Origin of the sequence: Mesorhizobium caraganae (assembly GCF_016836705.1) — a bacterium.
GTDB lineage: Bacteria > Pseudomonadota > Alphaproteobacteria > Rhizobiales > Rhizobiaceae > Mesorhizobium > Mesorhizobium caraganae.
Genome location: NZ_JAFCGY010000019.1, coordinates 54375 through 112045, shown reverse-complemented (window position 1 = coordinate 112045; position 57671 = coordinate 54375). Strand labels below are relative to the sequence as shown.

51 protein-coding genes and 1 pseudogene (2 of these 52 cut by a window edge) are annotated in these 57671 nt (G+C 64.0%); 15 read left to right on the top strand and 37 right to left on the bottom strand.

The window, feature by feature from the left end; translation table 11 throughout:
* The 3 genes and pseudogenes from JQK88_RS25365 to JQK88_RS25355 all read right to left on the bottom strand — a co-directional run.
* Positions 1-105, bottom strand: a pseudogene (locus JQK88_RS25365) (helix-turn-helix domain-containing protein); its annotated part reaches 66 nt to the left of the window's first position; the annotation flags it as partial.
* 658 nt (positions 106-763) lie between these two features.
* Complete coding sequence (locus tag JQK88_RS37225; protein ID WP_203279803.1) at positions 764-2728, bottom strand: acyltransferase family protein; 1965 nt, start codon at positions 2726-2728, stop codon at positions 764-766.
* Between the two features lie 103 nt (positions 2729-2831).
* Positions 2832-3440 carry a TetR/AcrR family transcriptional regulator gene (locus JQK88_RS25355; protein WP_203279801.1) on the bottom strand — a complete coding sequence of 203 codons (609 nt, stop codon included), beginning with the start codon at positions 3438-3440 and terminating at the stop codon, positions 2832-2834.
* A gap of 108 nt (positions 3441-3548) precedes the next feature.
* Here JQK88_RS25355 and JQK88_RS25350 point away from each other — a divergent pair, with 108 nt between their 5' ends.
* The 3 genes from JQK88_RS25350 (at position 3549) to JQK88_RS25340 (ending at position 8107) form a co-directional block, all read left to right on the top strand.
* Complete coding sequence (locus JQK88_RS25350) at positions 3549-4235, top strand: PspA/IM30 family protein (protein WP_203279799.1); 687 nt, start codon at positions 3549-3551, stop codon at positions 4233-4235.
* A 65-nt stretch (positions 4236-4300) separates the two neighbouring features.
* Positions 4301-4588, top strand: a complete 288-nt coding sequence (locus tag JQK88_RS25345) for a YiaA/YiaB family inner membrane protein (protein WP_192254861.1) — start codon at positions 4301-4303, stop codon at positions 4586-4588.
* 93 nt (positions 4589-4681) lie between these two features.
* On the top strand, positions 4682-8107 hold the full coding sequence (locus JQK88_RS25340; protein WP_246750032.1) for an acyl-[ACP]--phospholipid O-acyltransferase: 3426 nt from the start codon (positions 4682-4684) through the stop codon (positions 8105-8107).
* A 46-nt stretch (positions 8108-8153) separates the two neighbouring features.
* On the opposite strand, the gene JQK88_RS25335 is transcribed toward JQK88_RS25340, so the two are convergent.
* From JQK88_RS25335 to JQK88_RS25290, 10 genes are all read right to left on the bottom strand, one after another.
* Positions 8154-9359: a hypothetical protein gene (locus JQK88_RS25335; protein ID WP_192254859.1), complete on the bottom strand. Its 1206-nt coding sequence runs from the start codon at positions 9357-9359 to the stop codon at positions 8154-8156.
* Positions 9360-9411: 52 nt separating this feature from the next.
* Complete coding sequence (locus JQK88_RS25330) at positions 9412-10362, bottom strand: hypothetical protein (protein WP_203279796.1); 951 nt, start codon at positions 10360-10362, stop codon at positions 9412-9414.
* Positions 10363-10496: 134 nt separating this feature from the next.
* Positions 10497-12263, bottom strand: a complete 1767-nt coding sequence (locus tag JQK88_RS25325) for an ABC transporter ATP-binding protein (protein WP_203279795.1) — start codon at positions 12261-12263, stop codon at positions 10497-10499.
* A gap of 28 nt (positions 12264-12291) precedes the next feature.
* Entirely contained in the window at positions 12292-13236 is a 945-nt protein-coding gene (locus tag JQK88_RS25320) for an acetamidase/formamidase family protein (RefSeq protein WP_192254855.1), read from the bottom strand.
* The gene (locus JQK88_RS25315; RefSeq protein ID WP_246750033.1) at positions 13226-14821 is read right to left on the bottom strand and encodes an ABC transporter substrate-binding protein; all 1596 of its coding nucleotides are present in this window, start codon (positions 14819-14821) and stop codon (positions 13226-13228) included. The genes JQK88_RS25320 and JQK88_RS25315 overlap by 11 nt, the downstream gene beginning before the upstream one ends.
* Before the next feature lie 82 nt (positions 14822-14903).
* Entirely contained in the window at positions 14904-15824 is a 921-nt protein-coding gene (locus JQK88_RS25310; RefSeq protein ID WP_203279793.1) for an ABC transporter permease, read from the bottom strand.
* Positions 15821-16723, bottom strand: coding sequence for an ABC transporter permease (locus JQK88_RS25305; RefSeq protein ID WP_192254849.1), 903 nt, complete (start codon positions 16721-16723; stop codon positions 15821-15823). The genes JQK88_RS25310 and JQK88_RS25305 overlap by 4 nt, the downstream gene beginning before the upstream one ends.
* On the bottom strand, positions 16701-17330 hold the full coding sequence (locus tag JQK88_RS25300; protein ID WP_192254847.1) for an ANTAR domain-containing response regulator: 630 nt from the start codon (positions 17328-17330) through the stop codon (positions 16701-16703). Before JQK88_RS25300 ends, JQK88_RS25305 begins: the two co-directional genes overlap by 23 nt.
* Positions 17327-18421 carry a transporter substrate-binding protein gene (locus tag JQK88_RS25295; protein ID WP_192254845.1) on the bottom strand — a complete coding sequence of 365 codons (1095 nt, stop codon included), beginning with the start codon at positions 18419-18421 and terminating at the stop codon, positions 17327-17329. Before JQK88_RS25295 ends, JQK88_RS25300 begins: the two co-directional genes overlap by 4 nt.
* A gap of 182 nt (positions 18422-18603) precedes the next feature.
* Positions 18604-19092 (bottom strand): hypothetical protein, encoded by a 489-nt coding sequence (locus JQK88_RS25290; protein WP_192254843.1) that lies wholly within the window; start codon positions 19090-19092, stop codon positions 18604-18606.
* 134 nt (positions 19093-19226) lie between these two features.
* Here JQK88_RS25290 and JQK88_RS25285 point away from each other — a divergent pair, with 134 nt between their 5' ends.
* Positions 19227-19586 carry an RtcB family protein gene (locus tag JQK88_RS25285; protein ID WP_312037321.1) on the top strand — a complete coding sequence of 120 codons (360 nt, stop codon included), beginning with the start codon at positions 19227-19229 and terminating at the stop codon, positions 19584-19586.
* A 167-nt stretch (positions 19587-19753) separates the two neighbouring features.
* Here the strand turns inward: JQK88_RS25285 and JQK88_RS25280 are convergent, their stop codons facing one another.
* The 3 genes from JQK88_RS25280 to exbB are packed head-to-tail and all read right to left on the bottom strand — an operon-like array spanning position 19754 to position 22161.
* Positions 19754-20701: an energy transducer TonB family protein gene (locus tag JQK88_RS25280; protein WP_203279792.1), complete on the bottom strand. Its 948-nt coding sequence runs from the start codon at positions 20699-20701 to the stop codon at positions 19754-19756.
* Positions 20698-21153, bottom strand: a complete 456-nt coding sequence (gene exbD / locus JQK88_RS25275; protein WP_192254837.1) for a TonB system transport protein ExbD — start codon at positions 21151-21153, stop codon at positions 20698-20700. The genes JQK88_RS25280 and exbD overlap by 4 nt, the downstream gene beginning before the upstream one ends.
* A 6-nt stretch (positions 21154-21159) precedes the next feature.
* The gene (exbB, locus tag JQK88_RS25270) at positions 21160-22161 is read right to left on the bottom strand and encodes a tonB-system energizer ExbB (protein WP_203279791.1); all 1002 of its coding nucleotides are present in this window, start codon (positions 22159-22161) and stop codon (positions 21160-21162) included.
* 340 nt (positions 22162-22501) lie between these two features.
* Between exbB and JQK88_RS25265 the strand changes: the two genes are divergently transcribed.
* Entirely contained in the window at positions 22502-23176 is a 675-nt protein-coding gene (locus tag JQK88_RS25265; protein ID WP_192254833.1) for a cysteine hydrolase family protein, read from the top strand.
* A gap of 222 nt (positions 23177-23398) precedes the next feature.
* On the opposite strand, the gene JQK88_RS25260 is transcribed toward JQK88_RS25265, so the two are convergent.
* Both JQK88_RS25260 and JQK88_RS25255 read right to left on the bottom strand, forming a co-directional pair.
* A complete protein-coding gene (locus JQK88_RS25260; RefSeq protein WP_203279790.1) occupies positions 23399-24355 on the bottom strand; it encodes an LLM class flavin-dependent oxidoreductase in 957 nt (318 codons plus the stop codon).
* 258 nt (positions 24356-24613) lie between these two features.
* Positions 24614-24769 (bottom strand): hypothetical protein, encoded by a 156-nt coding sequence (locus JQK88_RS25255; protein ID WP_192254829.1) that lies wholly within the window; start codon positions 24767-24769, stop codon positions 24614-24616.
* A 234-nt stretch (positions 24770-25003) separates the two neighbouring features.
* On the opposite strand from JQK88_RS25255, the gene JQK88_RS25250 reads away from it, so the two are divergent.
* On the top strand, positions 25004-25771 hold the full coding sequence (locus tag JQK88_RS25250; protein WP_203279789.1) for an SDR family NAD(P)-dependent oxidoreductase: 768 nt from the start codon (positions 25004-25006) through the stop codon (positions 25769-25771).
* A gap of 96 nt (positions 25772-25867) precedes the next feature.
* Here JQK88_RS25250 and JQK88_RS25245 read toward each other — a convergent pair whose 3' ends face one another.
* The 8 genes from JQK88_RS25245 to JQK88_RS25210 all read right to left on the bottom strand — a co-directional run bounded on the left by JQK88_RS25245 (position 25868) and on the right by JQK88_RS25210 (position 35525).
* Positions 25868-26812, bottom strand: a complete 945-nt coding sequence (locus tag JQK88_RS25245; protein ID WP_203279788.1) for an ABC transporter permease — start codon at positions 26810-26812, stop codon at positions 25868-25870.
* Positions 26809-27864 (bottom strand): ABC transporter permease, encoded by a 1056-nt coding sequence (locus tag JQK88_RS25240; protein ID WP_203279786.1) that lies wholly within the window; start codon positions 27862-27864, stop codon positions 26809-26811. The genes JQK88_RS25245 and JQK88_RS25240 overlap by 4 nt, the downstream gene beginning before the upstream one ends.
* Positions 27865-28157: 293 nt before the next feature.
* Positions 28158-29669, bottom strand: a complete 1512-nt coding sequence (locus JQK88_RS25235) for an ABC transporter ATP-binding protein (protein ID WP_203279785.1) — start codon at positions 29667-29669, stop codon at positions 28158-28160.
* Between the two features lie 263 nt (positions 29670-29932).
* Positions 29933-30958, bottom strand: coding sequence for a BMP family protein (locus tag JQK88_RS25230; protein ID WP_203279783.1), 1026 nt, complete (start codon positions 30956-30958; stop codon positions 29933-29935).
* A 108-nt stretch (positions 30959-31066) separates the two neighbouring features.
* Positions 31067-32014 (bottom strand): ABC transporter permease, encoded by a 948-nt coding sequence (locus tag JQK88_RS25225; RefSeq protein ID WP_203279781.1) that lies wholly within the window; start codon positions 32012-32014, stop codon positions 31067-31069.
* A 2-nt stretch (positions 32015-32016) separates the two neighbouring features.
* The gene (locus JQK88_RS25220) at positions 32017-32994 is read right to left on the bottom strand and encodes an ABC transporter permease (protein WP_203279779.1); all 978 of its coding nucleotides are present in this window, start codon (positions 32992-32994) and stop codon (positions 32017-32019) included.
* A 1-nt stretch (position 32995) separates the two neighbouring features.
* Entirely contained in the window at positions 32996-34465 is a 1470-nt protein-coding gene (locus tag JQK88_RS25215; RefSeq protein WP_203279777.1) for a sugar ABC transporter ATP-binding protein, read from the bottom strand.
* Positions 34466-34511: 46 nt separating this feature from the next.
* Positions 34512-35525, bottom strand: coding sequence for an ABC transporter substrate-binding protein (locus JQK88_RS25210; protein ID WP_203279775.1), 1014 nt, complete (start codon positions 35523-35525; stop codon positions 34512-34514).
* Between the two features lie 204 nt (positions 35526-35729).
* Here JQK88_RS25210 and JQK88_RS25205 point away from each other — a divergent pair, with 204 nt between their 5' ends.
* The 7 genes from JQK88_RS25205 to JQK88_RS25175 all read left to right on the top strand — a co-directional run bounded on the left by JQK88_RS25205 (position 35730) and on the right by JQK88_RS25175 (position 44731).
* Positions 35730-38162 carry a glucan 1,4-alpha-glucosidase gene (locus JQK88_RS25205; RefSeq protein WP_203279774.1) on the top strand — a complete coding sequence of 811 codons (2433 nt, stop codon included), beginning with the start codon at positions 35730-35732 and terminating at the stop codon, positions 38160-38162.
* A 31-nt stretch (positions 38163-38193) separates the two neighbouring features.
* Positions 38194-39207: a phosphogluconate dehydrogenase (NAD(+)-dependent, decarboxylating) gene (gene gnd / locus JQK88_RS25200; RefSeq protein ID WP_203279772.1), complete on the top strand. Its 1014-nt coding sequence runs from the start codon at positions 38194-38196 to the stop codon at positions 39205-39207.
* A 22-nt stretch (positions 39208-39229) separates the two neighbouring features.
* On the top strand, positions 39230-40606 hold the full coding sequence (zwf, locus tag JQK88_RS25195; protein ID WP_203279770.1) for a glucose-6-phosphate dehydrogenase: 1377 nt from the start codon (positions 39230-39232) through the stop codon (positions 40604-40606).
* Positions 40607-40620: 14 nt separating this feature from the next.
* A complete protein-coding gene (locus tag JQK88_RS25190; protein WP_203279768.1) occupies positions 40621-41325 on the top strand; it encodes an ROK family protein in 705 nt (234 codons plus the stop codon).
* A 213-nt stretch (positions 41326-41538) separates the two neighbouring features.
* Positions 41539-42003 (top strand): Ros/MucR family transcriptional regulator, encoded by a 465-nt coding sequence (locus JQK88_RS25185; RefSeq protein ID WP_203279759.1) that lies wholly within the window; start codon positions 41539-41541, stop codon positions 42001-42003.
* A gap of 130 nt (positions 42004-42133) precedes the next feature.
* The gene (locus tag JQK88_RS25180; protein WP_203279750.1) at positions 42134-43234 is read left to right on the top strand and encodes an aminotransferase class I/II-fold pyridoxal phosphate-dependent enzyme; all 1101 of its coding nucleotides are present in this window, start codon (positions 42134-42136) and stop codon (positions 43232-43234) included.
* Between the two features lie 255 nt (positions 43235-43489).
* A complete protein-coding gene (locus tag JQK88_RS25175) occupies positions 43490-44731 on the top strand; it encodes an MFS transporter (RefSeq protein ID WP_192254797.1) in 1242 nt (413 codons plus the stop codon).
* Positions 44732-44773: 42 nt separating this feature from the next.
* Here the strand turns inward: JQK88_RS25175 and JQK88_RS25170 are convergent, their stop codons facing one another.
* The 8 genes from JQK88_RS25170 to hemC form a co-directional block, all read right to left on the bottom strand.
* Entirely contained in the window at positions 44774-45409 is a 636-nt protein-coding gene (locus tag JQK88_RS25170) for a LolA family protein (RefSeq protein ID WP_192254795.1), read from the bottom strand.
* A gap of 56 nt (positions 45410-45465) precedes the next feature.
* A complete protein-coding gene (locus JQK88_RS25165; protein WP_112561248.1) occupies positions 45466-45729 on the bottom strand; it encodes a YMGG-like glycine zipper-containing protein in 264 nt (87 codons plus the stop codon).
* A 184-nt stretch (positions 45730-45913) separates the two neighbouring features.
* On the bottom strand, positions 45914-46630 hold the full coding sequence (locus tag JQK88_RS25160) for a glutamine amidotransferase (protein WP_203279748.1): 717 nt from the start codon (positions 46628-46630) through the stop codon (positions 45914-45916).
* A 14-nt stretch (positions 46631-46644) separates the two neighbouring features.
* Positions 46645-47124 carry a tellurite resistance TerB family protein gene (locus JQK88_RS25155; RefSeq protein ID WP_203279746.1) on the bottom strand — a complete coding sequence of 160 codons (480 nt, stop codon included), beginning with the start codon at positions 47122-47124 and terminating at the stop codon, positions 46645-46647.
* A gap of 22 nt (positions 47125-47146) precedes the next feature.
* Positions 47147-48754: a heme biosynthesis protein HemY gene (locus JQK88_RS25150; RefSeq protein ID WP_203279744.1), complete on the bottom strand. Its 1608-nt coding sequence runs from the start codon at positions 48752-48754 to the stop codon at positions 47147-47149.
* Positions 48755-48764: 10 nt separating this feature from the next.
* The gene (locus JQK88_RS25145; protein WP_203279743.1) at positions 48765-50270 is read right to left on the bottom strand and encodes a COG4223 family protein; all 1506 of its coding nucleotides are present in this window, start codon (positions 50268-50270) and stop codon (positions 48765-48767) included.
* 114 nt (positions 50271-50384) lie between these two features.
* On the bottom strand, positions 50385-51092 hold the full coding sequence (locus JQK88_RS25140) for a uroporphyrinogen-III synthase (protein ID WP_203279741.1): 708 nt from the start codon (positions 51090-51092) through the stop codon (positions 50385-50387).
* Position 51093: 1 nt separating this feature from the next.
* Positions 51094-52017, bottom strand: coding sequence for a hydroxymethylbilane synthase (gene hemC / locus JQK88_RS25135; RefSeq protein ID WP_203279739.1), 924 nt, complete (start codon positions 52015-52017; stop codon positions 51094-51096).
* A 101-nt stretch (positions 52018-52118) separates the two neighbouring features.
* On the opposite strand from hemC, the gene tsaD reads away from it, so the two are divergent.
* Together tsaD and JQK88_RS25125 are read left to right on the top strand one after the other, a co-directional pair.
* Positions 52119-53204, top strand: coding sequence for a tRNA (adenosine(37)-N6)-threonylcarbamoyltransferase complex transferase subunit TsaD (gene tsaD / locus JQK88_RS25130; protein WP_203279814.1), 1086 nt, complete (start codon positions 52119-52121; stop codon positions 53202-53204).
* The gene (locus tag JQK88_RS25125) at positions 53201-54217 is read left to right on the top strand and encodes an NAD(P)H-dependent glycerol-3-phosphate dehydrogenase (RefSeq protein ID WP_192254781.1); all 1017 of its coding nucleotides are present in this window, start codon (positions 53201-53203) and stop codon (positions 54215-54217) included. The genes tsaD and JQK88_RS25125 overlap by 4 nt, the downstream gene beginning before the upstream one ends.
* On the opposite strand, the gene JQK88_RS25120 is transcribed toward JQK88_RS25125, so the two are convergent.
* The 3 genes in view from JQK88_RS25120 to JQK88_RS25110 are tightly spaced (each overlapping or abutting the next) and all read right to left on the bottom strand, a layout consistent with a single transcriptional unit that may run on beyond the window.
* Positions 54214-55923, bottom strand: coding sequence for a DUF7056 domain-containing protein (locus JQK88_RS25120; RefSeq protein WP_203279738.1), 1710 nt, complete (start codon positions 55921-55923; stop codon positions 54214-54216). The genes JQK88_RS25125 and JQK88_RS25120 overlap by 4 nt on opposite strands.
* On the bottom strand, positions 55916-57082 hold the full coding sequence (locus tag JQK88_RS25115) for a glycosyltransferase family 4 protein (protein WP_203279737.1): 1167 nt from the start codon (positions 57080-57082) through the stop codon (positions 55916-55918). Before JQK88_RS25115 ends, JQK88_RS25120 begins: the two co-directional genes overlap by 8 nt.
* On the bottom strand, positions 57079-57671 hold the 3' portion of the coding sequence (locus tag JQK88_RS25110) for a methyltransferase domain-containing protein (protein ID WP_203279736.1). The gene runs 76 nt beyond the window's last position; the window shows 593 of its 669 coding nt (coding positions 77-669); its start codon lies off the right edge, out of view; its stop codon occupies positions 57079-57081. The genes JQK88_RS25115 and JQK88_RS25110 overlap by 4 nt, the downstream gene beginning before the upstream one ends.

The following is a 57671-nucleotide window of genomic DNA, read 5'->3' as shown; positions in this document are numbered from 1 at the left end:
GCAGACGCCATCGGCGCTCAGCAGCATGATAACTGCCCGCCAGACGTGTTTCTGAGCCCTGTTCCGATTGCTGGCGACAGCCTCAAGGCGCTGCCGACCGCGCAAGCGCCATCGACTGCTCCGCCACCAGCTACAGATCAGCGCGGAACGCGGCTTCCACAGCAGCCCGATGTTGAGCGTCCATCCAATCAGCGATGGCATCGCGATTCCCCTTTGTCAGGCGCACTTCCGTCTGCCTACGTAGGCGCTCAAGCTCCAGTAGCCGCTGGTGATATCGGAGCATCGCTATTCCTTCCGTGCCATTGAAGCTTCAAGCGCTTCCAGGCGCTCCAGCAAATCGCCTGTTTCAATCGCCTTCCGCTGGGCCTCAATGAGGGCAGAAATGCTTTGCGCTTCCGAGGGGAGCAATCCTGCCCTGCGCTGTGGCGGTGACAAGACATGCCAGCGCCCATCCACCGTGCTCGTGTCGGGTAATTCAATCTCGATGGGTCGTGCGATCGGTGCTGGCCTGGGATGGGATGTATGGGGCTGCTTTCTCTGCGGCCCAAGCAAGACTCTTCTCTTCTTCTTCATCGTTTCGCATGATGGACAGCATGTATTCGACGGGGGTAACGCCTTCGGACACGGCGCCGGCCAATAGCTCGACGTGACGCTGGCTTAAGCTCCCTTTAGGACGCCCTGCGCCCGGTCTGACACCCCCTGCCTTAGCCATTCGGTCAGTTTATTCGGAAAAGCGCCTAGCGCTTTCCTCTCGGGAATTGCGTCAAAGCCCGAGCCTGGGAGCGAGATAGGGCGCGAGCGCAAGCGAATAGGTGGCCGTCAAATGACCATTGTCGCGCCAAACGATCATATTGCCGACAACCGCCGGGCATAGTTCCGGCCCGCACATGGCGTCGGTCATATCGACGACGCGCACATTTTTCTGACCCTCTGCAGCAAGCGCCAACACGTCGTTGAGCTCGGCGTCGCTTCTTTTGGTGAAGCATTTTACAGGCGTGGCGCTCAGGCAATCGCCGGGCTCAAATGCCATCAAGGGCGTGTTGCGGATGACGATGATCCGGGAGCCCGCCTCCGTCAGTCTGCTCCAGACGTCGCGCAGCCCTTCGATCATCGCGTCATCGGGAACCGATCCTGCGTTGGACTGGCTGGTGATAACAGCGAACGGTCTGAGCTTGAGGATTTCGGCCAGCACTTTCTCTCGCCACTCGTAGCAAGATGGATACGGTTTGCCGTCCGACATGGTGGGCGCGCGCGCCAATGCGCAGGCGGATTTCGAGAAAGAAACCAGCTTGAATTTGCGGTCCTTGGCGATCTTGTTCAGGGCTGGACCCCACTGGGCAGCGTGAGAATCTCCCACGAGGACGATGGTTTTCGCGCTGGCCGGATCGCCCAGCACACATCCCACCGGTTTGGCGCCTTTCAGGTTCTGCTGACATCCCGCTGCGAACAAACTCGACACGTCCCGCCTTAGCCGGGCCAGCGGCGGCAGCAGGTCCACACCGTCCGGAACCGCGACGCCGGCCAGCAGCGAAGCGGGCCCAGGATAGGCAGGCGTGCCAATCAGCGTAATGTCGGTGCGTTGCGTCGTCACAAAATGCAGCAGCCCCTCGGATGCCGCCACGCATGCCAGGACCGCGATGGTGCCGTATCCCAGCGGCTTCCACCACGCGCCGCCCCGGGGTTGTCGATAAGGTTGTTCGACATAGCGATAAGACAGGTCCGACAGGACCAGGGTCACCGCAATCAGGCCGACCCCACTGGCAAATGTCAGCGAATGGCCCTGTCCCAGGAAGAATGTGATCAATGGCCAATGCCAGAGATAGATCGAGTATGACCGATCGCCGATGAAACGAAGCGGCCACAAATCGAGCCCACGAAACCGGCCGGCTTGGACTCCGCCAGCCAGGATGACGAGCACGGTGGCCAAGGTTGGCAGCAACGCACTGACGCCGGGGAACGGTGTCGCCGCGGAAAACAGAAAAGCGGACGCGAGGATGCCGGCGATGCCGGCAAGCGCCATCAGCCGCCTTGTACCCGCGCCCAATCGAAACCGGTGCTCGCCAAGCACCAGAAGACCGCCCAGCGCCAATTCCCACAGGCGTGTATGGCTGACGAAATAGGCCTGGGCGGGGTCTGTTTTCGTCAGAACAATCGAGGCGACCAGCGATGCCACGAAAACAAGCGACAATGTCGTCGCCAGGCATCGTCTCAAGGAGATGGCCCACCGCCGCGCCAGCCAAATCACGCCGATCATGAGCACCGGCCAGACGATGTAGAACTGCTCTTCGATGGAAAGCGACCAGTAATGCTGCACCGGTGTCGGCAGATTGTCGGCGTCGAGATAGCTGACAGCCTCGTGGGCCAGGCGCCAGTTTTCGACATAGAGCGCGCTGGCCAGGATCTGCTTGGCGGTTTCCTCCCAGCGGGCCTTGGAAATGAACAGCAGCGTGCCGAGCATCGTCACCAGAAGCACCAGGATCGCTGCCGGTAGAAGCCTGTGAATCCGTCGCGAATAGAATTCTATCACCGAGACGCGACCGTCGCGCAGCGCCATCTGCGCCAGCAAGCCGGTGATCAGATAGCCCGAAATGACGAAAAAGACGTCGACGCCGATATATCCACCGGGAAGAACATAGGGCCACAGGTGAAAGATGACGACCAGAGTGACGGCCAGTCCGCGCAACCCTTGTATTTCGGGCCGAAACCGACGCTCCTGATTAATTGTCACCTGATGTCCCCAACAGTTTCAGCTGGCCTTAATCAACAGGCCAGTCCGCACCACGGTCTTCATAAGGGCAGAAAGCGGTGAGGCAAGAGCCGATCGCGGCAGCTCATTCTCTTTCCGTCTCCAGCCCGCTCACCAGCGTGTCGACGAAACCGAGCAGTTCGCTTTCGAGGTCGGTGGGCGCGAGGCCAATGAAGCGGTCTTCGAGCGAGATGGAGACGATGCCGTGGACGGCGGAGAACAGGGTGCGGGCGCGGGCCAGCAGGTCCGGCGTGTCCAACGCGGGGAGCAGCTTGGCAAGCGGCTCGACCAGATGCTGGATCAGCACCGCATGTTCGGCCAGGTGCCATTCGGGCACCGCCACGCCTGGCGCCATGCGGTGTTCGAACAGCGCCTTCCATGCCATGCGATTGTCGCTGGCGAAGCCGAGATAGGCCTTGGCCAGCGCCTTCAGCCTCGCCCTTGGCTCTGCGGCGCCCGTCGCCTCCTGCTGCAAGGCCTCTCCCAGCCGCGCCAGCGTAATCGAATTGACGTGCAGGATGAGCTCGTCGAGGTCGGCAAAGGCGGTGTAGAGCGCACCCAGCGCGCAGCCGGCATCGGCCGTGATGTCGCGTGCGCGCAGCCCGGCGAGACCCGAGGCTTGAATGCGCGCCTGCGCGGCCTCGATCAGCCTGCCTTTGAGATCTTCGCGTTTGGCGTCCCGTTTTGCCGTCATTAACCTTCCTTATCAGAAATTTATGAACACCGTTCATTTTCCTCTTGAACGCCGTTCACGATGTGTTACGTTGCATTCGTGAACAACGTTCATAGAGGAGAAACGGGAATGTTGAAACAGTTTTTTGCTCTCGTTCGCGGCCGCAGCTACGAAGCCGCCGAGGCGGTCGTCGACAGCAACGCGCTGGTGATCTTGCGCCAGCAGATCCGCGACTGCGCCGACGCCATCGCCGCTGCCCGCCGGGCGGTCGCCATTGCCATCGCCCAGAACGAACAGGAAGTCGCGCAGTTCAAGAAGCTGGTCGTCCGCCTCGACGACCTGGAGAAGCGCACCATCGCCGCGATCGAGCAGGGACAGAATGAACTGGCCCGTGAGGCCGCCGAAACCATCGCCATGCTGGAAGCCGAACGCGATGCCTCCAGCGAGGCGCAGAAAAGCTTCGGCACCGAAATCGAACGGCTGAAGCGGATTATTCGCGTCTCTGAAATGCGCCTGCGTGAATTGCAGCGCGGCCAGCGCATCGTTGCCGCGGTCGACTCGACCCAGCGCCTGCGCGAAAGCGCTCCGGGCTCCAGCCTCTCGGCCCTCAAGGACGCCGAGGAGACGCTGCTGCGCCTGCGCACACGGCAAAAGCAGATCGACGCCACCGCGGCCGCCATGGCCGAGATGGAGCAGTCGGGCGATCCGGCCGCGGTCAGCGAAAAGCTCGCGGCCGCCGGCTGTGGCGCCCCGTTGAGAAGCAGCGCCGACGCCGTGCTCGAACGGCTGACGAAGACGATGACCAAGCCGGCCTGATTGTATCCGGCCTGAAACAGACCCACGACCAACCAACCTAACCCTGAAACGAAAGGATTATACCGATGACCCCGAACACCTACTCCCCCAAGGACTCGAGCGCCTGGAAGACCTTCACCATGGCCAGTTTCGTCGTTGCCGCCACGATGATGGCCGGCGGCATCTACTTCATGGAGGCGAGCTTCGCCGCCAAGGGCTTTTACGCCATGGCCGCCATCATGCTCGTGCACACCTCGATCACCATCACCAAGACGTTGCGTGACTCGGAAGAAGCAAGCCGCTTCATCAACCGGCTGGAAGACGCCAAGACCGAGAAGCTGCTGATGGAAGTCAGCCGCAGTAACGAAGTGTAACCGGGTTCCCGCTAAAACAAGGCTCAAACCGCGCAAGACCGCTGATCAATCCCAACAGGATTTCACCGGTCTTGCCCAATGGAAGTCGCCGCTATGGAAATCGCCCCTATCAACCGTCCCACAGCTCATCTGATGACATCCCGGCGCTTTGCGCCTTTGTTCTGGACGCAGTTCCTGTCCGCCTTCAACGACAATTTCCTGAAGAACACGCTGGTGTTCCTTATTCTGTTTACGCTGGCGGCGGATCAGGCGGCGTCTCTGGTCACTCTGGCGGGCGCCGTCTTCATGGCCCCCTTCCTGTTCCTGTCCGCGCTTGGCGGCGAGATCGCCGATCGCTTCGACAAGGCCCTCATCGCCAAACGTCTGAAATTCGCCGAGATCGCCGCGGCGGGTGTCTCTGTCGCCGGCATCGCGCTGTCGTCCATTCCCGTGCTGATGGTGGCGCTCTTGATGTTCGGCATCATCTCGGCGCTATTCGGGCCGATCAAATACGGCATCCTGCCCGATCACCTCGAGCGCAAGGAACTGCCAAAGGCCAACGCCTGGATCGAGTCCGCCACCTTTGCCGCCATCCTCGGCGGCACCATTGCCGGTGGCGTCGTTTCCGCCGATGGCATCGGCGTCACAGTGTTCGGACCGATCATGATGGCGCTCGCCGTCGGCTGCTGGCTCGTCAGCCGCTATATTCCGTCCACCGGCTCGGCGGCGCCCGACCTCGTCATCGACAAGAACATCTTCCGCTCGACCTGGCGTCAGGTTGCCGAGTTGCGCACCGACATGCGCATCTGGCGCGCCGGCCTGATGACCTCGTGGTTCTGGTTGATCGGCGCCATCGTGCTGTCGATCCTGCCGACCCTGGTCAAGGATTCGCTCGGCGGCAACGAGATGGCGGTCACCGTCTATCTCGCGGTCTTCGCCGTCTCGATCGCCATCGGCTCGGCCATCGCCGCCTGGATGTCGCAGGGCCGCATCGTGCTTCTGCCGGCACCGGTCGGCACGGCGCTGCTGGCGCTGTTCGGCCTGCATCTGGCCTGGACGATCTGGAGCATGCCGCCTTCGCCCCACGCAGAAACCCTTGGTGCATTCTTCGCCGGCCCGAACACGATCCGGGTCGCGATCGACCTCGCCGGCATGGCCATCGCAGCCGCCTTCCTGGTGGTGCCGACCTTCGCCGCCGTGCAGGCCTGGTCGCCCGAGGCGCGCCGTGCCCGTGTCGTTGCTGCCGTCAGTATCGTCAATGCCGGCTTCATGACGGTCGGCGGTATCATTGTCGCCGTGATCCAGACCAAAGTCTCCACCGGTGGCATTCTGTTCGGCCTCGCCGCGGCCAATGCGATTGCTGCCTGGCTGATGTTGAAATTCCTGCCGACCAACCCCTTCCGCGATTTCGTCTCCATCCTGTTCCGGGCCTTCCTCCGCCTGGAGGTCGAGGGTATGGACAACCTCAAGGCGGCCGGCAAGGCGCCGATCCTGGCGCTCAACCATGTCAGCTTCCTCGACGGTCCGCTGGCGCTGACGTTGACCGACGAGGAGCCGGTCTTCGCTATCGACTACTTCATCGCCCAGGCCTGGTGGATGAAGCCGTTCATGAAACTTGCACGCGCTTTGCCGCTCAATCCGGCCAAGCCGATGTCCACCCGCACGCTGATCAAGGTCGTGCAGGGCGGCGATCCGCTGGTCATCTTCCCGGAGGGCCGCATTACTGTCACCGGTGGCCTGATGAAGGTCTATGACGGCGCTGCCATGGTCGCCGACAAGACCGGCTCGATGGTTGTGCCGGTGCGTATCGACGGGTTGGAGAAGACCTACTTCTCGCGGCTGAGCTCGCAGCATGTGCGCCGCCGGCTGTTCCCAAAGGTCAAGGTGACCATTCTGGAGCCTGTCAAGCTCGAAGTGCCGCCGGAGCTGAAGGGCCGCAAGCGCCGCGCCGCGGCCGGGTCTGCCCTCTATCAGGTGATGTCGGACCTCGTCTTCCGCACCCAGGACATCGACAAGACAGTGCTGGAAAAGATCATCCAGACCGCCACCGAACGCGGCATGAGAGAGCTCGCCGTGCAGGACCCGGTCACCGGTTCGCTGAGCTACGGCAAGCTCCTGACGGCTGCTGCCGTGCTTGGCGAGAAATTCAAGAACCTCTACGCCGGCCAGCAGACGCTCGGCATCATGCTGCCCAACGCCAACGGCTCCTGCGCGACGCTGCTCGGCGTCATGTCTTCCGGCAAGGTTCCGGCGATGATGAACTTCACCGCCGGCGCCGCCAACATCCTCTCCGCCTGCAAGGCCGCCGAGGTGAAGACCGTGCTCACCTCGCGCGCCTTTATCGAACAGGCAAAACTCGGCGCCGTGGTCGAGGAGCTCGGCCGCTCGGTGAACATCGTCTGGCTCGATGATTTGCGCGCCACCATTGGCCTCAAGGACAAGCTCCTGGGCCTGCTGCGCAAAAGCACGCCGCGCGTTGCCCGCAAGCCCGACGATCCTGCGGTGATCCTGTTCACCTCGGGTTCGGAAGGCACGCCCAAGGGCGTGGTGCTGACCCACCGCAACATCCTGGCCAATGCCGCCCAGGCGGCGTCGCGCATCGACTTCCACTCGGGCGACAAGGTCTTCAACGTGCTGCCGATCTTCCATTCCTTCGGCATGACGGCGGGCGCGGTACTGCCGCTGATCTCGGGCGTGCCGGTCTATTTCTACCCCTCGCCGCTGCACTACCGCCTCGTGCCCGAACTGATCTACGGCTCGAACGCGACGATCATCTTCGGCACCGACACGTTCCTCTCAGGCTATGCGCGCACCGCGCATCCCTATGACTTCCGCTCGATCCGCTATTGTTTTGCCGGCGCAGAACCGGTCAAGGCCGCGACGCGCATGACCTATATGGAGAAGTTCGGCGTGCGCATCCTCGAGGGCTACGGCGTCACCGAAACAGCGCCGGTGATCTCCATAAACACGCCGATGTACAACCGCTCTGGAACCGTCGGCAAGATCATGCCCGGCATGGAATATCGCCTCGACCCGGTGCCCGGCGTCGACGATGGCGGCCGGCTGTTCGTGCGCGGTCCCAATGTCATGGCCGGCTATCTCCGGGCCGAGAAGCCCGGCGTGCTCGAACCGCTTGAAGACGGCTGGCATGATACGGGCGACGTCGTCGCCATCGACGAGGGTGGCTTCATCACCATTCGCGGCCGTGCCAAGCGCTTTGCCAAGATCGGCGGCGAGATGATCTCGCTGGCGGCCGTCGAAGCGCTGGCCGGCGAATTGTGGAAGGGCTCGCTGTCGGCGGTCGCCACCGTGCCGGATGCACGCAAGGGTGAAAAGCTGATCCTCATTACCGAGGCACCCGGCGCGGCCCGTGCGGACTTCCTGGCTTTCGCCAAGGCCAACGGCGCCATGGACCTGATGGTGCCGGCCGAAGTGCGCGTCGTCCCAAAAGTGCCGGTGCTCGGCTCCGGCAAGCTCGACTTCGCCGCCGTGACCAAGATGGTGCGCGACGAAGAGGCCTTGAAGACCAAGGCCGCCTGATCCACTCACAAGACGGGTCGGCACAAAACGCCGGCCCTTCTTGTCGTCACGTCATGGCCTCCCGCTGCGCGATCAGCATCGCCATGCGCTGCACGGCGCGCAATTCCATTTCCACGCCGGGCGACGATGCCATCGCCGGCATGTTGAGCGCGACCACGGCCAACGGGTCGAGTGTCGCCAGCAGCACATGCGTCGCCTCGTATTTCTCGAACAGCCATGCCAGCTGCTCGCGTATGTCCTCGTCCACGGGGGCATCCGGCTGCACGTCGGCGAGCGAGCGCACCGGCGCCTGTTCCAGCGCCCGCGCCAGCACCTTCAGGTCGAAATCGCCGAGGTCGGCGGCCGGCAGGATCAAGGCGCCGTCGACGAGAATGTGGTGCTGCAGGCCGCGCAGGAAGCTCGCGGAATCCGTCAGGTCGCCCTCGGCCATGTGCTTCAGCAGCGAGTCGCGGCGCTTTTCGGCGGTGAGGCTGACGCTGTCATTGTAGATGACGGCCAGTAGCGTCGCCGACAGCACGATCACCACGCCCTGCACGCTGCCGCGCCAGCCGAGATCATCGATGCCACCCAGCGCCAGCCCGGCAAACACCGAGCTCAGCGCGATGACAGCAAAGGCGCCGATCGTGTCGCGGTGGCCGAGGCTCGCCCGCCCAAGCCCGATTGTCAACCAGCACAGGAACAGGATGGCGATCCCGCCGAGCCGCACCGGCACCTCGAACAGGCCGGGCCGGTAATCGGTGACCATGAACGGAAGGATCAGCAGCAGCGACAGCGCCATGCGCTCCACGGTGCGGTTCTCGGCCGCCGACAGGCTGTCGCGATCGCGCGTCATCACCAGCCAGCCGATGGCGACAAAACCACCGAACTGGAAGGCCAGAAGCATCGCCATCCGCCATGGCTCTGCAAGGCTTTCCGGGATCAGAGCCAGCAGGAGGAACAGCAGGGCGCCACTTGCGGCGAAGAATTTAAGCGCAAACGGCGCATGCCGGCGCAGCAAGCCCTCAGTCAGCAAAAGAGCGGCCAGCGGCAGCAGGCCCGCTGCCGCGATGGTGACGAAGCGGAAGAGGGCGAGGCCGGTCGTCCAGTCCAGAATGCGGCAGGCGAGCAGCACCGCCAGCACACGCAACCCAAACAGGAAGCGGCGCGACAACCCATCGTCGCGCCCGCCGACGACCGATATCACGATCAGCAGGCCGAACAGCGCCGCCAGCGAGGTGATGGTGTCGGCGACGAGTGTGTCGTCGAAACTCATGGCTCCGCTGCCATCAGCTTGAGCGTGAAACGGCGTACCGCATCTGAGGCCGCTAGCGTGTCCATGGTCTCAGCACATTCCATTGCCGGCTCGAATCCGCCCAGTGAACCACCGGCAGCACCAGTCGCTGCAGCGTGGCGGCGCCACCCGCCACGGCAAGGGCGGCAAGCGAGCCGCGCGGCACCGCGTCGGCTAGATAGGTGCGCGCCGCCTGGAAACTCATCTGGCCGATCTGCAGCACGTCATCGCCGCGCCCGTAGTCGAGCTCTTTGCGGCAGAACTCGTTATAGGTCTCGACGCGGTGCTTGGCCGCCTCGTCGAAGGTTTTTTTCAGATCGTCCGAGCCGCCTGTATAGGCATTGGTGATGACGGAGCGCTCTTCGTCGAAACCCGCTTCCGGGCCAACGCCGAAGACATGGCGGTGGCGCGCCATGATCTGCCGCGCCAAAAGCACATGGGTCAGCGAGCGCCGCGCGCCGGCATGCGGTCCGGGAAACACATTGGTGAAGGCTTCGGCGACCATACCGACGACGGCAGGCACCTGGGTGACGTTGGAGATCCAGATCGGCCGCAGCTGGTTGCGCAGGAACATCAGGAAGCAGGTCAGGCCGTAGAGGATCCAGCTCAGCCCCCGGCTGCGCTCGTCCGGATCGACCATGACGAGGCCGAGGTGCAGGACCTCATACGGCTTGCCGGCCAGTGAAATCTCCATCAGCGCCAGCGCGTTGAAGGCGATCGGCCGCCCGTCGCTGCGCCGGTAGACGATGGTGATGATGGAATGTTCCAGCCGGCTGCGATCGCCGGAAAACACGCCATAGGTCAGGCTGCCGGCCTTCAGCGTCTTCGACGCCACCAGCCGCAGATCGCTGGTCAGCTGCTCCAGATCTGCCGCCGTCATCCAGCGTCCGGGCCGCTCCACGACGCGCGTCTCGTAGCCGTCGGACGCGCGCATGCGAACATCCATGAACCGACCCGGCAGCAGCTGCAGAACTGCCTTCAGCACTGTTTCCCCCTGAGGCAAGAACGCCGACCGTATAGTGGTCGTCATCCATCTAAGGCGAGGTAAACCCGAGATGACAAGTCTTGGTTGTGCTCAACAAGGTAAAAGAACAGCTGCAATCGCCGACCAGCGCGGGCTCAGCTTTCCGCAGCGACGAGATGGCCGTTGCCGACATCGTTCAGCGCCAGCTTCAGCGGCGCTTCGCCGATCTTGCGGGTCGCGCTCGGTATCTCCTGGTCGAGGCGGGCGAATCGGGTTCTGCGCTGCGCTGGGTCTGGCACCGGCACGGCTTCGATCAGCCGCCTGGTGTAGGGATGGCGCGGGTTGGAAAACACCTGGTCGCGTGTGCCCATTTCGACGATCTGGCCGAGATACATGACGGCGACGCGATCGGAGATGTTCTCCACCACCGCCATGTCATGCGAGATGAAGAGATATGCGACGCCGAATTCGCGCTGCAATTCCTTCAACAGATCGAGCACGCGCGCTTGTACCGAGACGTCGAGCGCCGAAACGCTTTCATCGGCGATGATCAACTTCGGCCGCAAGGCAAGAGCGCGCGCGATGCAGACGCGCTGGCGCTGGCCGCCGGAGAATTCATGCGGATAGAGTTCCATCTGGTCGGCCGACAGGCCGACGCGCTCGAATAGCGCTGCCACGCGATCGCGGCGCTCGTCCTTCGAGGCGATGCCGTGGATCACCAACGGCTCGGCGACGAGATCGCCGACACGCATGCGCGGATCGAGCGAGGCGAACGGGTCCTGGAAAATCATCTGCACGTCGCGGCGCACCGCTTTGCGCTCGACGCGGCCGAGACCGGAAAGATTGCGCCCGCCAATAACGATGTCACCGCTATACGGCACCAGCCCTGCCAGCGCTTTGGCGGTGGTCGACTTGCCGCAACCCGATTCGCCGACCAGCGCCAGCGTCTCGTTGGGCGCGATCGAGAAGCTGACGCCTTCGACGGCGTGGACGCGGCGGGTGACCTGGCCAAAGATGCCGCCGCGCAGATCGAAACGGACATGCAAGCCGTTGACCTCGGCGACATTGGCCGGTTTTGAGGCTTCAAGCACATCCCTGGATTTCTGCCGCCCGACGCCGCTGCCGATGCGCGGCACGGCGGCCAGCAGTTCGCACGTGTAATCGGCCTGCGGTCGGGCAAAGATATCAGCGGTCTTGCCTTCCTCGACCATGCGGCCATGCCGCATGATGATGACGCGGTCGGCCATTTCGGCGACCACGCCCATATCGTGGGTGATCAAGATGACACTGGTGCCGTGCTGACGCTGCAGGTCGCGCAACAGTTCCAGCACCTCGCCCTGCACGGTGACGTCGAGCGCCGTCGTCGGTTCGTCGGCGATCAGCACATCGGGCTCGAGCGCCAGCGCCATGGCGATCATCACCCGCTGGCGCATGCCGCCGGACAGCTCATGCGGAAACTGTTTTAGCCGGCTTTCGGCTTCAGAGATGCGCACCGCCTTGAGCGCTTCGATGGCGTGCTGGCGGGCCTCGGCCTGCGACAGGCTGGTATGCGCCTCGATGGATTCGGTCAGCTGCCGACCGATCGACAGCACCGGGTTGAGCGAGGTCATCGGCTCTTGGAAGATCATGGCGATGCGGTCACCGCGGATGCGCCGCATCTGGCGCTCGTCGAGGGTTGCCAGATCGGTGTCGCCGAGATGGATCTTGCCGGACGAAATACGCGCGGCCGGCTGCGGCAGGAGTTGCATGATCGCCAGTGCGGTCATCGACTTCCCGGAGCCAGACTCGCCGGCAATGCAGAGTGTCTCGCCACGCGCCAGCGTCAGCGACAGGTTGGAGACAACCTCCCGCTCACCGTCCTCGCCACGCACGCTGACGGAGAGGCTGGCGATGTCAAGAACGGGGTTTGTTTCGCCGGTCATCGCAGGCGCAGCCGGGCGAAGGACGCGTTCATTCAAACACGCAGCGCGGAAAATAGAACGATACCACCCAGTTCGGCACGTCGACGATCTCGCTGATGCGAAGGTCGCCGCACACCGAAGCCAGCATATAAGCCTCGACCGGATCGATTTGGTACCGCCCAGCCAGCAGGTCGACCATCTGCGCGACCGCCTCCTTCGCACCCATCATCAGGTCCGGGCCGATGCCGGTCGTTACCTCATAACCCTTGGCGTCGAGATGGCGCGTCACCGGGCCCGACGTGGTGAAGCGCGGCGTCTTCAGCCTGGCGTCCTTGACCAGATCGAGCTTGAGCACGACGTCCATCGGGCTTTCGATCGCCGTGCCGCAGACCTCGCCGTCGCCTTGCGCGGCATGCGTATCACCAACCGAGAACAGCGCACCCGCCACTTCCACCGGCAGATAGAGTGTGGTGCCAGCGGCGAGGTCGCGGATGTCGAGATTGCCGCCGACGCGCCGCGGCGGCACCACCGAGTGAAGCCCCACCTCAGCCGGGGCGTTGCCGATGGTGCCGGCGAAAGGCTTCAGCGGCACGCGCGCATTTTTGCCGAACAGCGCCGGCTCGAGCGAGGCGGCGTCGTATTTCCAGATGTTCAGCGCCGGCTCTGTAAAATCGTCGGCAAGCAGGCCGAAACCCGGAATGTTCGCCGTCCAGCCGAAGCCGGACGGTTTGAACATTTCGATCGTCACCTTCAGCGCATCGCCCGGCTCCGCACCCTCGACGAAGATCGGTCCGGTCACCGGGTTGACCCTTTCGAAGTCGAGCTTGGCGACGTCGGCGACCGTGCTGTCGGCCTGAAGCTGGCCGCCCCCTGCATCGAGGCACTGGAACTCGATGGTCGCGCCGGGCGCCACCCGCTCGGCCGGGACAAACGAATTATCCCAGCCGAAATGGTGATGGCGCCCGTGGATGGTGTAGTCGCAGCTATTGCACATCTTTTACGTACACATTGTCATAGTTGATCGGGATATGGACCGGGTCGACATAGAGGTTGTCGGCGCCGCCCATGCGGGCCGATTTGAGCGTGAAACGCTGCTCGTTGAAGATCGGCGCCCAAGGCGCGTCCTCCATCACCTTGTCGTAGATGGCGCTCCACATCTTGTAGCGTTCGCCGGCCTTTGCCGGGTCGACCACCGAGTCGGCCTCGGCCGCCTTGGCGTCGAGATCCTTGTTGCAATACCACGACCAGTTCCAGCCGCCGGGCACCGCACCGGCGCAGCCGAGGATCGGGCCGTAGAAGTTCGACGGATCCGGGAAGTCGGCGATCCAGGCCATACCGCCGGACCAGATCATCGGCGCGCCGGCCTTGTCGCCGCCGGCCGCAATGACATTGGCCTGTGCCAGCGACTGGATGCTGGCCTTGATGCCGATCGCCGCCAGGTCCTGCTGGATCGCCTGGGCGATGCGCGGGTTGGGGTCGGTGTTCATGGCGAACAATTGCGTTTCGAAGCCATCGGGATGGCCGGCCTCGGCCAGCAGCGCCTTGGCCTTGGCGACGTCATAGGGATAGCCCTTGTAGTCCTTGTTGTAGCCGGGCATCGACGGCGGCAGCGGCTGGTTGGCGGGCACGGCGCGGTTGTTGATGATCTGGACGACGCGCGCCTTGTTGATCGCCATGTTGACGGCCTGGCGCACCTTCACATTGTCGAACGGCGCCATGGTGGTGTTCATGGTGACATAGCCGGTTTGCAGCTGGCCGCCTTCGACGACGCGCGCCTTCTGTTCGGGATCGGCCATCACCTCCTGGAACTTGGCCGGCGGAATGACGTCGCCGAGCACGTCGACCTCGCCTTTCTGCAGGCGCAGCAGCGCCACGATCGGCTCCTGGCCGATCTCGAAGGTGATCTTGTCGAGATGCGGCAGGCCCTTGTGCCAATAATCCGGGTTGCGCTCGAAGACGAGGCGCTGTCCAAGTGTCCACTCGGTGAGCTTGAAGGCGCCGGTACCGACCGGATGCCTGCCGAAATCGGCGCCGTATTTCTCGACCTCTTCCTTCGGCACGACATGGGCGAAGTTGATAGCCATGACATGCAGGAAGGTGGCGTCGGGGCGGGTCAGCTCGAACTTGACCGTATAGGGATCGACGACGGTGACGCCGGACAGGCCCTCGGCCTTGCCGGCGGCGACATCGTCATAGCCTTTGATCGAGCCGAAGAAGCCGGCGCCGGGGCTCTGCGTCTTCGGATTGGTGACGCGGTCGAGCGAATATTTCACGTCGTCGGCGGTCATCTCGCGGCCATTGTGGAATTTCACGCCGTGGCGCAGCTTGAACGTGAAGGTCTTGCCGTCCGGCGCAATCTCGTAGCTTTCAGCGAGGTCGGGCTTCAGATTGGTGGTGCCCGGCTCGTAATCCATCAGCCCGTCGAACAGGCTCTTGATCATCGACCAGTTCTGCCAGTCATAGCCGATCGCCGGATCGAGCGTGGCGACATCGTCCTTGTAGGTGACGATGATGGCGCCGCCCTGCTTGGCGTTCGGGTCGACGGCGTCTTCGGCGCGGACGCTTGCCATGCCGAGCATCAGCGCCAGCACCGATGCCGCGACGGTGGATGCAAGAAACTTTTTCATTGTTGTGTTCCCTTTCTCTGTTTGTTTTTCATTTTCATCTGAGTTTGATACGGGGATCGATGAAGGGCGCGATGACGTCGGCCAAGAGATTGCCGAGCACGATGGCGAAGGCCGACACCAGCGTGACGCCCATGATGATCGGAATGTCGACGCGCTGGATCGCCTGCCACGCCAGCTGGCCGATACCGGGCCAGCCGAACACGCTTTCGACGACGACGATGCCGCCCATGAAGATGCCGATGTCGATGCCGATCATGGCGATGACAGGCAGGATGGCGTTGGGCAGCGCGTGGCGGAAAATGATGGCGCTGCGCGCCAAACCCTTGGCGCGGGCGGTGCGGACATAGTCCTGGCGCAGCACGTCGATCATCGACGAGCGCATCATGCGCGCATACCAGCCGGCGCCGAGTATGCCCATGGTCAGCGACGGCAGCACGAGATGCCGCCAGGTGCCGTAGCCGCCGATCGGAAACCAGCTCAGCCGCACCGCAAAGACGTAGAGCAGCAACAGCCCGACGACGAATTGTGGCGCCGAGACGCCGACGAAGGAAGCGACCATCAAGGTCTGGTCGGTGGCGGTGCCGCGCTTGACGGCGGCGATCAGGCCCATGCTCAGGCCGATCAGCAATTCGCACAGGATGGCGCCGACCATCAAAAGCAGGCTTGCCGGTAGCCGAGAGACAATCAGTTCGGTGACTTCTGAGCGCTGGATGTAGGAGCGGCCGAGATCGCCGCTGACGAGCTTTGTCAGATAGTGCCAGTACTGGACGACGAAGGGTTGGTCGAGGCCGAGTTGCTGGCGGATGTTTTCCACCGTCTGTGGCGTGGCGCTGCGGCCGGCGATCTGGCGCACAGGGTCGGCCGGCAAGAGGTAGAGCAGCGCAAAGGTGATCAGCGAGACGCCGAGCAGGATCAGCAGCGACTGGATCAGGCGGCGGCCGAGATAGTCGATCATGCCCGGCCTCTTTGCGTCGGATCGAGGATGTCGCGCAGCGCATCGCCGATCAGGTTGAAGGCCAGCGCCAGCGCCAGGATCGCCGCACCGGGGATGAACACCAGCCAGGGTGCGGCCTGGAAATAGGTCTGGTTTTCGAAAATGATGTTGCCCCACGACGCCGTTGGTGGCTGTACGCCAATGCCGAGGAAGGAGAGAGTCGCTTCCAGCAGCACAGTGGTCGAGATGCCGAGCGTGCCCCAGACGATGATGGTCGGCAGGAGATGCGGCAGGATGTGGCGAAACAGGATGCGCGGCGCACCGGCGCCGATGGTGCGTTCAGCGTCGATGAATTCACGCTCAGCGAGTGAGGATGTTTCGGTGTAGATGACGCGCGCGGTCTGCACCCAGTTGACCAGCGCGATGACCATGGCGACGATCCACAGGCTCGGCTGGAACACCGCCGCCAGGCAGATGGCGAGCAGCAGGGCTGGGAACGCCATCATCAGATCGGTGAAGCGCATCAGCGCGCTGCCGACCCAGCCGCGGAAATAGCCGGCGGTGACGCCGACCAGCGTGCCGATCAGAAGCGCCACGCCATTGGCGACAATGCCGATGATCAGCGAGGTGCGGGCGCCGTAGAGGATGCGGGTCAGCAGGTCGCGGCCGAGCAGGTCGGTGCCGAGCCAGTACTGGGCGCTCGGCGGTAAGGGCGACCCCTCGATGGTCAGGCCGTCGAACATTTGCTCGTTGGGATCGTAGCCGGTCAGCCACGGCGCCAGGATGGCGCCGGCGACGACGATGGCAACGATGACCAGGCCGAGCAGTGCCAGGCGCCGCTTGACCAGCCGGCGCCAGACGCCAGCGCGTGGTTTGGCCGGCATACGCACCGGTAGGTCAGGCGCGATTGGACTGGTCATCGCCGCCTTCTTCACCCGTTGCTTCCTCGCCCGTTCCTTCCCCACTTGTCATCGCCACGATCCGGCGCGCGGCATCCTCGACACTGATCTGCCAGCTCATCGCCAGCGAGCGCAGCTGCGCATAGGCGCGCTCGTCGTCGCTGCCCTTCGACAGCGCCGCCACCGCCCGCACGATGGTCTGGCGCTCGGCGACGCGCTGGCGCAGCGACGCAATTTCGCCGGCTAAATGTTTTCGCGCCTCGAAACTCTGCCTCGCGATCAGAAGCGCGCTGTACACACCGGCATTGCCGACCGGCTTCAAGAGTTGCGCATCGGCCTTGTGCGACAGCGCCCATTCGATGCGGCCGGGCGCCTCGGAACCAATCAGCGCCACCAGCGGCATCGGCGCCTCCCCCGCTTTCCACGGAAATTGCTCGTCAAAGCCAAGATCGGCGTCGAAGAAGACGAAATCGGCCGCCAACGCCCCAGGCGGCAATTCCGGCCAGCAGTCGACAGTGATCAGGCCGATGGCCGACAATTGCCGGGTGATTGCCTGCACCGTCGGGTGCGGCCGATGCAGGATGAAGGCCCTGGCGCCGCCAAGATTGGGGATGCGCGCCCTGGTCACGACACCACCCTCAGGCGCGGACGGCCGAATGTCTTGGCGGGGTCGTAGCGCGACAGATACGGATCCGGCGCCACCTCATCCTCGCGGCTGACGACCTCGAAGAAGCCGTCGGCGATCCGGCCGATGATCACCGGCAGTGTCGCGTGCTGGGAATGGGCGTCAATGGCGATCGGCCCGAGCCGCGTCGGGAAGCGCCGCTCGGCGAAGGCTTTGGAGAACTCCGCCGGACCGGCGTCGGCGTCGCGCGACAGCACCTCTGCCATCACTTGCACCGAGGCATAGGCGGAAGCCTCGAAGGACGAGGCGAAGGCAGCCGGCCGCGGCGCGAAATACGGCCCGACCGACAAATGTCCCTTGCCGGTTTCGCCGATCGCCGGCAGTTCGCCCTCGGTGAGGTTGCAGGAAACGACCGGGCAGTTTTCCGGCCTGAACGCCGCATCCTCGTCGCCCAGATCGCGATAGGCGGCGAGGAAGGCATAGGACGAGGTGCCGATCAGATTGTTGAGGATGAAATTCGGCCGCGTTGCCCGTATTTCTGCGATCAGCCGCGACACATCGGTCTCGCCGATGCGCAGATAGCGTTCGCCCAGCACCTTGCCGCCGGCATCCGCGATCAGGTCGCGCGCCACGCGGTTCATCTCCCAGCCCCAGATGTAGTTCGAGCCGAGCAGGAAGCCGTTGGCGCCGAAGCGGGGCACGACATGCGCCATCAGCGGCACCAGGTGCTGGTTGGGGCAAGCGTGCATGTAAACGACGTGCTCGTTGGCCTCGAAGCCCTCATAGGGACAGGCATACCAGAGCATGCCGCCGGCCTTCTCCAGCACGGGGATGGTCTCCTTGCGGCTCCACGAGGTGACGCAGCCCACGACATGGCGGGCGCTGCTGGTCCTGAAAATGTCTTCGCACAGCGTCGCGTAGCGATCGGCATTGCTTTGCGGATCGCGCTCGACCGGCACCAGTTCGATGCCCGAGCTGCGGTCGGCATTGATGTCGGCAATGGCGCGCATGGCGCCCATCCGGCACGCATCGGAGACCAGCTGATAGCTGCCCGAGCGCGAATAGAGGATGCCGATCTCGATACGCTGTTTCAAACTGGACCCCAGAAATGACAATGCCCCGCAGCCAGCACCGCAGGGGCGAGGCATACGAGGCATATTTGCCGCCCGGCGATCAGGGCCGGTATTTCGCCTTAGCGTATTCGCTCCGGCGGGTCAGTCAAGCCCTTACCGACGTCGACATGCAACGCCACGGCTCGCCAATCAGCCGTGACCAGCTATCTGGCTGTCGCTCTTTGACTGTGTTGGCGGGCATAGGCCACACAGGCGTCCACCGTACTGACACAAAGCGCGTCCCGTCTGTTCGGCAAATTGTTGTCGCCCGCGTAGGCGACTTCGGCGACGCGGCCGTTGGCCATGCGAATTTGCGTGTCGCAATAACCGCCGGGAGCGACATTGACGGAGCCGCCGACCGCCGGGATCGCGCCTACCGCCATGGTTGGGACGACAATGCTGAGATTGCCGCGCTGAACGACGCGCTGGTAGGTCCAGATCTGGCCAGACTCGCCAACGTCCGCGGTGGCGGTCGGAAAGCCCGCGCACATTCGAACGTCGGCTTCGCTGAGGCCGACCATCTCCTTGCGGGCCGCCGCCGCCGTGGGCTCAACCTTGGCGATGCGTGATGTATCGTCGGGAATGACGCAGGAAGACTGGACGCCGACGACAAGAACAGGAAGGGCAAGCTTTCTAATACAGGAGAATGTCATACCGATTGTCGGATTTGCAATGCGCCCGGCCACACTCTTTACCTAGGCAAACAGGCGAGCGGTTCAACCGTTCAGCTTCACGAAAAGGTGGCCGAGCAAGGCGAGGTATCGGAGGCGCCATCCTTCCGCTTGCCATGGTGCTGATCGTGCGCGGCAAGAATGCCGAGAACGGGCTTGGCTTCTCGCCGCATGGCGCCGGGCGCAATTTTTTCGTGCACCAAGCACAGGCGCATGCAGGCGCGGCGCAGCGACGCCGATATCTTTGCGCAGGAGACGAAGGACATCGACCCCGCTTCTTCTCTGGCGTGACGGATATTTCGGAGCTGCCGACCGCCTACAAAAACGCGGCCTCGATGCGCCGCCAGATCGAGCATTTCGGCCTGGCGGAGATCGTCGACGAGGTGCTGCCCTACGGCTGCATCATGGCCGGTGACTGGGAGGCCAACGCGCCGTGGCGCAAGAAGCGGGAAGCGCGCTTGCACCAGGGGCGTTGATCGAAAAGGGGATGCAGGGCGCAAAGCCCGCATCCCGCATCGGCTCCACCGCTACGTCATAACCGGCTTTTCAGGCCCACGCGGATGGTTGTTGAAAGCCGTTGGCAGGTCGTCGGCACATGCAGGCGTCAGGCAACAAGGTCGGGTACCGTTCGCTGCACTCCACTTTACCGCAGCGTGAACATCAAAGGCGCCACGACAGCCGTACCGACCTTCTCTGGCGGTGGCGCGGGCACCGTCGCACCCTGCAGAATGCTCAGCGCGGCTCGATCGAGGTCCGCGTCACCCGATGATCGTGTCAGCCGGACGGAGGTCACCTTGCCCGAAGCGCTGACGACGAAGGTCACATTTGCGGTACCCACGGCGCGCCGCGACCTTGCCGCGCTCGGATAACGCTTGTTTCGATTGATCCATCCGATCAGCTGTGAGTTCCATTTGCTTGCACTGACCGATGATCCTCTCGATTGCGAAGCCTTCGGCGCCGACGCTTGTGCGCCCACCTTCGCATCGACGCTGGCGGTCACGACCGCTTTCGCCGGCGCGGCCTTTTCCTTTTTCTCTTTCTTCGGGCGCGGCTTGGGCTTTTCGACCGTCTTCTTTGCCTTCTCGACCGGCTTGTCCTCCACAAGCTTGGCTTGCGGCAGCGGAATGACCACGTCCGGCGCCACGGTCGGGACGATGTCAGGTACGACCTCGTCCAGCGGCGGCGCCTGATCGGGCTGTTCGGCCGCTGCTGTCTCGACCGGTGCGGTCTCGTCGGGTTGAATGGCTTCCGCCTCATCGGCAACCGGCTCCGGCTTGTCGACGTCCGGTTCCACGACGGGTCTTGCGTCGGCGACGGTCTCCTCCACCTGGTTCGTCGGCTCCGGCGTCACCACATCGGCCATCGTGTCCTCAGGCACCGCCGGTGCGACCATCATCGGCGACAGTTCGATCGCCACCGCCGGCGGCGAGCCCCCATCCATCTCGTTGGCCAGGCTAAAATTCTGCACGGCATAGGCGATCGCGACATGCGCGCCGACAGTGAGAATGGCCGCAGCCACCCACAAACGGATCTCGCGCGCGCCTGTGCGCGGCGGATCGGCCATGGGAACGGCGGCGGCCAGATGCGTCATGGGACGGCGCCTGGTTGCGGCGCCGCCGGATCCGCCGGCACCTCCAGCCCGACCAGCGCGATCTTCAGGTAGCCGGCGCCGCGCAGGAGATTCATCACTTCCATCAGATCGCCATAGCCGACCGCCTTGTCGGCGCGCAGGAAGACGCGCGTCTGCTTGTCGCCCTTTGTCTTGCCGTCGAGCACGGCGGCAAAGGCCGCGCGCGGCACACTGTCATTGCCGATCGCCAGCGTCAGATCGTCCTTCAGCGTCAGGAACAGCGGCGTTTCCGGCCGCGATGCCGGCGTCGCGGTCGAGCCTGGCAGATCGACATTGACGTCGACCGTCGCCAAAGGCGCCGCGACCATGAAGATGATCAGCAACACCAGGATGACATCGATGAACGGCGTAACGTTGATCTCGTGGTTTTCCTCAAGATCGCCGTCGATAGTCTCGCGAATTCTAGCCGCCATGGCCCATCACTCCGCCGCCAGCGCAGGCACTTGCGGCACCGTGCGGAAATCCAGATCGCGGCTGACCAGCCGTTCGACGCCGGCCGACGCATCGGCAAGGATCTGCCGGTAGCCGGATATGGAGCGCGCAAAGACGTTGTAGATGACAACAGCGGGAATGGCCGCGACCAGGCCCATCGCGGTGGCCAGCAGCGCCTCGGCGATGCCGGGCGCGACGACGGCGAGGTTGGTGGTCTGCGCCTGCGATATGCCGATGAAGGCATTCATGATGCCCCAGACGGTGCCGAACAGGCCGACAAAGGGCGCCGTCGAGCCGATCGTCGCCAGCACGCCGGTGCCGCGCGACATGCGCCGCGCCGCCGCCGCCTCGATGCGCGACAGGCGTGATGTGACGCGTTCCTTCAACCCGTCGCCGGTGACGTGGTCGAGCGCGCTGGCCGAAAGCGCTGCCTCTTGCTCGGCTGCCTGCACCAGGAGCGCGCCGGGGCCGCCGCTGTTGCCCAGCGCACGACTGGCCTGCAGCAAGGTGGCGGCATTGCCGATGGCGCGCGCGGCGCGCCGGGCGCTGAGCTTGCCGAACAGGATTTCCAGCGACTTGGCCAGCCAGACCGTCCAGGTGACGAGGGAGGCGAAGGCAAGCCCAATCATCACCGCCTTGACGATGACGTCGGCGGCCATGAACATGCCCCAGGGCGACAGGTCGTGCGGCAGGGTCAGCGAAATCGCCGAAGGATCAGGCTGCGCGGTTGCGCCGGGCTGGCTGGCCGGCGCTGGCGCAGCCGGCGCGACTTGTCCGGCGGCTGGTAACGTCTGCGCGGCAAGCGCAGTCGGTGCCGCCTTTTCCACCGCCGCTGGCGGCGAGACTGGCGCAGGCTGGGCGGTTGCTGCTGGTTCCGTCGTAACCCTGGGCTGCGGGGCCGGTTGCGTGCTCGGCTGCTCTTGCGCAGCAGCGCTGCCGGCCGACAGCATGACCGCAGCCAGCGCCGCCAACAAACCATTTCTGGACATGCTTCGTCCTCGCTTCGTCATTGCACGTAACCGATGGGTTGGCCGGTGACGGGATGCGCAAACACCCCCATCTCGACGCCGAAAATACCAGCCACGGATTCTGGCTTTCTCTCAAACGCGGCACAGCCGCTGGAAACCAATTCAGGCGGCCGTGCTCCCGCTTGACTATAAAACATGAGTTTACTAGTCAACAAACAAGATGGCTTTTTGGCCAACGGTCTTTGGCGCGATACCGGCGCATCGTCTTTGTGTCGGTCCACCTTGCCGCGTCGCACTGAGGGATGGACGGCGGCGGCGTTGCTGGGCCACGATGCCGGGCAGCAATTGAGGCAAGCAGCCGATGATCAAGGCGACACCGTTCGATTTCCCCTATGACGGCCAGCTGGTGCCGCAAAATACCGCGCTGCTGGTCATCGACCTGCAGGAGGATTTTCTCTCGCCATCGGGCTATTTCGCCAGGAAAGGGTATGACCCTGCGCCGCTGCGCGCCATCCTGCCGACGGTCAACCGATTGATCGCGGCCGCACGGTCGGCCGGCCTCACCATCATCCACACCAGGCAAGGCTATCGCGGCGACATGGCCGACATGACGCCTTACGAGAAATGGCGCCGCAAGCGGGCGGGCCTCGAAGCCACCGACGTGCTGCTGCGCTCCGGCCCCGGCTTTCAGATCGTCGCCGACATCGAGGTCGCGCCGCACGACATCATCGTCGACAAGACCTGCAACAGCGCCTTCACCTATACTGACCTTGAGCTTGTGCTGCGCGCGCGGGGCATCACGCATCTGATGTTTTCCGGCTGCACAACCGATGTCTGCGTCCACACCACGCTGCGCGAGGCCTGCGACCGTAATTTCCAGTGCCTGACCATAGCCGACGCCTGCGCCAGCGGTGACCAGTACGCGCATGAGGCGGCGCTACATATGGTGACGATGGAGGATGGGGTTTTCGGCGCACTGGCGGAATCGGGCGCTGTGCTGGCGGCGCTGGCGCGGTTGGGTGGGAAGACGAGCTAGATTACCAAGGCTGGAGGGACAGCACCCCCCTCTGGCCTGCCGGCCATCTCCCCCGCAAGGAGAGAGATCAGGCGCTCAGCCGCTTTCGCAAATCTTCGACATTGAAAGGCGCGCGACGCCTCAAAACAGCCAATCTCCGCCCTTGCGGGGGAGATGTCCGGCAGGACAGAGGGGGGTGTGAAGGATCGCTACTTCCGTGCTTTCAACAAGCGCCGGCGGAACTTACCCTGCGGCGCGAACCTCCGCCCCAGCCCGCGCTACAAACGCCCCAGGCTGCGGCGCCTCGGCCTCGCGGCGCGCCAGCGAATTACGCAGGAGCGCTATCGTCTCACGGCCGACGCTGGCGATCTCGCGCGGCCTGTCGACCCCAACGATCATGAATTCACTGATGCCCAGCGCCGCGTAGGGCAGCAGCGACAAAGCGATGTGCGCTGGCGGTCCCGAAAGCTCGACTGCCTTGTGGGCACCGGAGACTCCGCCTTCGGCACGAATGCGGACTGGAAGCGCAAAACGCAGTTTGCCGGCGCGGCCATGTTCGGCGGCGGCGGCGCGTGCCCGCTCCATTAGCTGGCGGATCTCGTCCAGCGAACCAGCCGCCAGCTCAAGGACGTTGGCATGCCGTCCGGCGACCCGGAGCGCGGTGCCCGATTGGCCACCCATGCGGACGGTGATGTCGGCGCCATGCGGCCCTTTGCGCGGCACATAGCCGCCCTTGATGCTGTAGAAGGCGCCTTCATGGTCGAAGGGCTTGTCGTTCGACCACAGCCGCTTCAACAGCACCAGATATTCATCGATGCGCTGCCAGACCACGGTGTGGCCGACCGGGCGCGTTTCGGCATCGTCGTCATCCAGCGGCTCGCTCAGCATCCTCACCGACAGCCTGCCGCCGCTCCTGGCGTCGAGCGCCGCCAGTTGCCTGGCCGCAACCGCGGGCGCGACCACGCCGGCCCAATGCGTCAGCACCACTTCCAGCGACGAGGTGCGGTCGAGCGCCTGGGCTGCAATGTCCATATTGGTCAACAGCCCGGCTTGATCATCGACGACGATCTTCTGGAAGCCAGAATCCTCGATCAGCGACAGCTTTGTCGCCGTCTCGACGAAATCATAGAAGAAAGGCACGGCCGAACCGGCGTCGGCGGCCTGTGTTTTACCGGGAACATGCGTGAACTCGATCGGCATCGCCATCTCCTCCATCACGTTGGATGCATGCCGCTCAAACGTGGCCTCCGGGTTTGGGGCAGCGACATGCAAAATACAAAGCGGTCCGCGCCAAAGCGCATCCGCGTTCGGTTCATCAACTCCGGTTACCTGAAGGCGCTAGAGCGTTTCGCCACGGCGAACCGCTCTATCTCTTTGTTTCTCGCAATTCCGGAGGGAAAACCGCTTCACACTTTTCCTGGAATTGCTTTGGGTCACCACCCTTTCGGCCTGAACGGGTCAGGGAATCAGGCCGAGCACAACTGCCCCGGTGAACGCGAACGCAAGGGCAAAGACGAGATAGGCGAAGGCGCCTGCATAGGCGGGGCGGAAAGCCTGGGCATTGGCCGGCCTCTGACTGCTGCGGTCCGTCTCGGCGTTCTGGATATAGGACATATCGACCTCCGTCTTGGCCATTAATCTATAAAATCAGTAGACTTTGTCGATTGCTATTTTTTGACTACCCGCAGAACAATTTTCTCAAATTTCCATGTGAATTGGTCTGAGATTGCTGGGAGGCCGCGATTCGCGGCAAGCGACCAACCAGCTTGGCCGGCCTTCACTTCGAGGATAGCATCGCCCTTCCCGCGTAAAAGCGGACGATTTCAATCAGGGGATGGGGAACAAAACATGGGTGCAAGACTGGCTGGCAAGGTCGCCATCATCTCGGGAGGCGCAACGGGAATGGGCGGAGCGGCGTCGGAATTGTTCGCGGCCGAAGGCGCCAAAGTGGCGATCATCGACCGCAACGGCGAGGCGGCGGCCGCAACCGCGGCGGCGATCCGGGCGCGGGGGCATGTCGCCGAGCATTTCGTCGCCGATGTCTCTGATGAAGCGCAAGTCGAGGCGGCGGTGAAAGCGGCGACGGTCAAGCTCGGCCCGGCCACCGTGCTGTTCAACCATGCCGGCACCATCGTGATAAAACCGTTCCTGGAAACGACGGTGCAGGAGTGGGACTGGCTGCATGCCGTCAATGTCCGCTCCATGTTCCTGATGACCCGCGCCGTGCTGCCCGGCATGATCGCGGCCGGTGGCGGCTCGATCGTCTGCACCTCGTCGATCTCGGCGGTGGCGGCCACACCGATGGAGGTGCTCTACGACACCACAAAAGGCGCTTGCCACATGTTCGCGCGGGCGATTGCGGTCGAGTTCCGCGACCGCAACATCCGTTGCAACGCCGTCTGTCCCGGCTTCATCCGCACCCCGCACGGCCTGCGCGAGGTTGCCGATCTCGGCAAGCTCGGCGTAGATGTTTCAGACGCAGCGCTTGCCGCGCAGCAGGGTCGCATCGGTGAGCCGGAAGAGGTCGCAAAGGCCGCGCTGTATCTGGCCAGCGACGAATCCAGCTTCGTCAACGGTACGCATCTGTTCGTCGACAACGGCTTTACCGCGATGTGAGGCGTCCCAAGGTCCAGCTTCTTCGTCCCAGGGACAAGCTTGGCGCCCTTCCTCTCCCCCGTCGATCGGGTGGAGAGGAAAGGATGCCAAGCCCGCCTACCGCTCTTCCCGTCGAAACGGCTTCAGCAGCGCTGACGGCGCCACCGCATTGCGCGACATCACGGCCATCGCCACGATGGTGAAGATGAACGGCAGCATCAGGAACGCTTCGTAAGGGATATGCCCGAGCCCGCTCGCCTGCATGCGCAGTTGCAAGGCATCGACGAAGGCGAACAGTAGCGCCGCGCCCGCCGAGCGCCACGGGTCCCAGCGGCCGAACACGACCAGCGCGATCGCCACCCAGCCACGTCCGGAGACGACGCCGAAGGTGAAGGCGTTGAACTGGGCCATGGTGAGGAAGGCACCGGCGAGCCCCATCAGCGCGCCGCCGAGGATGACCGCCTGGAAGCGCGTGGCAATGACGCTGACCCCGGCGGAATCGGCAGCGCGCGGGTTTTCCCCGACCATGCGCACAGACAGGCCCCAGGGCGTGCGGTAGAGTATGAAGGCGGCGAGCGGGATGGCGATGATCGCCATGTAGACCAGCGCAAACTGGTTGAACACCGCCGGGCCCAGAACGGGAATGTCGGAGAGGATCGGGATCGGCAGGGTCTGAAAACCCTTGATGCTCGGCGGCACCGATTGCTGGCCGAAGATCAGCCGGTAGAGGAAATAGGCAAGACCCGACGAGAACAAGGTCACGCCGATGCCGCAGACATGCTGGCTGAGGCCGAGCGCCACTGTGAACAGCGCATGCAGCGCCCCCATCAGCATGCCGGTCAATACAGCCGCCAGCACGCCGAGCCACAGGTTGCCGCTGAGGCTGGCGGCGGTGAAGCCGGTCATCGCCGACAAGAGCATGATGCCTTCGATGCCAAGATTGAGCACGCCGGCGCGCTCGGAAAACATTTCGCCGAGCGTCGCGAAAGCCAGGGGCGTGGCGATACGGATGATGGCAGCGAGGAATCCGACCTGAAAAATCTGTTCGAACACCGCGCTCATGCGGGTGCCCCCACACGGCGGATACGGTAGGCCGTGAAGAGCAGCGCCACCAACATGGCAAGCAGCGCCGTTCCCTGGATGACGTCGCTGAGGAAGGCCGGAACGCCGGTGGCGCGCGACATCGCCTCGGCCCCGGTCATCACGGCGGCGAGGAAGATCGCCGCCGGCACGACGCCGAGCGGATTGAGCCTGGCCAGCATGGCGACGACGATGCCGGAATAGCCGTAGCCCGGTGAGATGTCGCTCATCACCTGGAAATGCACGCCGCCGACCTCGCCGACGCCGGCGAGCCCGGCCAGCGCGCCCGACAGCAGCGCCGTCGAGAGCAACACGCGCTCGACATTGATGCCGCCATAGCGGGCGGCCTCCGGGCTTTCGCCTGTGACCCGGATGCGGAAGCCGAGCGTGGTGCGCACGATCAGGAACCCGATCAGGGGTGCCGTGATCAGCGCAGCAATGACGCCGAGGTGCAGCCTGGTGCCTTCGAGCAGCACCGGGAAATTCGCCGAATCCTCGATCGGCGGCGAGATCGGATAGCCGCTGAAGGAGTCCTTCCACGGTCCCTCGATCAGCGCCATCAGCGCGTAGTAGATGACCGAGTTGAGCAGCAGCGAACTGACGACGTCATCGACCTTGAATTTCACTCGCAGGGTCGCTGGCACCAGCGCGACAGCGGCACCGGCAGCAGCGCCCGCCAGCGCCATCAATAGGATTGCGAGCGCCCCCGGCATCGGGATGGCGCCGACGAAGCAGCTGGCCACGGCGCCGGCCAGCAATTGGCCTTCCGCGCCGATGTTCCAGAATTTGGCCCGGAAGGCCACCGCGACCGCCAGCCCGGTGAAGATCATGGGTGCTGCGCGCACCAGCGTTTCGGTGATGGCGTAGCTGTCGCCGAACGAGGCCGACAGCATCACGCCATAGGCCTCGAGCACACCGGCACCAGCCAGAGCGATCAGGCCGCTGCAGATCACAAGCGTGGCGCCGATGGCGATGATCGGCAGCGCCAGGTTGAACCAGGCAGGGGTCGAGGTGCGGGCCTCCAAGCGGAACATCAGCTACGGCCCTCCACCCTCAGCGCAGCTGTCCCACCGATGTATCCGGTGTTGGCGCCGCCCCTCATCCGCCTGCCGGCACCTTCTCCCCGTATAGGGACGGGGAGAAGGGGGCTGTTTGCGGCCTCGGCACTTTTCCTGCAACGCCGGCGATTGGCGAAAGCCGTGATGAGAGCGCCCCTCTCCCCGTCTCTATACGGGGAGAGGATGCCGGCAGGCAGGTGAGGGGCAGCGCTGACGGCCAAAGCACTATGTTGTGGGCAATATCCGAGGAAGTCAGCCAACAGCATTGTTCAAGCCCTCCCCTCCGCCCCGGTCATCAGCAGTCCGAGCCGTGCGATCGTGGCGTCAGCGCTGTCGAGCGTCCCGGCGATGCGGCCCTCATACATCACCGCGATGCGGTCGCAGAGCACCAGCAACTCTTCCAGATCCTCGCCGATGACGACGATGCCGCAGCCCTTGGCGCGCATGTCGAGGAACTTTTCGTGGATGAAACGCGCAGCACCGATATCGAGGCCGCGCGTCGGCTGCGAGACGATCAGAACCTTGGGGTCGAAGGCCAACTCGCGCGCCAGCAGCGCTTTCTGCAGATTGCCGCCCGACAGCGCGCCGGCGCGGGTCATCGGCCCGGGGCACCTGATATCATAGGCCTTGATCTGTTCTTCCGCGAAGGCGCGGATCGCATCCGGCTTGAGCAGGCCCTTGCTGCTGAACGCCGCTGTGCCGATGCGCGGCAGCACCATGGAATCGGCGAGCGGCAGATTGGTCACCAGCCCGGTCGTCATGCGGTCTTCCGGGATGCGGCCGAGGCCGAGCGCCTGCACCTCGCGCGGCGAAAACCGCGTCACTGCTTTGCCGGCTATCGTCATCTCGCCGGCATCAGGCACCCGTGTGCCGGAAATCACTTCGGCCAGCGCCCGCTGGCCATTGCCGGAGACGCCGGCAATGCCGAGGATTGCGCCGGCTCGCACCGACAGCGATATGTCGCGCAGCGGCGTGCCCGCGTGCCGTGAGGTGGAAATGCCGTCAAGCGTCAGCACTTCCGCGCCCGGCGTCGACGGCCCCCTTGCCGGCGGCACGATTTCGTGGCCGCACATCAGCTGTGCCATCTCAGACGACGTCGTGTTTGCGGGATCGTCAACGCGGCCGGCGACGCGGCCATGCCGCAGCACGGTGCAGCGATGGGTGAGCGCCCGCACTTCGTTCAGCTTGTGCGAGATGAAGATGATGCCCAGGCCTTGCGCCGCCATCGAACGCAATGCCGAAAACAACCCGTCGACCTCGCTCGGAGCCAGCACCGCCGTCGGTTCGTCGAGGATCAAGAGCTTAGCACCGCGAAACAGCGCCTTGACGATTTCGAGCCGCTGCTGTTCGCCGACCGACAACGCCGACACCGGCAAATCGGGGTCGAGCGTCAATCCATGCTGGCGGCTGATGTCGGACAACCGGGCAAGCCCACCGGTGCGATCGATGCGGCCGGATTTGCCTGATATGCCGATGAGCAGGTTTTCCAGAACCGTCAGCCGCGGCGCCAGATGAAAATGCTGATGCACCATGCCGATGCCGGCGGCCAGTGCATCGGCCGAACTGGTGATCCGCACCGGCTCGCCCTGGATGAGTATTTCGCCGGCATCCGGCGCATAGGCGCCGAACAGCACGTTCATCAACGTCGTCTTGCCGGCGCCGTTTTCGCCCAGCAGCCCGAGGATTTCGCCGGGTGCAACGCTGAGATCGACCGCCTCGTTCGCCTTGACGGCGCCGAAGCTCTTGGTGATGCCGCGCATTTCGATAAGAGGGGCGGACAAGGATGCTCCTGCGCTGATACCCCTCCCCCTCGAGGGGGTGAGGAGCGGTGGCTGAAGGCCACGAAAAGCCAATTGCTTGGCTTTTCGAGCTTCGAACGCCCTGAGCCGGCGAAGGGCCGGGCTGATAATCAGCGAGCCTTGCCGGGTCCCCGCTGCTTTGCAGCGTCCCGGCGTTCGCTGGCCTTTCATCGTGCCACCGGCACGATGAATTCGCCTGCGGCGAACCGGCTGCTCACCCCCTCAAGGGGGAGGGTACGCCGGCTCTAATCCGAGACCGGCGTATTCTCATCCACATCCACCCGGAAATTGCCTTCCAGGATCTCGGCCTTCTTCTTCTCGACCAAATCCTTCACATCCGCCGGCAGCGTCTTGTCGAATTTGTGATAGGGCGCCAGGAACGACCCGCCCTTGGCCATGCGCGAGAAGTCGCCATAGTCCTGCGCGGTGAAGACACCGGCCTTGACCAGTTTGATCGCCTGCTCGACCGTCGGATACATGTCCCAGACGGGGCCGGTGATGACCGTGTCGGGGCCGAGGCTCGACTGGTCGGACATGTTGGAGATGGCGAGGATCTTCTTCTCCACCGCCGCCTCGATGACGCCGAAGCGCTCGGCATAGATGACATCGACGCCGGCGTCGATCTGGGCGACCGCCGCTTCCTTGGCCTTGGGCGGGTCGAAGAAGGAACCGATGAAGGCGACCTTCTTCTTGATGTTCGGGTTGACCTCTTTGGCGCCGGCAAAGAAGGCGTTGACCAGCCGGTTCACCTCCGGAATGCCCATCGCCGCGACGGCGCCGATCGTGCCCGACTTGGACATCTTGCCGGCGATGATGCCGGAGAGATAGGCCGGCTCATGGATCCAGTTGTCGAAGACGCCGAAATTGGGTTCGGCCGGGCCGGCGCCGGAGCCGAACAGCCAGGCGGTCTTCGGGAACTGTTTTGCCGTGCGGCGCGATTCGCGCTCGGCGGCAAAGGCATCGCCCAGCACCAGCTGGTAGCCGCCTTGCGCATATTCGCGCATGACGCGGCTGAAATCGGCGGTCTGCACCTTCTCCGACCATTTGTATTCGATGCCGAGTTCCTTCTCGGCCTTCTGCAAGGCGACGTGGATCTGGTTGTCCCACGGCTCCTCGATCGGCGTGGCGAAGATCGCCGCCACCTTCAGCTTCTTGTCCTTGGCGAATGCCACACTGGGCAGCATGGCCGCAGCCAGCCCGAGTGCGCCGAGTTCCAACACGTCGCGCCGCGACAGGCCGGTCGATTGCGATTTGTTTTTCCGGTTTTCCATCTAGTGCCCCTCTGTTTGACAGCCGTGTCGAGCCGGCTGTTCTGAAATCAGACGCGGAACTATGGAACGGGTGCGGACTTTTGTCCACATGGTCAAATTTGGCGCGATTTATCGCGAGGCCTTCTCGCCACCGGCCACAGTGATGACACCGACGATGATCAGCCCGGTCAGCAACAGACGAACGCCGGCGCTGACGCCGAATGTGTTGAGCATGGTCAACAGCAGCACCAGGAACAGCGCCGCGCCCCAGACGCCTGGGACATTGGCCTTGCCACCGGCGACAGAAGTGCCGCCGATGACGACGACGGCAATCGAGGCCAGCAGGTACTCATTGCCGATATCGACATTGGCGCCGCGGAAATAACCGGCGAGCAGCGCACCGTCGATGCCGCCGAGCACGCCCGACAGCGTGTAGGTGAGGAAGCGGGTGCGGCCAACATTGACGCCAGCCAGCCACGCGGCGCGAATGTTCTGGCCGATCGCCAGCACCGAGCGGCCATAGATCATGCGCTGCAAGGCGATAGCCGCACCGATGGTGAACAATACGGTAAGGATCGCCAGAACCGGAATGCCCAGGATCTGCCAGTTGGCAAAATCGGCAAAGCCCGGCGGCGGCTTGATCTGCAGGCCGCGCCCATAGCTGATGTCGATCGACTGGATGATGAAGCTCGCCGACAGCGTCGCGATGATCGGCGGAATGCGCAGCGCCCAGATCAGCAGATAATTGACGGCGCCGATCGCTGCACCGCAGGCGAGCGCCGCCAGCAGCCCGACCACGATCATGGAATCGCTGCCATCCATCACCTTCATGGCGACGGCGCTGGCGAGCCCAATATTGGCCGGCAGCGACAGGTCGACATTGCCTGGCCCGAGCGTGATGACAAACATCTGGCCGACGCCGACGATGACGGTGAAGACGGCCAGCGACAGTGCTGCCGTGACCATGCCGCCGCCGCCATAGCCGCCGGTGAAGGAGATGGTCGCCAGCCAGACCAGCAACGCGCCGAGGAAGGACCAGATCCAGGGTTTGGCGGCAAGCGATTTCACAAATGTCATCGCTACCTCTCCCTGCGGCTGATCAGGACCCGAGCCGCCAGCACGATGATCAGGATGGCGCCGTTGGCGGCGACCTGCCAATCCGGCGGAATGTGCATGAAGGTGAGCAGCGGCGATGCGGCCAGCGCCAGCGTCAGCGCGCCGAGCACGGCGCCGATCGGCGACACCCGGCCGCCGACGAATTCGCCGCCGCCGAGAATGACGCCGGCGATTGCCAGCAGCGTGTAGCCATTGCCGATATTGGCGTCGGCCGAAGTGGTGATGCCGATCAGCGCCATGCCGGACAGCACGCCGAACAGGCCGGTCAGCGCAAACAGCACGATCTTGGTGCGCAGCAGCGACCAGCCGGCGCGCCTGAGCGCCGCCGGGTTGCCGCCCGAGCCGCGCAGGATGACGCCATACGAGGTGCGCATCAGGCCGAAATGCACGACCGCCGCGATCACCAGCGCGGCGATGATCGGAAATGGAATGAAGGGCGGCTTGAAGGACATCAGCGCCAGCAGCCAGTCCGGCGCCTTGCCGCCCGGCTTGGGCAGGACCAGAATGGCCAGCCCTTGCCAGACGAAGCTCATGCCCAGCGTCACCACAATCGACGGCAGGTTGCGCAGATGGATCAGCGCACCGAGCAGCGCATAGACGCCTATGGCGCCGATGAGCACAATCACACCCAGCAGCGGCGCATCCTTCAGCCATGTCGCGGTGACGCAGCCGACGAAACCGACAAAGGTGCCGATCGACAGGTCAAGCTCATTGCCTGATATAACGAACATCTGCGCGATCGTCGCCAGCGCGATCGGGATCGCCAGATTGAGCATCAGGCTGAAGCCGAAATAGCTGATGGCGCGCGGGTTGAGCCAGGCAATGGCGATGAGCACCAGCGCCAGCGACAGCGCCGGCAACAAGCTGCGCAGCAGTCGGGCCCGCGCGGCACTGCTGCGCGGCGAGGAAGTTGGGGTCGTACCGGGAGCGATTGCCGTCATCTCAGGCCGCATCGCCGAATGAGGACTGGATGATCTTTTCCTCCGTCAGTTCGTCGCGCGTCAGATTGGCGACGATGCGGCCATTCTTGAAGACATGGACGTGATCGCAATTGTCGAGCTCTTCTGTCTCGGTGGTGTACCAGAGGAAGGTGCGGCCCTTGGCCGCTTCCTCGCGCACGAGATCGTAGACTTCGAGCTTGGTGCCGATGTCGACGCCGCGCATCGGATCGTCCATCAGCACGATCTCAGCATCCGAGCCCAGTGCGCGGGCAAACAGCGCCTTCTGCTGGTTGCCGCCCGACAGCGAAAAGATGTTGTTGGTCATGTCGGGTGTGCGGATGCCGATTTTCTGCTTCCAGAATTCGGCAAGCTCGGCCTCGCGCTGCGGCGAGATCAGCAACCCGTTGCGCAGCCGCGCCAGCGAGCGGATGCCGATATTTTCCGCGATCGACCATTGCGGAAAGATACCGTCCGACTGACGGTCACCGGCCACCAGCGCCACCGGCGCGGCCACCTCGATGCCGGTCTTTCTGCGCGTAGCGGCGGCGAAGATCGCCAGCAGAAGATCGGTCTGGCCATGGCCGGCAAGCCCGGCAAGCCCGATGATTTCGCCGGCGCGAGCGACAAGCTCCCTGCCGTCCTCTTGCCGGGCAGGCCGCGCCCGCACCCTGATGGGGCTGTCCGCCGGCCTGGCGGCGGCGATCTCCGCCGCGATCTTCTCGCGTGCTTCCGCGCCGCCCATGGTCGCCACCAGCCGGTCGCGGTCGAAGGCCTTTGCCGCGTCCGTGGCAACGACCTTGCCATCACGCATCACCACGATGCGATCGGCATTCTGCAGCACCTCGCCCAAGACATGCGAGATCAGGATGCAGCTGCCGCCGGCGGCGACGAAGCGGCGCACGAAGGCCAGCAGTTGGCCGGCCGTGTGTGCGTCGAGCGAAGAGGTCGGCTCGTCGAGGATCACCAGGTCGAGCGGATCGCGCGTCACCGTGAAGGCACGCGCCACCTCGACCATCTGCCGCCGGCCGATCGACAGGTCGCCGGCAATGTCGTCGGCGGAAATGCCGTGATGCGGGAAAATTTCTTCGAGCTTGGCGGCGATAAGATTAGCGGCTTTGCGCCGCCAGCCGAGACCGGTCAGCGCTGGATGATTGATGCGCGTATTCTCTGCGATGCTGAGGTTCGGGCACAGCGACAGTTCCTGGAACACACAGCGTATGCCGAGTTTCAGCGCGCGCGCCACCGAGTAGTCGATTTCCGCATTGCCGCGCACCACGATCTGGCCGCCATCCGGCCGCAGCGTGCCGGCCACCATATGCATCAGCGTCGACTTGCCGGCGCCGTTATGGCCGACCAGCCCGACGCATTCGCCTGATACGACATGAAAGTCGACGCCGTTAAGGGCACGAACGGCGCCGAAATGTTTTTCGGCGCCGTTCAGCCTGATGATGTCGGTATTCGCCTTGAGCATGCTCAACGATATCCGGTTGGCAATGCGGACGGCAACCGGACTTGCATCACTTGATGTTGGCTTTGATCGCCGCGATGGCTTCTTCCTGCGTGTATTCGTGGGTGGCGACGCCACCCTCCTTGATCTTCGGCAGTGCTGCCTCGAAATCGTCCTGGGTGAAGGCCAGATACGGCACCAGGAGATCGTGCGGAATATCCTTGCGGCCGTCGAGCACTTGCTGCGCCACCCAGAAGGCGAGCGTCGACACACCTGGTGCGATCGAAGCCGACCAGGTCTTGTAGCCGTCCTTCTCCTTCTGCTCCTTCCACCATTTCAGCTCGTCCTGCCGATTGCCCATGATGATGGTCGGGCGCGGCTTGCCGGCGGCGGCGAAGGCTTGCGCGGCGCCATAGCCGTCACCGCCCTGGTCGACGATGCCGACGACATCCGGCAGCGACGGCAGGATCGTCGCGACCGCCTTCTGCGCCGTCGTCTGGTCCCAGTCGCCGGTCACCGAGCCGACGATCTTGAATTCGGGATGCGCGGCGACGCCTTCGAGGATGCCGGCATGGATGGCGTCGTCGATCGAAGTGCCGGCAAGGCCGCGGATTTCAAGCAGATTGCCGCCCTTGGGCTGGAACTTGGCCATCTGCTCGACTTCCTGCTTGCCCATATCCTTGAAGTCGACGACGACGCGATAGGCGCAAGGTTCGGTGACGATGCCATCGAAAGAGACGACGACGATGCCGGCGTCACATGCCTGCTTGATGGCGCCGTTGAGCGCATCCGGCGAGGCTGCGTTGATGACGATGGCGTCGTAGCCCTGCAGGATCAGGTTCTGCACCTGCGCTGCCTGGGTCGGCACTTCCTTGTCGGCGGTGGTGAAGATGTCGGCGGCGCCAACGATCTTGTCATCGACCGCCTTCTTGGTGACGATGCCGTAGCTGTCGAGCATCGCCTGGCGCCACGAATTGCCGGCGTAATTGTTGGAGAAGGCGATCTTCTTGCCGCTGGTGTCGGCCAGCGCCGTGCCCGAGGCGAGCATTGCCGCAAGCGCGCTCAGGACGAGCAGTTTCTTCATGTCATTATCCTCCCATGGATTGTCGGCCCCGCCGACTGTTGCTGATGGTTTTGGCGTTGGCTGCCTGTTTTTTATCTATTGTCAGACAAATGCAGATGCGCCCGCTTGTCAACTGCGATCGGCCCCCCTTTGGCGATCAACTTCAGGTGCGATGATTGAAAAGCCTTCATGTGCTGGTCTAGGGAAGGGTCCAGGAGACCATGCATGGCAGCGACGCCGCCGACCCTAGCCCCCAATGCATCCGAAAAAATGGGCGCGCCCGGAATTCCGGCGCGCTGGACGTCGAGCGCCAAGAGCGGCGTCGGCGCAGCGCTGTCGCCGGCGAGCCGCATCTGGTTCACGCTCAGCCACGGCATCGTCAACGAGGTCTATTATCCCGGCCTCGACAGCGCCTGCACGCGCGACATTGGGCTGCTGGTCACCGGCCCCGGCGGCTGGTTCTCCGAGGAGAAGCGCGACGCCACCCACGTCATCGCGCCGTTCGAGGACGGCGTGCCGGCATACCGGCTGGTCAACACCACCCTCCGTTACCGGATCGAGAAGCGCATCCTGGCCGATCCGGCGCGCCCGGCGCTGTTGCAGGAGACCAGCTTCACGCCGCTAGAGGGCAATGCCGCCGACTACCGCGTCTACGCCCTGCTGGCGCCGCATCTGGTCAATGCCGGCATGGGCAACACCGCATGGGTCGGCGAGCACAAGGGCAAGCCGATGCTGTTCGCCTCCGGGCGCGGCACCTGCCTGGCGCTCGCCTCGTCGCTGCCCTGGGGCGACTGCTCGGCCGGTTATGTCGGCTTTTCCGACGGCTGGCAGCAGCTCAGCCGTGAGGGCCGGCTCGGCCTATCCGGCCAAAGAGCCGAGGACGGCAATGTCGCGCTGACCGGCGAGATCGGTTTTTCCTCAGGCAACAACACGGCCCTGCTGGCGCTCGGCTTCGGTTCGACCCCCGACGAAGCCGCCGAAAACGCCACCGCCAGCCTGAAGCGCGGGTTTGAGCCGGCGGCAACGGCCTATGTCGCGAAATGGCGGAAATGGCAGGCCGGCTTGCTGCCGCTCGACCACCATGATGCATCCGGCCTCAACAGCTACCGTGTCAGCACCGCGGTGCTGGCGACGCACCTGTCGCTGGCCAGGCCAGGTGCTGCCGTCGCCAGCCTGTCGATCCCGTGGGGCTTCAGCAAGGGCGACGACGACCTCGGCGGCTATCACCTAGTCTGGCCGCGTGACCTCGTTGAAACCGCGAGCGGCTTCCTCGCCGCCGGCGACCCCGCGCAGGCGTTGCAGATCCTCACCTATCTCCGCTCGATCCAGCAGCCGGACGGCCACTGGCCGCAGAATGTGTGGCTTGACGGCTCGCCCTATTGGCCGGGCATCCAGATGGACGAATGTGCCTTCCCGCTGCTGCTGGCCGATGCGCTGCACCGTGCCGGACATCTGCCGCGCGCCAAACTCGCCGCTTTCATGCCGATGATCGAGAAGGCGGCGTCCTATGTCGTGCGCAACGGCCCCGTTACCGGGCAGGACCGCTGGGAAGAGGATGCCGGCTACAGTCCGTTCACGCTTGCCGTCGAGATATCGGCGCTGCTTGGCGCCGCCGATCTGTTCGAAGCCTCGGGCATGGCGGAGCCGGCTAACTATTTGCGCGAGGTCGCCGACTGCTGGAACGAGCAGATCGAGCGCTGGACCTACGTCAGCGGCACGCCGGAGTGCCAGAAGGCCGGCGTCGACGGCTATTACGTCCGCATCGCGCCAGTCGACGCTTCAGGCGCCGCAACGCCGAAGGACGGCTTCGTGCCGATCAAGAACCGGCCGCCGGGCGATACCGACAAGCCGGCCGAGGCGATCGTCAGCCCGGACGCGCTGGCGCTAGTCCGCTTTGGCCTCAGAGCCGCGGATGATCCGCGCATCGTCGACACAGTCACGATCATCGACGCGCAATTGCGCTGCGACCTGCCGCAAGGACCTCTCTGGTATCGCTACACCAGCGACGGCTATGGCGAACACGCCGACGGCGCGCCCTTCGATGGCACCGGCGAGGGCCGCCCCTGGCCGCTGCTCGCCGGCGAACGCGCCCACTACGAATTGGCCGCCGGAAACAAGGACAAGGCGGCGAGCCTGCTCAAGACATTCGAGGCGTCCGCCGGGCAAGGCGGCCTGCTGCCGGAACAGGTCTGGGACGGCGCCGATTTGCCGGAACGAGAATTGTGGCTGGGCAAGCCATCGGGCAGCGCCATGCCGCTGGTTTGGGCGCATTCGGAGCACATCAAGCTGTTGCGTTCGCTGCGCGACGGCGCCGTCTTCGACATGCCGCCGCAAGGCGTCAAGCGCTACATCGAGGGCAAGACCGGTTCGCCGCTCAGGATATGGCGCTTCAACAACAAGCTGCGCACGATGCAGGCCGGCAAGAGCCTACGCATCGAATTGCTGCAGCCGGCGCTGATCCGCTGGAGCGGCGACCGTTGGCAGACCATCCACGAAATCGACACAGCCGAAAACGCTCTGGGCGTTCATCTGGCTGACTTGCCGGTGGCCGATATTCCGCCGGGTAACACGATCATCTTCACTTTTTTCTGGCCCGACGGCGACCGTTGGGAGAATGTCGACTTCACCGTCGGCATTGAAAAACTAACTCGCCAGTAATTTTCTTTCCTCCAGCGACTAGGACAACGCCATGCAGATCGGAATGATGGGACTGGGCAGGATGGGCGCCAACATGGTGCGCCGCCTGATGCGCGACGGCCATCAATGCGTCGTCTACGACATCAACCCGGCAAGCGTTGCCGGCCTGGTCGCCGACGGCGCCATCGGCGCCGCCTCGATGGAGGAGTTTGTCGGCAAGCTGTCCAAGCCGCGCAGCGCCTGGCTGATGCTGCCTGCGGCAATCACCGGCAAGATCGCCGACCAGGTGGCAGCACTGATGGAGCCCGGCGACATCATCATCGACGGCGGCAACTCCTACTACCACGACGCGGTCGACCAGGCCGCCGAGCTTGCGGCCAAGGGCCTGCACTATGTCGATGTCGGCACCAGCGGCGGCGTCTGGGGCCTGGAGCGCGGCTACTGCCTGATGATCGGCGGCCCCGACGTTGCGGTCAAACATCTCGATCCGATCTTCGCCACGCTGGCGCCCGGCGCCGATGCCGGCGCCACGCCGGACAAGGCTGCAGGGACCGCGCCCTTCGGCTATCTGCATTGCGGACCGAGCGGCGCCGGTCATTTCGTCAAGATGATCCACAACGGCATCGAATACGGCGTCATGGCAGCCTACGCCGAAGGCATGAACATCCTGAAATCGGCCAATGCCGGCAAAAGGCAGCGCACGGCGGATGCCGAGACCAGCCCGCTGGAAAATCCGCAATACTACCAGTTCGACATCGACCTGCCGCAGGTCGCCGAAGTCTGGCGCCATGGCAGCGTCATCGTCTCATGGCTGCTCGACCTCACCGCCGGCGCGCTGAAGAGCGACCCGGGGCTGGCCCAGTTCGGCGGCCGCGTCTCGGACTCCGGCGAGGGACGCTGGACACTGAAGGCGGCGATCGACACCGGCGTGCCGGCGCCGGTGCTGTCCTCGGCGCTGTTCGACCGCTTCTCCTCGCAAGGCGAATCCGAATTCTCCGACAAGCTTTTGTCGGCCATGCGCTATGCCTTCGGCGGCCATGTCGAGAAGCCGAAGGCCGGCAAGTGAAGCCGACAGGGGAGACGAACGCATGAGCCAGGACCGGTCCGACACGCTGGTGCTCTTCGGAGCAACCGGCGACCTCGCCCACAAGAAGATTTTTCCGGCGCTTTACCAGATGGTCGCCAAGGGGACGCTGACCGAGCCGGTGATCGGCGTTGCCTTCGATGCCTGGGACATCAAGCAGTTGCAGGCGCGAGCCCGCGACGGCATCGTCAATGCCGTCAGCAAGATCGACGAAGAAGTCTTCGCCAAATTTGTCAACCTGCTGCGCTATGTCAGCGGCGACTATCGCGACCCGGCAACCTTCGAGAAGCTGAAGACCGCGCTCGGCTCGGCGCAGCGGCCGCTGCACTACATGGCGGTGCCGCCGACCATGTTCGAGACCGTGGTCCAGGGCCTGGAGCAGTCGGGCACCGCGCACGGCGCGCGGCTGATGGTGGAAAAGCCGTTCGGCCACGATCTGCAATCGGCGCGCTGGCTGAACCGGGTGCTGCATCTGGTGTTCGACGAGCAGTCGATCTTCCGCATCGACCATTATCTCGGCAAGGAAGCGATCCAGAACCTGCTCTATTTCCGCTTCGCCAATTCCTTCCTCGAGCCGATCTGGAACCGCAACTTCGTCGAGAGCGTGCAGATCACCATGGCCGAGGATTTCGGCATCGATGGCCGTGGCCGCTTCTATGACGACGTCGGCGCTATCCGCGACGTGATCGAGAACCATCTGCTCAACATCCTTTTGCTGCTGGCCATGGAGCCGCCGGTCGGCCGCTCCGCCGACGACCTGATCGACGAGAAGGTGCAGGTGCTGCGCGCCATCCGCACGCTGACCAAGGACGACGTCGTGCGCGGCCAGTTCACAGGCTACCTCGCGGAGCCAGGCGTGAAGCCGAACTCGCCGGTCGAGACCTTTGCCGCGGTGCGCTTCATGGTCGACACATGGCGCTGGCAGGACGTGCCGTTCTTCATCCGCACCGGCAAGAACATGCCGGTGCACGCCACCGAAGTGATCGTGCGGCTGAAGCGGCCGCCGCTCGACGTCTTCGATCCGATCAAGCCGGGCGATGCCAATTACGTCCGCTTCCGCATCGACCCGCAGGTGGCGATCTCGATCGGGGCGCAGCGCAAGGCGGCCGGCGACGACATGGTCGGCGAGCAGGTCGAGCTCACCGCGCTCGACGACTCGAAGGGCGACATGCCGCCCTATGAGCGGCTGATCGGCGACGCCATGAACGGCAATGGCCAGCTGTTCACCCGCCAGGACGCAAGCGAGCTTGCCTGGCGCATCGTCGGCCCGGTGCTGGGCGACACCACACCGCCGCACATCTATGAGCCGAAGACCTGGGGCCCGGCCGACGCCATGGCCAGCTTCGGCCCGCCCAACGGCTGGATCAATCCGACCAAGTGAGCGGAGGAAACGACATGGCCAAGGCAGCCAAGCCCGCGACGGCCGGGGCCGAACCGATCGTGCTGACGATCGATGTCGGCGGCTCGCATGTAAAAATCCTCACCAGCGCCGGCGGCGAACCGCGCCGCGCCGATTCCGGACCGGACCTGACGCCGCAGCAGATGGTCGCCACGGTGAAGACGCTGGCCGAAGGGCTGGCCTATGATGTGATCTCGATGGGTTATCCCGGCCCTGTCAGGAACAACAAACCGTCGCTCGATCCCGCCAATCTCGGCAAGGGCTGGGATGGCTATGACTTCGCAGCCGCCTTCGGCAAGCCGGTCAAGGTCGTCAACGATGCGCTGCTGCAGGCGATTGGTAGCTACGATCGCGGACGCATGCTGTTTCTCGGCCTCGGCACCGGCCTCGGTGCGGCGATGATCCTCGACAATGTCGGCCAGCCAATGGAACTGGCGCATCTGCCCTACCGCAAGGGCCGCAGTTTCGAGGACTATATCGGCGAGCGCGGCCTGGAGAAATACGGCAAGAAGAAATGGCGCAAATACGTCTTCGACGTCGTCGAGCGGCTGCGTGCGGCCCTGCAGCCGGACTACATCGTCATCGGCGGCGGCAATGTCGACAGACTGGATGAATTGCCCGCCAAATCCAGGCGCGGCGACAATACGCGCGCCTTCGAGGGTGGCTTTCGACTATGGCGCGACCGGGCGCTGATCGTCTGATAGTATTGAGATTCAGTATAGTTGTTCAAAATAACGTGTGACGCGACACGAAGTCATTGCGTTACGCAGGTTTGGCGATTAGAGCGATTGCACCGGATGGAATCATCTGGCGCAACCGTACAAATGCGGCAAGACAAATGACTAGAGCGGATTTCCGGCTCCGCAGGGACAGCTCTGGAAGTTTCCGCCACCCCCTAGCGACGGAGAGATAAATTGGCCGACGACAGCAACGACTCTGACAAGGACATCGACCTGCTCGAACTAACCGCCCATATCGTGTCCGCTTACGTCGAGAAGAATCGCCTGCCCGTTGCCGGCCTGAGCGATCTCATCGCCAGCGTTGCGGCATCGATCGGCGGGCTCAGCCAACCGCCGGCTCCGGTGGCGCCGCCGCAAATCCCCGCCGTCAATCCCAAGCGGTCGGTGACGGCGGACTACATCATCTGCCTCGAAGACGGCAAGAAATTCAAATCGCTGAAGCGCCATCTCGGCGTCCATTTCAACCTGACGCCGGAAGCCTACCGCACCAAATGGGGCCTGCCGGCCGATTATCCGATGGTTGCCCCCAACTACGCGGCGTCGCGCTCCGAGCTGGCCAAGTCGATTGGCCTCGGCCGCAAGGCCGACGCGGCCGCGCCGGCCAAAGCCAAGGGTCGCAAGGCCAAAGTCCCGGCCTGATCATCGGGTCTCGGCGCTGAGCCAACAGTTTGGATGACTGGAACAGAAGCCTGCCGGCAAATGAGCCTTGGCAGGCTTCGTGCTTTTATGGCTTGTACCTCTGAAATGTCAGGACTTTGGGGGAGCGGCCATGAACTACGCCAGAATGGTGATCGAGAAAGAGGCGCCGGAGGAATACGGCTACGACCGCATTCGGTTCAATCTCTCGGAAAGCTCGATCGCCGATCAAAAACTCTCCGACATCGGCCTGTCGCTGCCGGACCTCACTTTGTTCTATGGCGAGCATCGTGGTGACAAGGAGCTGCGGGCGCTGATCGCGGCGCAGGACAAAGGCATCTCCGCCGACGATATACTGGTCACGGCCGGTGCGGCCGGCGCGCTGTTCATCATCTCGACCTCGCTTTTGTCCGAGCGCGACCACCTCGTCGTCGTCCGGCCGAACTACGCCACCAACATCGAGACCCCGAAGGCGATCGGCTGCGCCATCTCCTGTGTCGACCTCGACTTCGACAGAGGTTTTGCCATCGATGTCGGCCGCGTCGCGGCCCAACTGCAACCGAACACCAGGCTGATCAGCGTCACCTGCCCGCACAACCCGACCGGGACGATGATGGGCCGGGCCGATCTCGATGCGCTGATTGCGCTCGCCGAAGCGAGCGGCTGCCATCTGCTGGTCGACGAGACCTATCGCGACCTCACCTACGGACAGCGCCTGCCGGCGGCGGCCTCTCTCAGCCCCAAGGCGATCAGCGTCTCGTCACTGTCGAAAGCCTTCGGCATTCCCGGTATTCGCATCGGCTGGCTGATCACCAGCGATGCCGAGCTGCAGGAGCGCTTCCTCGCCGCCAAGGAGCAGATCGGCATTTGCGGCAGCGTCATCGACGAAGGCATTGCGCGTGGCATGCTGGAGCGCCGCGACGCCTTCCTGGCCGCACTGCTGCCCGAAATGGGCAAGCGCCGCGACATCGTCCAGGCCTGGATCGACCGCGAACCCCTGGTCGACTGGGTGCGGCCGCAAGGGGGCGTCGTCGGCTTTCCCAGGGTGAATGTCGGCTCCGACTTCGACCTCGACCGTTTCTACGTCAATCTGCTGGAAAGCCACGGCACCTATGTCGGCCCGGGCCACTGGTTCGACATGCCGAAGCGGTTTTTCCGCATCGGCTTCGGCTGGCCGAAAGAGGCCGAATTGCAAGGCGGCCTCGACGCCATCTCGGCTGCGCTGAGGCAGTAACTTCGCCGTGCAATCGGGCGGATTGAACGAAAAACTCTTGATCCAGGCCCGATTATAACGCATACGCGCCCCGAACTTTCTCATTGGCCGGAACAGCGCCCATCTCTGGGAAGTGCCCCGCCGGCATCGCATCGGCCCGAAAATCGGTTTCGATTTTCGGAAAAGCACTGATGCGAAATCTAAAGTGCTGGAGCGCGCTTTGTGCGTCCAAGTGGACGCACGTTGCTCCAGTGCCATCGCAACGGGGCCATATCCATGACATCCCATTCCCAGACATCGCCGGACCAGCGCTACGCCGCTTTCCGCCACCGCTCCTTCCTGAGCTATTGGGCGGCGCGTTTCCTCACCACTTTCGCCACCATGATCGTGTCCGTCGCCGTCGGCTGGCAGATCTATGATTTGACGCGCAATCCCTTCGATCTCGGCATTGTCGGCATCGTACAGTTCCTGCCGTCGCTGTTGCTGGTGCTGGTCACCGGTGTCGTCGCCGACCGTTTTGGGCGCCGCCTGATCATGGCGCTGGCGACCGTGACCGAGGCGGGCTGTGCGCTTGTTCTGTTGTATTTCACGCTGCGCGGCCTCGTCAGTCCGCTGCCTATCTTCGTCGTGCTGGCGCTGTTCGGCATGGCGCGCGCCTTTTACGGCCCTGCCTCGTCGTCGCTGTTCGCGAATCTGGTGCCGCCGGAGGATTTCGGCAATGCGATCGCCTGGAACTCGTCGGCCTGGCAGACGGCAACCATTGTCGGCCCGGTCGCCGGCGGCCTGCTCTATGGCGTCTCCGCCGAAGCCGCTTATGCCGTCGCCTCGGTGCTGATGCTGGTGGCTGGCCTGCTGATCTTCACCATTCCCAAGCCGGCCCAGCAAAGCGCCACCGACAAGCCGACGATGGAAACTTTGTTTGCCGGCTTCCGCTACATCTGGAGCGAGAAGATCGTGCTCGGCGCCATCTCGCTCGACCTCTTCGCCGTGCTCCTGTCCGGCGCCTCGGCGCTGCTGCCGGTCTATGCCCGCGATATTCTCGAGCTCGGTCCCTGGGGCCTCGGCCTGCTGCGCTCGGCGCCCGGCATCGGCGCCATCTGCGTTGCGGTCTGGCTGGCCGGGCACCCGCTGCGCGACAATGCCGGCAAGATCATGCTCGGCTTCGTGGCAGGCTTTGGCGCGTTCACCGTGCTGTTCGGCGTTTCCACCATCACCTGGCTGTCGATCCTGGCCCTTGCCGGCCTCGGCGCCACCGACATGTTCAGCGTCTATATCAGAGAAACGCTGATCCAGCTGTGGACCCCGGACGAGGTGCGCGGCCGCGTCAACGCCGTCAACCAGGTCTTCGTCGGCGCCTCCAACGAAGTCGGCGAATTCCGCGCCGGCACCATGGCGGCGCTGATCGGCACCGTGCCGGCAGTGGTGATCGGCGGCGTCGGCGCGATTGCCGTCGCTGGTCTATGGGCGGTGCTGTTTCCGCAGCTGCGCAGGGTGCGGCATCTGAACAGCCGCAACTGATTGAACGCGCCGGCTTCCACGGTCAGTTCGTCGCGCTGCCGACTATTTCGATTTGGTGTTGAATTCACGGTTTGCCGCATAGTCGATGGTGAAGGTACCCGCAGGAGCGCGAACGCCCTTCTTCACGTTGGATATTGTGACTGTCGTGGTAAGGCCTCTTTCGTCAGTGAGGCTCCATCTGCGTAGATCGAGCGACTCCCTGTCAAACACCATAATGATATTCGAATTGCCGAAGACCGACTTGTCGGCCAGCTTGACGATCACTTGGGCGCCATCGTCTCTGATGCTTTTGAGGCGATTGCCGGAAAAGTTGACCTGGTTGTCGAGGAGCAGCTTAAGCGGCGTCTTCGAGAGAGCATAAAGCCGCGATGTCTTGAGCTTCTTGTTATAGACCACCAAGGATTTTCCATCTGCAATTACGCTGATCCCTGATTGGCCTGCATAGGTGAAGCGAATCTTGCCCGGCCGCTGGAGAAAAAATTTCCCTTTGGTCCTTTCCGCTCTTGGGCCCGACTGGACAAAGTCCCCGGACATGGACTTTACCGATGAGAAGTGATCGGCAATCGTCTTCGCTTCTACAGGCGCGGCCGAGATCGCGGTCGTAAGTTCGACGTTTATCGCGACAGCGCTGACAACGGCAAACCAGAAAGCCAGCAGTCTTTTGATTCTATATGCCATTCAGTTATCCTACCCCGGGCAGGCGCGTGATCTAAAGAGATCACGCGCCTTTGAGATCAGTAGCCGTCCGGGCACCGTGCAACGTACACTCGACCGTACTGATCGCGATATCTGCACTGGCCGGCTTCGCTGGCGTGCCCGATGACCGCCCCGGCTAGCGCTCCGACCGCCCCGCCAACAACCGCCCCCTTCACCGGGTCGCCGGCCACTGCTGCGCCTACAGCTGCGCCACCCAAGCCACCGACGGCAGCGCCTTGTTCGGTGCGGGAGCATGCCGCGAGCGGAACGAGTAGACTCAAAATGAGCAGCGTCTTCTTCATTGGTTCTCTCCTGAGGCTTGTTAGCCGAAAGCTTAAATGCGCCACGGAGTTTTTCGATCCATCGACCCAGGCGACGGAACCCTCGCAACGTTTGCACCCGCGGGCTGCGCTCGCCTTTTCACGCCTCGGCGGACGTAAGTCTTCTTGGGTCAAGTTCGGCCGTTCAGAGTAATTGGATTTTACTCTATCCCTCGGTAGGCTTGCCGAAGATCACGCCCAGAAATTCGCTAAGCCAGCGCTTGAGGTGCATGTCCCAGATCAGCCGGCCGCCGAGATGGTCGCGGCCGGGCTGGGCGCCGGGCAGTTCGAAACGATGCGCGCCGCGCACCACCCAGCGCTGCATCATCATCCTGGTCAGCTCGCCATGGAACTGGATGCCCCAGGCATTGTCGCCATAGCGGAAGGCCTGGTTGGGATAGGTTTCGGCGGTCGCCAGCAGCGTCGCATCCCTGGGCAGCGAAAAGCCTTCGCGGTGGAACTGGTAGACCATGTCGGGCCAGTGCATCAGCTTTTTGCCGGCTTCGGTCGGCATCAGCGGATACCAGCCGATCTCGACCAGTCCTTCACCATGACCCTCGACCTTGCCGCCGAGATGGTTGGCCAGCATCTGTGCCCCAAGACAGATGCCGAGGAAGGGCCGGTTCTCGCGCAGCGGCACATTCAGCCAGTTGGTCTCGCGGCGGACGAACTCATCCTCGTCATTGGCGCTCATCGGCCCGCCGAACACCACGGCGCCGGCATGCCCGTCCAGCGTTTCCGGCAGGCCGTCGCCGAGCGGCGGTCGACGGATGTCGAGATCGAAACCTTCCTCGAGCAGCATGTGGCCGACCCGGCCGGGGCTCGAAGTCTCCTGATGCAGCACGATCAGGATTTTCGGTTTCGAGCTCGGTCTTGGCGGCATGGAGAGCTGGGATCCTATTCGTCGCTCGACGTTCCGCTGGCCCCAGGCGCGGCGGCGGCCGCCTTGCGGCGCGCCTCGACGCGGTCGTGGCGCTCGACGCCGATCAGTTCGGCGACGCGCCAGACCGTGTTGTCTTCCAACTCATGCAGTTCGCCGTCGGCATAGACGATCTCCCACATCAGGCCGATGAAGGCCTTGCGCGCATCAGCATCGAGATGGCGTTTCAAGACGCTGGTAAAGGCATAGAGGTCGATCGCCTCATTGTCGGCGCGCTCGCCGGCGGCAGCCAGCGCATCGAGTTCATCGCCGCTGATCGAATAGCTCTCACCCAACACCTGCTTGAACCGCTCCCACTCGACATCCTGGCGCACGCCGTCGGCATTCATCACATGATAGAGCAGCGCAGACGCGGCAACGCGCGGATCGTCCGCATTGGCGCGAGCACCGGCCCCGGAAGGAAGGTCTTTCAGAAAGGACAGGACGCGTTCGAACATGGTGCTCACATCAGGTCAGAGGTCAAAACAGGCGGAACCGGCGCGGTGATTTTTCCGCTTCGTCGTCAGGGTCGACGCCGGGGTCGTCGGGCAGCCGGATAACCTCCTCGGCCGGCTCGACCGCTTCTGCATCCGAAGGCACGGCAGCAAAGGCGGCGGCGGTGACCGGCGTGACATGGTCGTCGCCCATCACAGACTTCGGCTCAATCGGCGCCTCGCTGATCGTCCTGGCGATGGCCGGATGATCGATCACCTCGGCTTCCTTTGCCGGCTTGGCCGGTGCCGCAAGCACCGGCACCTCGGCTGCCGGCACGTCCTCATGGCTGTCGATGAGCTGGCCGAGCCGTTCCATCGGTGCGCGCCAGGTGAAGGCGTCGAGCTTGCCGCTGACCGGCGACACCGGCGCCCAGCGTTCGGAGACGACGCCGTCGGCAACCCAGGCCGGATCGCGCGGCGCCCGGACTGCCTTGGACAGCAATTGCCGGATCTTGCCCTGGTCGCCGGTCTCGGCCTCCTCGATATCGGCCAGGAGCAGGTAAGCGCCTTCCCGACGATCCATGCGCAGGGCGGCCTCGGCCTCGCGGCGGGCGGTGGAAAAGTCCTGCGCGTCGAGCGCGGCGCGCGCCACCGTCATCGACGATTCGGCGTTGTTGCGCTTCAGCTCCTGCAGCTTTTTCGCCCGGTTGAGGCGGTCGACCACCGCATCGCCCGGCCTTGCATGCGTGTAGAGCTCGGCGATCTCCGGATGCGGCTCGGCTTTCCAGGCTGCCTCGAGTATCTTGGAGCCTTTGCGGACGTCATTCTGCTTGAACAGAAGATTGGCCGCCGCAACCGCGGCCGGTGCGAAATCGGGCGCCAGCTTGTTGGCCTCGACCGCCGCTGTCTTGGCCGCGTTGGGATCGCTGTCGGTCAGCGCCTGCGCCTTGGCGGTCAACAGCACGGCGCGGCGGCGATTGGCGGCGTCGCGTTCGATCTGCCGCGTCGACTTCTGCGCCTCGACCAGCTTCAGCGCGCCGTCCCAGTCGCCGCGCCCGGTCAGGTCTTCGAGTGTCGATTCCGCGGCCCAGGCCAGTTGCGGCGCCACGGCAGCGGCGCGGCCGGCATAGTGGCGCGCCGCGTTGCGGTCGCCCAGCCGCTCGGCTTCGAGATAGAGCCCGCGCAGGCCGAGCAGCCGCATTTCGGGATCGTCGAGCATCGCCTCGAATTTCTCGCGCGCGCCCTCATGGTCGCCTTCGAGCAGCGAGGCCTGCGCTTCGAGCAGATGGATCAGCGGTTCCTGGTCGGAGCGGATCAATTTGGCCGCTTCCTTTGTCTTCTTGCGCGCCAGCGCGCCATCGCCGGCGCCGGCAGCGATCATGCCGGTCGACAGCGCCTGGTAGCCGCGGTCGCGGCGGCGCACGCGGAAATAGCGCGAGATCGTATAGGGGCTGTTCCACAGGGCCTTGATCAGCCACCAGACGATCATCACTGCTGCGACGACGGCAACGATCGCAACCGCCGCCACCATCAGACTGACCTGATACTGATAGCCGTTGAAGGTGACGACCATCTCGCCGGGACGGTCGGCCAGCCAGGCAAAGCCCAGGCCGAGCGCGAAGACGGCGGCGAGAAAGGTGAGAATGCGGATCATCGTGTCGTCCTCATGCCTTCATCGCGCCTGCAATCAGCGCGTCGATCTGTGTCTCGACCTCAATGCGCGCCTTCAGTTTGCCGGCAAAGTCGGCGCCCGCCGCCTTGACCGCGTCCGGTAGCGTCGCATACTCGCTTAGCGCCTTGGCGTAGTCGCCCTGGTTGACCGCCACCTCCATGCGCGCCACGGTTTCGGGCGCGCCGGCGCCTTCGACGGCGCCGATCGGACGCACCTTGACCAGCGATTCGGCGCTCGACAAAAGGTTCTGGAAGAAGCCGGCATTTTCGTCGACCGGCGTCGCCGCGGCGATCATCGCATTGGCCGCCGCATCGGCCTCGCCAGCGATCTCGGTGCGGGTCGGGACGCCCTTCTCGGCATAGGGACGCAACGCCGCAATCTGCGGCGCATCGGGCGAGATCGCTGCGAAGGTTTCCAGCTCGGCGGCGAATGGCGCGCCGCGGTCGAGCGCCGCCTTCAGCGCCGAAGCGGCGATGGCCATAGCGATCTTCGGCTGGGAGGCCTGTGACTCGACCTTGCCGGAGAGCTGCGTCACCGACTGTTCCAGTGCGGCGAGCCGGCCCTCCTGCGCCTTGGCCGCCTCGCCGGCCGATTTCACCAGGGCGTCCAGGCTCGAAAGCTTTTCGTTGAGCGGGCCGAGATCGACCGGGCCGCCGGCCTGGCCGAGGGCCGCGACCGCCGTCTCGATCTGCTTGACCTTGTCGCCAAGTGCTGCAAGCCCGGCATTGTCGCCGGCGCCGCCTTGTTCGACCGCCGATTTCAGCGCTGCGACATCGGCCTTCACCTGATCCAGAGCCGATGACAGCCCGTCCACCTTGGCCGTCGCGGCACCACTGCCGCTGGCTTCCCTGAGGTCGGCGATTTCGCTCTTCAGCGAGGCGATCTCGCCATTGACGCCGTCGAGGGAGACCGTGCCACCGCCCGACCCCGGAGCGCCGAGCACGCCGGCAAACTGCAGCCCGCCGGCGGCGGCCAGCGCGATGACACCACCAATGATGCCGGCGGCAATGCCGTTGGAACGCTTCGGCTGCGCGGCCATGGGCTGGTTCCTCACCTCGGCGGCTTTTGGTGTTTCCTGGGGCTCACCCGATTTGGGCGAGGCATCCTCGAAACTGTAGTCGGAGGTCCTGGCGTGCGACGGCGCGTCCGAGGCGGCGGGATAAGGCCTTTCCGGCTCGCCGGACACCTTGGCACCGGTGCTCTCCGGCGCGGCCTGCGCCGCGGCGTCGGAATGTTCCCACGGCTCGAGATCAGCTTGGTCAGCATGAACCGGCTCGTCAGGCGTCTCCGGCTGTGCATCGGTCGTGGCAGCCGCCTCCTCGTGCATGACCGAATCGGCCGAGGTCTCGGTCGCGTCGGGGCTAGGGGATGCCGCCACATCGCCATCCGCCTTGGCGGCATCCGCATCGACGATGCGCGAGACGGCGCCGGGTTCGAGCTCGATGGTCACCGGCTCGCGGCGGCCTTTCGAATGTCGCATCTTCGGCGTCTTGACCATGCCTGGGCTCCGCAAATCCTGCTTCGTCTCAACGCCTGACGGCGCGTGATGGTTTAAAAAATGGTCTAGCACATCACCAAGCGGTGAAAAGGGGCGGCGTGATGACACGGGGGGTCAGGGGCCCGCACGCAACAGCTCAAGCAACGCCTCTTCCTGCGGTTCCCGGGCAATGCGGATTTTTTTGCCGGCGGCATTGCCGAACGCAGCGGCTATGCGCTCGGACAGGGCAAAAATCCGCGCCTTTCCAAGGAGATCGCCCAATTCCGCCCGCTTGGCCAAGGCCTGCAACGCTGCCGCCGCCTTGGCCGAATAGAGCAGCACCGCATCAACCGCCTGACCGGACAGGCGCGCACGGATTTCATCATCGGAATAGTCCAGTGAGACAGTGTCGTAGGTTTCGATGGCGCGGACGTCGACGCCGGCCTGCCGCAGCCGCGTCTCGAAAGCCGGAAACCGCACGCGTCCCGTGAGATAGATGATCGCCTTGCCGGAAAGGCCGGCGGCAATCGTATCGGCCAGTTTCTCGGCATCGCCGGGCCCTTCGCTGACCGACAGAAATCCCGCCGCGCGCGCCGCTTCAGCGGTCCTTGCGCCAACGGCATGGCAAGGCAAGGCGGCGAGCGCGGCGATAAGTTCTCCCGGCGCATGGCGCACGGCATTGGCGCTCGTAACCGCGACGGCATCGCCGGCAACCGCAGCGACGCCAACCGGCAGCGCTACCGTTTCGGTCAATGGCAACAGGATCGGCTCAAATCCCAATTCTTGTAGCCGCCGCATGGTGCGCGATGCCCCGGGTTGCGGCCGCGTCACCAGGACACGCATCTCAGACCCAGCCGTCGAAGAAGTTTTCGCCGGCCTTGGCCCGCACCGTCCTGGCGGCGTCCGTGCCGATACGGGCGGCATCCTGCGCCGGACCCTCGGCCTTAACCTCATGCGACTGCGTGCCGTCGGGCGAAATGATCAGCCCGGCGAAGGTCAGCTTGCCGTCCGCTATCGTGGCATAGCCGGCGATCGGTGTGCGGCAGGAGCCGTCGAGTGCCGCCAGGAAGGCGCGCTCGCAGGCCAGCGCTTGGCCCGTCGGCACATCATGGATGGCGGTCAGCATCTGTTCCACAACGCCGTCGCCGATGCGGGTCTCGATGCCGATTGCGCCTTGTCCCGGCGCCGGCGGAAAAGCGTCGAGCGGCATCAAATCGGTGACGACATGGCCGAGCCCGAGCCGTTTCAGCCCGGCATGCGCGAGGATGGTGCCTTCGGCGACGCCTTCCTCCAGCTTGCGCAGCCTGGTCTGCACATTGCCGCGGAACATCACCACGTCGAGGTCCGGCCGCATGCGCCGGATCAGCGCCTGGCGCCGCAGCGAGGACGAGCCGACCTTGGCGCCTTGCGGCAGGTCGATGATCCGCTTCGCAGCCTTGCCGATAAAGGCATCGCGCGCATCCTCGCGCGGCAGGAAAGCCGAGAGTTCGAGCCCGCCCGGCAGCACCGTCGGCATATCCTTGGAGGAATGCACGGCGATGTCGATCGCGCCGGCCAGCAGCGCCTCTTCGATCTCCTTGGTGAACAGGCCCTTGCCGCCGGCTTCCGACAGCGGCCGGTCCTGGATGCGGTCGCCGCTGGTCGAGATGACGACCACCTCGAACGCTTCCGCCGGCATGCCATGCGCTGCCATCAGCCGCGCCTGCGTCTCATGCGCCTGGGCGAGGGCCAGCGGGCTGCCGCGTGTTCCGATTTTCAAAGTTTGCATGGCGCGCGGTCCGTGATAACCCCCGGCTGGCTTTGCGTTTCCGGCACTCCCTCTAACGAGGAACGGCCGGCGACACAATCTCTGGAGACAGCGACGAATTGATTCGCGTTCTGGGCATTGAGACGAGTTGCGACGAGACCGCCGCCAGCGTGGTGACGCTGGATGGCGCCACCGCGCCGGTGATTGCGTCCAACATCGTGCTCAGCCAGATCGAGGAACATGCCGCCTTTGGCGGCGTCGTGCCGGAGATCGCCGCGCGTGCCCATGTCGAGGCGCTGGACGGCATCGTCGAGGCCGCCCTTGCCGATTCGGGCACAGCACTTGCCGACATAGACGCCATTGCCGCCACTGCCGGCCCTGGCTTGGTCGGCGGGCTGATCGTCGGCCTGATGACGGCCAAGGCAATTGCGGCTGCGGCCGGCAAGCCGCTGATCGCCATTAACCACCTCGAAGGCCATGCATTGACCGCAAGGCTGACCGACGGGCTCGACTTTCCCTATCTGCTGCTGCTGGTCTCCGGCGGCCACACGCAAATCGTCGCCGTGCGCGGCGTCGGCGACTACCAGCGCTGGGCGACGACCATCGACGACGCACTCGGCGAAGCTTTCGACAAGACGGCGAAAATGCTCGGCCTGCCCTATCCCGGCGGCCCGAATGTCGAGAAGGCGGCAGCAACGGGCGATGCGACCCGCTTTGCCTTTCCACGGCCGATGAAAGGCTCGGCGCAGCCCGATTTCTCCTTCTCCGGTTTGAAGACCGCCGTACGCCAGGCGGCAACCGCCATCCAGCCGCTGAGCGAGCAAGATGTCGCCGACATCTGCGCCTCGTTCCAGGCGGCGGTGGCTGAAGCGCTGGGCGACCGCGTTGCCCGTGCGCTGGCCCGCTTCCGGCAGGAATTTCCGGACAAGGCCATGCCCTCGTTGGTCGTTGCCGGCGGCGTCGCCGCCAATCGCACGATCAAGGCGACGTTGCACAAGCTGTGCGCCGAGGCCGGCTTTGCCTTCGTCGCACCGCCACTGAAACTGTGCACCGACAATGCGGCGATGATCGCCTGGGCCGGCATCGAACGGCTGCGGGCTGGGTTGTCGCAAGAGAACGGTTTCGATTTCGTGCCGCGTTCGCGCTGGCCGCTGGATAGCATTTCGGCGCCGATGGTCGGCTCCGGCCGGCGTGGAGCGAAAGCATGACCGGCAGCAAGACAAGCGACAGGGACAAGACCGGCTGGCGCGTCGCCGTGCTCGGAGGCGGCGCCTGGGGCACTGCGCTGGCGCTGGCCATGCTGCGCGCCGGCCATGATGTCCGGCTCTATGCCCGTGATGAAGAAACGGTCGCCGCCATTCACCGCGGTGAGAACCCGCGCTATCTCCCCGGCATCGCCATCGAGCCCGGCATCGCGGCGACGAGCGATATCGGCGCTGCGCTGACTGACGCCGATTGCGTGCTGGCCGTGGCGCCGGCGCAAGCGCTGCGCGCCATGCTGACGACGACAAAGCCCCATATGCCGAAAGGCATTCCGCTGGTTCTTTGCGCCAAGGGCATTGAGCGCGACACCGGCGCCCTGTTGTCGGCAATCGTCGCGGACATTTTGCCGGAAACCCCGGTCGCAGCCTTGTCCGGCCCAAGCTTCGCCGCCGATGTCGCCAGGGGCCTGCCGACCGCCGTCGTGGTCGCCGCTCGTGATGACGCCCTGGCGGCCGCGCTTGCCGCCCGCTTTTCGGCGGAAAACCTGCGCTGCTATTCCAGCGACGATTTGATCGGCGTCGAGATCGGCGGCGCGCTGAAGAATGTCTTTGCCATCGCCGCCGGTGCCGTCACCGGCGCCGGGCTCGGCGCCAGCGCGCAGGCCGCCATGGTGACGCGCGGTTTCGTCGAATTGCGCCGCATCGGCGCGTCCTTCGGTGCAAAACCGGAGACGCTGATGGGGCTTTCCGGCCTCGGCGATTTGCTGCTGACCTGCTCGTCCGCCCAGTCGCGTAATTTTGCCTACGGCTTGGCCCTGGGACAAGGCAGACCCTTGGCCGGCCTGCCGCTCGCCGAAGGCGTGCCGACAGCGGCGATCGCTGCCCGCATCGCCGCCGAGCGCGACATCGACGCGCCGATCATTACTGCGGTGTCGGCGATACTGGATGGCACGATCACCATACGGCAGGCCGTGTCCGCCCTGATGACGCGGCCGCTGAAGACCGAAGCTGATATCTAATTGTATACACCTCGGAACAACTCGGCATTGTCCTCACCGGCGACGATGAGGTTTTCGTAGTCACCTTCCGGAAGCAGCAGTGCCTCGGCCGGACCGCTGCGCAGAACAACGTCGCTGACACCGGCTTCCAACGACAAAGGCAAGGAACGCGGGGTGCCATTAATCTCGACCTTGCCATCTGCTGGCTGCCCGTTCGTCGTATACAGGTTGTACCGTCCAGGGACCGGCACCTTGAAAACGTCCGGACGACCGGAGCGAAGGCGACGACCGGCCATTCTGATGTTGGGAGCGATCTGGACGTAGCTGTCGCGGATAAGAGGGGCGATCACAGGATCGATCATATCCATGCGATATGACCAGATAATCACCTTTGGCGGAGTGTTCGAGAGGATTTTGTACGCTTCCGATTCGCTGCCTTCGTGCAACGTTTTCAAGATATAGTACTGGTCGAGCCAGAGGGTGGAGGGCTCCGGTCGATTGGGCAGCATTCCGATGCCGTCGAAATAGAACTCGGCCGGTTCGACCATCGCCTCGGCGCGGGCGATCAGCGCAAGCTGCGCCGGATTGTCGATACGCAGATAGAGTACGTTGCTGATGTAGCTGATCGCTCCGGCAATCACGAGCAACGCCCGCGCAAAACGCATGGGCAATGCATCAGCCGCATTGCGATCGAGCACTCCAAGCGACCACAGTGCCATGAATGGCAAGGCCATGATGAAGACATAAGGCCAGGGCTGATCATGAACAAAAACCAGGGCCGTGATGACGGCGGTGAACGTCAGCGCAATCCGCTGTCGCTCTTCCAACGCTCCGATGCGTAGCAACCCAAGAACGATTCCGCCGAAGCAGAATGCATAGAGAATTGCGTTGTGAACGAGCGTCTGGAGCACAAAACGTCGCAAGCCGCCATATTCGACACCGCCGCGGCTCGCGACTTCAACTGGGCCGAATATCAGGCCTCGGACGATCGGGAGCGGGTCGGCGCCGCCAAATACGACGCAATACGCGGCGATGGGCACAATCCAGCCCAGCACCAAGGCTGCGCCACGCTTGATCCCGGCTCCGTATTGTCGTGCAATGAAAGCGTTGACGAGCAATCCCATGCCCAGCGCGACATTGAAATAGATGGATTTCTGGGTCGTCAGGAAGGCGAGGCCGCTAAGGATGCCAGCGAAGACAATCCGTCTCGCGCTTGCCGAATTCCCGCTGATGACCACCAACAGCGCCGCGACCGCGAAGAACAGCGCCAGCGGTTCCGAGATCGTGCGGAAAATTCGTTCCATAACGTTGGAAAAGCACAGCAGGATAAGGACAATCGCCAAGGCACGCGGCCTGTCCTGGCCGAGCGCGTGCGCGCATGCATAAATCATAGCGATGGTCGCGCAGGCGAGCAGCGCCATCTGGAAGCGCCCCACGATCATAATGGAGGCCGCATCCCAGCCAATGAGATTGGCCAGCTTACAAAAAATCGTGAAACCTACCGCCTTGGCCGGTTGGACAGTGTCAAACAGGCCGTTCCCGAGATATTTCGCGTAACCGAGCTGGCCGAACTCATCCATGACGAACCGGCTGCGATAGGCCAGCGCGAAGAGAAGGATGATCTTAAGGGCGATCAGAACGCTCAGGCCGATTGTGGCCGGGCGTTCGGCAATACCGAAAAAGTCCTTGTTGCTGATGTCGGTTTTCACGGCGGACCGGTCATTCATCGGCAACGTTCCCTTGCCGGTTCTCTGTCGGTGCCACCGCTTGGCTATTGCACGCCAAGGCGATCACTCTGCGGGCCATCCTTTCCCAATCGTAGTGCGCCAGGGCATGGGCAGCCATCGCATCACGTTCGGCTGCAGTCAGGGCAAGACCATCGATCGCGTCAGCACAGCGACGCGCTGACCCTTGGGGATCTCTAAGGTCGATGTTCACACCACGCAGCCAGACCGCTGCATCGGGGTCGGCAAGGTGGACCGGAGCGCCGCAGATCACCGGGAGGCCGCAGGCCATCGCCTCTTGTATGACAAGCGGATACCCTTCACCGACGCTTGGCAGCAGCAAGAGATCTGCCGTGCGATAGAGGTCCGCCAACTCCATGGGCGTCCGAGTGCCCAGGTCACGAACATTGCCAAGTCCCCAGGCGCTGGGTCTGATCGAGCCGGCGCCCGCCAGCGAAAATTCGAGATCGGGTCGCAAGGTCGCCAGCGCGCGGATCACCGACAGTCCCTTTTTCTCGACGTAACGGCCAACGAAAAGAACGCGACGTCCTCGCGCCGGAGAGCCCCCATCGCCGGTCTTGTCCCGCGACGGATGGAAAAGGCTGTGGTCAACCCCGTTGAAAAGCAGCCTGTAAGAGTGCCGCGCGGGCGTTCCCAGCAACTCATGGCGCACCGTGTCACTGATAAAGACGCGAGCATCCGCCGCCCTTAGCATAGGCCGCGTCACGAGACGGTTTGCGAGCGCCATCGCGAAGCGCAGGATACGCGAAGAGAACGGAACGCTGGCAATGTGTTGAACAAGCACTGTTCGCTTGCGGTAAATTTTGGCCGCCACCATTGCCAGGATCGACGTAGCGTAGAGCGCATCATGCATCACCACCGAATCACTGCCGCGCACTGCGCGCGCCAATTCCGCTATTCCTCGCATACGAGGTATGGGCATCGGCAGGCCGTTGCGTTTTTCCATCGGCTGAAGGCAGGCAATCGGCACCGCATCCACTTTTCCCTCGGGCGGCAGGTCGGCATCGCTTGCAGCCCAGGACGCTTCGATGCCGTTATCCGCGAACCGGCGGCAAAGATGCCCGGCGACGCGCTCTATGCCGCCGCCATGCGTCTCGAAGAAGTGGCTTACCGTCAAAATCCGCAAGGGCTTGCCCGTCAAACCCGCTCCAGACGGAGCGTAATCTCAAGGCGGTTCGGAAACAGCCATCCGTAGAGGCCTTTGCGATATCGCAACGGCGCCCCGCGTGCGGCTATGCGATAGCCGCTCTCGGCGGCGAGCCTCTCCCACTCGGCACGATCAAGGTAACGCGCCCATACCATTCCGCCGAACGGGATGTTTCCAATGGCGTCCATTGCCATGAGGCGTAGACGATCCACCGCATGCAGGCTTTCATGGTCCTTGATATAGAGCGGTCCATCCACCACCCGCCGGATCTCTTTGAGAAGCGCTGCTCGCGCCGCAAGCGGCACGTGATGCATGACGTTGTTGAGCGTTGCCGCGTCGAACGCATCGTCCCTGAAGGGCAACGTCTTGCCGTCATACAGGCGTGTGGACACGCTTAGCGAAGGGCAGAAACGGTCGACAAGATCCACCGTTTGTATTTCTTCCAGCGGAAACAGCTCATACATGGCTTGCGCAATTACGCCTGTACCGCCACCGACATCCAGCAGCCTGCGATGATCGCCAGCCCACACTTGACGCAAGCTGTCGAGCATCGTGGCTTGATAGAACGGCACTTTGCTCCGGT

Bases quoted from the DNA above. Each gene is read 5' to 3' on its own strand.
- JQK88_RS25355 (WP_203279801.1), bottom strand. From the start codon at position 3,440: ATGACGGCAAAACGGGACGCCAAACGCGAAGATCTCAAAGGCAGGCTG.
- JQK88_RS25350 (WP_203279799.1), top strand. From the start codon at position 3,549: ATGTTGAAACAGTTTTTTGCTCTCGTTCGCGGCCGCAGCTACGAAGCC.
- JQK88_RS25345 (WP_192254861.1), top strand. From the start codon at position 4,301: ATGACCCCGAACACCTACTCCCCCAAGGACTCGAGCGCCTGGAAGACC.
- JQK88_RS25340 (WP_246750032.1), top strand. From the start codon at position 4,682: ATGGAAATCGCCCCTATCAACCGTCCCACAGCTCATCTGATGACATCC.
- JQK88_RS25335 (WP_192254859.1), bottom strand. From the start codon at position 9,359: ATGAGTTTCGACGACACACTCGTCGCCGACACCATCACCTCGCTGGCG.
- JQK88_RS25325 (WP_203279795.1), bottom strand. From the start codon at position 12,263: ATGACCGGCGAAACAAACCCCGTTCTTGACATCGCCAGCCTCTCCGTC.
- JQK88_RS25320 (WP_192254855.1), bottom strand. From the start codon at position 13,236: ATGTGCAATAGCTGCGACTACACCATCCACGGGCGCCATCACCATTTC.
- JQK88_RS25315 (WP_246750033.1), bottom strand. From the start codon at position 14,821: ATGCTCGGCATGGCAAGCGTCCGCGCCGAAGACGCCGTCGACCCGAAC.
- JQK88_RS25310 (WP_203279793.1), bottom strand. From the start codon at position 15,824: ATGATCGACTATCTCGGCCGCCGCCTGATCCAGTCGCTGCTGATCCTG.
- JQK88_RS25305 (WP_192254849.1), bottom strand. From the start codon at position 16,723: ATGACCAGTCCAATCGCGCCTGACCTACCGGTGCGTATGCCGGCCAAA.
- JQK88_RS25290 (WP_192254843.1), bottom strand. From the start codon at position 19,092: ATGACATTCTCCTGTATTAGAAAGCTTGCCCTTCCTGTTCTTGTCGTC.
- JQK88_RS25285 (WP_312037321.1), top strand. From the start codon at position 19,227: ATGGTGCTGATCGTGCGCGGCAAGAATGCCGAGAACGGGCTTGGCTTC.
- JQK88_RS25280 (WP_203279792.1), bottom strand. From the start codon at position 20,701: ATGACGCATCTGGCCGCCGCCGTTCCCATGGCCGATCCGCCGCGCACA.
- exbD (WP_192254837.1), bottom strand. From the start codon at position 21,153: ATGGCGGCTAGAATTCGCGAGACTATCGACGGCGATCTTGAGGAAAAC.
- exbB (WP_203279791.1), bottom strand. From the start codon at position 22,161: ATGTCCAGAAATGGTTTGTTGGCGGCGCTGGCTGCGGTCATGCTGTCG.
- JQK88_RS25265 (WP_192254833.1), top strand. From the start codon at position 22,502: ATGATCAAGGCGACACCGTTCGATTTCCCCTATGACGGCCAGCTGGTG.
- JQK88_RS25260 (WP_203279790.1), bottom strand. From the start codon at position 24,355: ATGCCGATCGAGTTCACGCATGTTCCCGGTAAAACACAGGCCGCCGAC.
- JQK88_RS25255 (WP_192254829.1), bottom strand. From the start codon at position 24,769: ATGTCCTATATCCAGAACGCCGAGACGGACCGCAGCAGTCAGAGGCCG.
- JQK88_RS25250 (WP_203279789.1), top strand. From the start codon at position 25,004: ATGGGTGCAAGACTGGCTGGCAAGGTCGCCATCATCTCGGGAGGCGCA.
- JQK88_RS25245 (WP_203279788.1), bottom strand. From the start codon at position 26,812: ATGAGCGCGGTGTTCGAACAGATTTTTCAGGTCGGATTCCTCGCTGCC.
- JQK88_RS25240 (WP_203279786.1), bottom strand. From the start codon at position 27,864: ATGTTCCGCTTGGAGGCCCGCACCTCGACCCCTGCCTGGTTCAACCTG.
- JQK88_RS25230 (WP_203279783.1), bottom strand. From the start codon at position 30,958: ATGGAAAACCGGAAAAACAAATCGCAATCGACCGGCCTGTCGCGGCGC.
- JQK88_RS25225 (WP_203279781.1), bottom strand. From the start codon at position 32,014: ATGACATTTGTGAAATCGCTTGCCGCCAAACCCTGGATCTGGTCCTTC.
- JQK88_RS25220 (WP_203279779.1), bottom strand. From the start codon at position 32,994: ATGACGGCAATCGCTCCCGGTACGACCCCAACTTCCTCGCCGCGCAGC.
- JQK88_RS25215 (WP_203279777.1), bottom strand. From the start codon at position 34,465: ATGCTCAAGGCGAATACCGACATCATCAGGCTGAACGGCGCCGAAAAA.
- JQK88_RS25210 (WP_203279775.1), bottom strand. From the start codon at position 35,525: ATGAAGAAACTGCTCGTCCTGAGCGCGCTTGCGGCAATGCTCGCCTCG.
- JQK88_RS25205 (WP_203279774.1), top strand. From the start codon at position 35,730: ATGGCAGCGACGCCGCCGACCCTAGCCCCCAATGCATCCGAAAAAATG.
- gnd (WP_203279772.1), top strand. From the start codon at position 38,194: ATGCAGATCGGAATGATGGGACTGGGCAGGATGGGCGCCAACATGGTG.
- zwf (WP_203279770.1), top strand. From the start codon at position 39,230: ATGAGCCAGGACCGGTCCGACACGCTGGTGCTCTTCGGAGCAACCGGC.
- JQK88_RS25190 (WP_203279768.1), top strand. From the start codon at position 40,621: ATGGCCAAGGCAGCCAAGCCCGCGACGGCCGGGGCCGAACCGATCGTG.
- JQK88_RS25180 (WP_203279750.1), top strand. From the start codon at position 42,134: ATGAACTACGCCAGAATGGTGATCGAGAAAGAGGCGCCGGAGGAATAC.
- JQK88_RS25175 (WP_192254797.1), top strand. From the start codon at position 43,490: ATGACATCCCATTCCCAGACATCGCCGGACCAGCGCTACGCCGCTTTC.
- JQK88_RS25170 (WP_192254795.1), bottom strand. From the start codon at position 45,409: ATGGCATATAGAATCAAAAGACTGCTGGCTTTCTGGTTTGCCGTTGTC.
- JQK88_RS25165 (WP_112561248.1), bottom strand. From the start codon at position 45,729: ATGAAGAAGACGCTGCTCATTTTGAGTCTACTCGTTCCGCTCGCGGCA.
- JQK88_RS25160 (WP_203279748.1), bottom strand. From the start codon at position 46,630: ATGCCGCCAAGACCGAGCTCGAAACCGAAAATCCTGATCGTGCTGCAT.
- JQK88_RS25155 (WP_203279746.1), bottom strand. From the start codon at position 47,124: ATGTTCGAACGCGTCCTGTCCTTTCTGAAAGACCTTCCTTCCGGGGCC.
- JQK88_RS25150 (WP_203279744.1), bottom strand. From the start codon at position 48,754: ATGATCCGCATTCTCACCTTTCTCGCCGCCGTCTTCGCGCTCGGCCTG.
- JQK88_RS25145 (WP_203279743.1), bottom strand. From the start codon at position 50,270: ATGGTCAAGACGCCGAAGATGCGACATTCGAAAGGCCGCCGCGAGCCG.
- JQK88_RS25140 (WP_203279741.1), bottom strand. From the start codon at position 51,092: ATGCGTGTCCTGGTGACGCGGCCGCAACCCGGGGCATCGCGCACCATG.
- hemC (WP_203279739.1), bottom strand. From the start codon at position 52,017: ATGCAAACTTTGAAAATCGGAACACGCGGCAGCCCGCTGGCCCTCGCC.
- JQK88_RS25125 (WP_192254781.1), top strand. From the start codon at position 53,201: ATGACCGGCAGCAAGACAAGCGACAGGGACAAGACCGGCTGGCGCGTC.
- JQK88_RS25120 (WP_203279738.1), bottom strand. From the start codon at position 55,923: ATGAATGACCGGTCCGCCGTGAAAACCGACATCAGCAACAAGGACTTT.